Below are 56,266 nucleotides of genomic sequence, written 5' to 3' on the forward strand. Positions count from 1 at the left end.
CCGGCGGCGCGATCGCCCTCGACCTCAATCAGCGCTTGACGTCGTAGACCAGCTTTAGGATCCCGTTCGAGTAGCTCTCCGACTCCCGCAGCGTCAGCATGTGCTTGTCTCGGTCGGCCCGGCCGAACAGGCTCTTCCCGGCACCGAGCAGCACGGGGAAGACGAGCAGGTTGTACTGGTCGATCAGGCCCGCGTCCGACAGCCGCCGGGCCAGCTCCGCGCTCCCGTGGATGAAGATCGCGCCGCCCTCGCCCTCCTTGAGCGCAGCGACGTCCTCGGTCGAGCGCAGGATCGTCGTCGGCCCCCACCCGTCGACTAGGGCGTCGTCGGACAGCGTGGTCGACACCACATACTTGGGCAACTCCTTGTAACCGGCGTGGTCCTCCGAACCGGGCCAGACCGGCGCGAACGCCTCGTAGCTGCGGCGGCCGAACATCAGCGCCGTCGTGTCGGCGAGTTCCTCGCCCTTCAGCGACCAGGCTTCCGGGACGAACTCGAGGTCCTTGACCACCCACCCGCCGCTGCGGTGCTCCTCCCCCGGCCCGCCGCCGGGCGAGTCCACGACGCCGTCGAGCGACATGAAACCGGTGTAGACCAGGCTACGCATTGTGCTGTCTCCTCATGCTCGGGTGGGCTGCTGGGCCCAGGCTAGATCGCCGCCGCGGCGGCCGTCTTGGACGAAAACGACAGCGGTCCAGAACTCACGTGGGGGCTCTCAGCGCCACGCGCGGCACAGTGAACCACCAGCGCCGCCGCCGACGACGAGCACGACCGGCTCCGCGCCGAATGGAACGCCCAGACAGCCGCCGCCTCGGCGTCGACCGGAGCGGGCCGGGCAGCCGCCCGCGCTGGACTGGCCCCCAGTGCCGCGCGCCGCCAGCCGGCCGCGCCAGACGAGTGCGACTGCCCCGAGGTCGCAGCCCAGCACCGCCCACCGCCCGGCCGCGCCGCTAGTCGGCGGTGGACCGCAGCGCGGCACAGGCGAACCGGGCGAGTCGTTCGGGCAGGTCGTGCGGGCCATGGTGAGAGATGAACAGCCATCCCGGATCAGCCCAAGGTCGCTGCCCTGTGCGCCGTCAGCCCCCAACCGTCAAGGTTGATCGCGGACCGGGGCCACCATCGAGCAGCCCGGCACCGGCAATTCAGTTGAGTCGATCGGTCCAGGCAGTATCGAGGATCACCTGATACGCGTTCATTCGTACCGGCGAGAGGGTTATCTGCTCGTAGGCGAGCAGTTCACCGGTGTTGGGGTCAAAGATCAGGAGGGACTGCTGCGTGTGCTCGCGGTCGTCGAAGGTGATGGCTACACCCTTCCGGCCGGCCCGATCGGACACCTGGCCCCGCCACAGGAATCCGGGCACGTCGGCAAGGACCCGCAAGATCTCAGCCCGCGTCTGACGCGGAACGACATACTGCCCGTACACCATGCCGACCTGCTTGCTGACGGCGCCGCCGCCAAACCTGACCTTGAGTAGCTCGTCTAGCTGTGCTCGGCCCGACGGCAGTGGTGCGAGGTCCATCGGTGGCAGCGGAATGCTGTCAGGCGCGGGAGTGGCGGAGGCGGCAGCCGTGGGCTTAAGGGTGCGCTGCCAGTAGTCCCGGGACTCCTGGTCCGGATACTGCGGCTCAACTTGAACCGTGACCTGTTTACCGGTCGCCCCGTCGGCCGTCTGCCATTCCTTGATCTCGTCCGCGAAAGCGACGCGGTGGCGACCGTCAGGAGACGTCATCACTGGGTCGCCCCACGTCTTCCTGTGGTGGTACATGTACCGGCCCGTACGGTTGTCGTACTCCGCATCGACAAGGCTGCCCGCCAATGCGCGCAGCGGGCCCCCAGCATCACGGGCAGCAGAGCCGTACGCCACCGGCACGAGCACCACCCCCGGATCCGCCCCGGGCGGGCTGGCGATCCCAGAGGTGTCCGGGCTGGACGGGCCGAACGTTTGGGCGATTGCTGCGGCGCCCACCGCGACGGCCAGCGTCCCGGCCGTCAGAACTAGCCTGCGCGTCGGGCGTGCCTGGCGGCTATGGGCGACCGGCTCGGCGATAGCCTCGGCGCGGACGATCAGATCGTGTGCCGAAAGCCGGGGCGGTGCGATGGTGCTGTGCCGGGCCGGGTCAGCCGGGCCGAGGAGGGTACGCGTTCGCTCTTCTCCGAACATCACATGGCCTTTCGAGGACTCGCCAACACCGGCTGCTGCGCCGGCGGTACAGCTCGGTGTGACATCGCTTCGTTGAGGCGCCTACGGGCGCGGTGCAGACGCACCGCAGCGGTGGTACGGGTACAGCCCAGGACCTGAGCGGCCTCGGACACTGTCAGTTCCTCCCAACCGACCAGCCGGAGGATTTCCTGGTCGAGGTCGGCGAGAGTGGCTAGAGCGGCCTGGACGTCGGCGACGCCCACTGTCCCATCGGCACCGGACGAACCCGGCTTCTGCAGAAGGCCAACCTCGGTAATCGGTAGCACATCCGGCGCAGCTCTCCGAGCTCGCCATTCGTTCGCGAGCAGACGACGAGCCACCCCGTACAGCCAGGGCAGGCTGCGGTCCGGGACCTCGCGGCGACGCCGCCAGGCGATGACGAACACCTCCTGAGCGAGTTCAGCCGCCGCGTCCAGATCGGCAAGCCGACGCTGGCCGTACTTCACAACGTGTCCGTAATCGGCCGCGTAGACCCTGGTGAACCAATCCTCATCGCGTTCTCCCGGTGGACCCATCCAAGACTCCCGCCTGGTTGACGAACTCTCACCCTGGCTTGTGTCATCTCCGGCCCGATGATTACCGCCAACCACCCGCCAGATCCGCACGTCGCGATAAAGCTGCATCCGGCTGCAACGGCTCCGCCAGGTGGACCGTCGACGCTCCCACACGCTCACGTCTGCTTCCAATGCCTGCGGCTCAAGTCCCTGCGGACTCAAGCGACCAACAGCGATCAACACCGCCGGGCCGAAGAAGCCCCCGTCAGACGCGAATCATCGAGGCTCTCTCTACTTCTCCTTCTCACCGGTCGCCTGGAACGCATCGCAGGCGCAGCTGGCTCGCGTACTCGGGCCTCATTCGCGTCACGGTGAACAGGCTCGACGCCGTCGCCGGGGACTGACCGACCCCCACTCGGCCGGCTCGCGGATCGTTGCCGGCGACGGCGGCTGCTCGTCGGCCTGATCTCCACCCACCGTCAGCCCGCGACCACCTTGTCCAGGAAGCCGGCCAGGTTGGTCCGGGTCCGGTCGATCTTCTCGGCCAGCGTGATCGACTCGTGGAGTCGACCGCCGAGTCCGGTCTGCTTCCGGCCCCGCAGGTAGAGCGAGCAGGCGAGGTCGGTGCAGATGTAGACGCCCACCGAGTTGCCCTGCTGTCCGGCCGGCCCAGCCTTGCGGGCGGTCATCAGCGTCAGGGGAACCATGCCTCGAAGCAGGAGTAACAAGACGTCATTTGCGGGTCCCGGATGCCTCGAACGGGGTCGTCGTTAAACCCGCATTTGTACGTTATGCCGCACTCAGCCCGTCACCGATGCCGACACGCAGACACAGACCCCGACGAGAAGGCCTCATGGGAGTCTCCCGGTTCCTCTGGCGCCACGCCTGACACACGGGAGTCGATCAAAGCGTTGAGCGATCGAGGATCCCAGGCGACCGGATGTGGTGAGGTGCAAGTCCCCAGCGGGAGAGCAAGCCCTCAGGTACTGACAGTAGGGCGGGGCTGATCAGGGTCAGCCGGGGCGTGGCGTCGTCGCTGAACTCGCCGTGGGCGCGAGCCCGCGCTGGTGACCTACCATTAATCATCCATGGAAGATGGTTCTTCGGAAGATGAGCGATGGCGGACCTGAAGCAGCTGTACCGGGAGCTGGTCTCGTTGGAGATCGAGCTGTGGAGCGGCATCGAGGGGCGGTTGCGGGCCGAGTTCGACCTGCCGTTGACCTCGTTCGAGGTCCTGCACCTGCTGTTGCGTCGGCCTGGGCCGCGGATCCAGGACATTGCGGAGGAATTCTCGATCACGGTGGGCGGCACGAGCAAGGTGGTCGACCGTTTGGAGGCGGGGGGTCTGTGTGCGCGGCGGGCCAATCCGAACGACCGCCGTTCCTCGGTTGTCGAGTTGACGCCTGAGGGGCGAAGGCTGGTGGAAGGGGCGCTGGAGGTCTTCGAGGAAGAGCTGGAGCTGCGGATCGGGTCGGTGATTCCCGCGCGGGCCGTGCGCGAGGTGACGGCGGTCCTGCAAACGCTACGGGCGGCAGGACGGGCCCTGGACGTGGCGCGGAAGGCCGCCGAGCACACCCCGGCGCCGGGCATGCGGGCACCGAAGCAGCCCGGCCGGCCGGCGTCGTGAGCTGCCACGGCCGTGCGGTGACGGTCGAGACACTGTGCTCGCCGGCCCGTCAGCCCATGGCGTCAGTCGGCGATGCCGTCGAAGGCGATGACTTTGTCGATGCGGCCACGGACGAGTATGTTGCCGGGGCCGCCGTTACGAGCGGCGTACTCCTTCTCACGGTCGTCGCCCATGTAGCGGGCACCGAGCAGGCCACCCCAGCGCAGCATGTCGTCGGGGTCGTCGGAAATCTCGGCGCGTCCGTGGAGCAGGACGAACGCGTACGGCGGCCGATCCTCGTCGACGCAGAGGACGAACCGTTGGTCACGAGCGAGATTGCGGCCCTTGACGCCGCTCTTCTCGGTGGTGAGCACGATGTCATCGCCATCGAGGAGGAACCAGACCGGTGTCACGTGGGGACTACCGTCAGCGCGGACGGTCGACAGCTTGCCGGTGCGAGTGCCGTGCGTGACGAACTCCCGCCATTGCTGGTCGGTCATCTTCCGCATGCGGGTGCCTTTCGCGTTGGTACGGCCGGCTCGCGGTTGTCCGGGGCCGGCTCGGCCCCGGACAACCGGAGGGTCAGCCCCAGAAGGCGTCTTCGGTGGCCGGGTCGTCGGAGAACAGCCACATCTCGGTGATCTTGCCGTCGGTGATGCGCAGCAGGTCGACGCCGTCCATGCTCATCGACGCGTCGTCGTGACGGCCGCTGAAGTGGATGGTCGCGGCGACCAGGTCACCGTTGGCCATGAGCGCGTGGATCTTGTCGATGGCGAAGGTGCCCCGGCTGGCCTCCATCATGCTGCCGAGCATCTGGAAGACGGCGTCGCGGCCCTTGTGCTCACCGGAGAACTGGTTGGCGCCGGGCTGGTGCCAGACGATCGCCTCGTCGAGGAGTCCGCCGAGCGTCGCCATGTCTCCGGTCTGCACGGCCTGGAAGTATGTGCGGGCGATGTCGATGTTCGTGCTGGTCATGGTGCATGCTCCTTAGGGTTCGGGTTCGGGTTCGGGGATGGTGGTCAGCGGGCGAAGTCGAGGCGTCCGGCCAGGCCGGCGTCGGCGAAGGCGGCCTGGATCTCGTTTCGGCCTTCCGTGAAGTGGGCCCAGCTGTCGTAGTGGGCGGGGACGACCCGGCGGGCACCGAGCATCTTCGTGGCCTCGGCGCCTTGGGCGCTGTCGAGGGTGAGCAGGGCGCCGTCGAAGGCGAAGGCCATGCGGGCGCCGCCGAGGAAGAGGATCGCGGTGTCGACGGGAGCGAACCTTTCGGCGATCTGTTTGACGTGGTCCAGGGCGGCGTTGTCGCCGCTGACGTAGACCGGGGGCAGGTCGTCGGCGGTGAGCATGAAGCCGACGACGTCGCCGGTGATCGGTTCGCAGCCGGCCGGGCCGTGCCGGGCCGGTAGGCCCGTGACGGTCACGATGCCGTCGGGCCGCGTGAGCTCGGCGGTCTGCCAGGAGGCCAGGCCGCGAGCGTTGCCGCCCAGGCGGCCGGCCCCGCTGACCGTGGTGAGAACGACCGGTACCTGGGACAGGAAGGCACGGCCGGCGTGGTCGAGGTTGTCGTCGTGCTCGTCGTGGGACAGCAGGACGGCGTCGACGCAGCCCAGGTCGGCGGCGGTGACGGGGCGGGGGCGGTCTTGACGAGCTTGTGGTCGCCCGGGAGGGGCATGGGGTACTCGCCGGGCGGATCGAAGGTGGGGTCGGTGACGAATCTGAGCCCGCCGTACTCGATCAGGGTGGTCGGACCGCCGTAGACCCGGACGCGGATCTTTTCGCTGGCGCCGGACATCGGGAACCTCCAGGGGTTTGAACAGTGCGAACGGGCCCTGCGGAACCGGTCAGGCAGCGGGTACGGAGAAAACGCCGAAGTGATTGCCGGCGGTGTCCCGCAGCCGGGCGAAGGTGAAGCCCGCGGTGTCGGAGACCGGTGCCATGAGCACCTCGGCACCCAGCTTCGCGGCGTGCTCGACAGTCGCGGCGACATCCTGGACGACGACGTAGAAGATCGCGTAGTCGGAGAAGCCGCCCTCCGAGTCCCACACACCGCCGGTCGGCTGCTGGGAGCCCGGCGTCATCACCGAGTGATAGGTGACACCCGGAGTGTTGGTGTTGAGGACGTACTTCCAGTCGAAAAGCTCGCCGTAGAACTCCTTGACCTTCTCCGGCTGGCCGGTGCCGAACTCGAACCAGGCGACCGAGTTGAAGGCGGGAACGGTCATGACACTCACTCCTCACCCCCTTCCGGGGCGTAGTAACTCTATGTGGCGGACTGAACTCTCTGGGTGGCAGCAACTCTCGGCGTCAGCCCGGCAAGCCGAGCAGGTGGCCGCAAGCGCTGGTCAGTCGGTGCCCAGCAAACCACTTATCTTCCACGGAATCAACTTCTGGGGATTATTGTTCCCAGATGTGGGTTCGCGTGACCCGGCCGGCCGCTCCGCCCACAGCACGGAGTCCGGTCGCCATGAACGCGACCAGCGGGAACAACAGGAAGGACGTCGGCCATGGAACCGGTCGAGATCGAGGCGAAGACCCTGATCCAGAAGTCGAAGACTCCGTCGAACGACTACGTGATCAACCCCTACACCGGCTGCGTCCTGGGCTGCGCCTACTGCTTCGCCAGCTTCGCCGGGCGGCAGTTCGGCCGATCCGTCAAGGAATGGGGTGACTACCTGTACGTCAAGACGAACGCGGTGGAACTGGCCCGCAAAGAGCTCGCGAAGATGCCGGAGGACAAGCGCCGGGGCACGATGCTGCTCAGCTCCGTCACCGACCCCTACCAGGGCCACGAGACGAAATACCGCCTCACCCGCGGCATCCTGCGCGAACTGAAGGCCGTCGAGTACCCGGGCCTGGTCCGCATCCTCACCAAGTCACCCGTCGTCACCCGCGACGTCGACCTGCTCACCAGCCTGCCCCGCGCCGAGGTCGGGATGACAGTGACCACCACCGACGACAAGGTCAGCCGCTGGCTGGAGGTACGCGCCCCGCTCGCCTCCCGCCGCCTGCGCACCCTCGCCGAACTCAAGGACGCCGGCATCCCCACCTACGCCTTCGTCGGCCCGCTCCTGCCTCACTTCGCCACCCAGCCCGAAATGCTGGACGACCTCTTCGGCCGGCTCGTCGACGTTGGAGTAAGCGAGGTGTTCATGGAGCACATCAACCTCAAGCGGTACATCCGCGAACGCATGGAGCAGGTCCTCACCGGCGAACCCGACGAGGTCCGCGCGGCATACCTGCAGGCCCGCACCCGAGAACACCGCGAACAACTCGACGCGATCGTCGCCGGCCTGCTGGCCAAACACGGACTGCGGCTGCGCTTCGACGAGGTCGTCCACCACGACGACAACGATGCCCTACGCCAGCGACTCGCGTCCCCGGAGTAGCGGGGGAAGGCCGTCCGGCTTGGAGGCCACGCGGAACGAACGTGGGCGTGTTGCGACCCCGAAGGACGGGACGGTCGCGAGGGATGGGGCGCGGTCAGGGCGGCGAATGTTCCGCACCAGCGCTGCCGTCGGCTGGGTGCCCCAGAGCGGCGATGCCGCCGCGATGGTGATCAGGTCAAGCGGCACTGCCGCCACCAGGACCAGGACCAGCGGGTGCCAGTCAGGGACGCCTCACATGCGCACCCAGCAGAGCTGACCTCATTCGGGGCTCGGGGAACCGGTCGGGGGTGGGCGTACGTCCCACCCCCGACCGATTCGCTATATCCGTGTTGTCCGAGATGGCGGCTCCCCGGCAGCCGCCCGAGGAGCCGCGCCAGACCCGGGACAGCCACCCGGTGGAGCCTGCTGGCCCGGACACCGCCAATGCGAACCGACCCACACGGCCGGGCCGACCATCGCCACCGCGATCCCACCTCGCACCGCGCCCGGGACAACGGCTCGTACGGCTCACCCGACAACCGATGACGCCAGCCGACCCCGTGCGGATGGACCGGCAACATCGCCGCCCCGGCCACAGCCAGCCACTCGAACCCCGAACACCCATCGGCCTCGACATGCGTCGATAGAATCGGTGATCGGCTTCGTTGACCCGCCAGGACCAGACCGGACACACCCGAACCTCACCGGACGGGCTGGGATGCAGGGGATGCTCGTCGGACGAGCAGCCACCGAGCAGCCACACGTCCACAAGGGACAGAAAAGCATGAAGCCTGACCTGCGTTTCCGCAGGTCAGGCTTCGATGATCTTGTGCGCCCGAAGGGACTCGAACCCCTAACCTTCTGATCCGTAGTCGGGAGGTCAGAGCGCTTCTGACCTGCAGTTATGCGGCTTTGTCCGGGTTCGGTATGTAGCAGTGTCGACGGAACGTGACGCTAGGAGACGTTCCTGACCCGCAGCATGCCCCCCAGGGGGCACCACGAATGTAGATGCGCCGAAGTGCAGGGAGGCCGGACATTCGTGGCTACGCCACCTCACCCGGAGCAGTGGCGGTGTCCCGGACGGAGTTGAGGATCGCCACCAGTCGGTCGACGTCGGCGGACGGGAAGATCGACTCCGGTCCGAGCGGGGCGATCTCGCTGAACGGAGATTCGTAGAGCCGGCCGGGCTCCATGACGCCGTTCTGGGTTAAGTTGGCAATGATCAGGTTGATAAAGCTGATCTGGTTCGCGGTGACAGTGCGACCGGCCAGGAACTCGCTGAACGCCTCGCTGGCCGCCTCCCGGTCGAGTCCGACCAGCGAGCGAATGAAGAGCCCGAGGCCGTGCGCCGACTCGCGTGCCTGGTCGATGTCCTCTGTATCGCCGCCGCTGGCCGCCAGCATCCGCTCCAACTCGTCAAGGTCGGTCGGCGAAAGCTGCTTGTTGCGGCGCAGCTTCTGCAGCGCCAGGTGGTCCTCGTGGGCGCGCAGGTACACCCGAGCCTTGGCGCGGAACCGCTCGAAATTACCAATCTTGATGTCGTTCAGCGTGACGACGGAGATCTCACCCAGCTCGTCACTGAAGTCGGTGTAGACGATGGCCCGCTTGGACCTCTCGATCAGCTTGACCAACCCGCGCAGGCGACGGCGCATCAGCTCCAGCATCGGCAGGGTGACGTCCTGCCACCACTCGTCGCCGGCCACCTCGTCGAGGAGCTGCTGCTGCTCGCGGACCGCCGGGATGCTGGTCTGCTCCAGCAGCGTCGAGGCGATGTCCTGCACCTGCCGGCGCAGCCGGTCGTAGGCGGGTTCCACGTCGAGCTGGCCGAGCTGCAGCCGCAGCACCATCAAGTCGAACCGCTTAGCGGCCTCGTCCTCGTCCTTGACGGCGGTGGGCAAACTGGCGAGGTTGCCGCCGATCTCCTCCACGGCCTCGGGAGTGAGGCGGTGCCAGTGTCCGAAGTCGATGTAGTACTGGACCAGGCGGCGCTTCGGGCGGACGACGAAGTTGTCGAGGTGGATGTTCTCCACGCGGCGGTGGAGGTTGCGGGCGAGGTCCCAGCGCAGCGCCGCCTCGCTCTGCGTCCCGTCAGCCTCCGCCTCGACGATGGCGTCGGAGGGAAGGCGCTGGTCGAGGCGGTAGATGAGTTCGAGCTGGGCCTTGAACAGCCGCTCGGTCAGTGACTCGCCCAGCGTGCCCTCGGCCGCCTTCGGGTTGTGGTTGAAGTACTCGAAATTCTGGCAGAAGTCGAAGACGAAGAAGTCCTGCTTGTGCTGACCGGGGCCGTAGAGGTCGTCGCAGCGCCGGGTGCCACGGCCGATCATCTGCAGGAACTTCGACTTCGACCGCACAATCTTGAAGAAGACCAGGTTGACGACCTCGGGCACGTCGATGCCGGTGTCGAGCATGTCCACCGAGATCGCGATGTGCGGGTCCTTCTCCTTCTGCGAGAAGTCGTCGATGAGGCTCTGGGCGTACTCGGTCTTGTGGGTGATGACCCGGGCCAGGTGGCCGCGGTGCATCGGGTACGCGAGGTCGAACCGCTTCTGGATGAAGTCGGCGTGGGCGTTGTTCTTGGCGAAGATGATGGTCTTACCGATGCGGTCGCCGCCCGCGACGTGGTGGCCGTGGGTCATCAACGTCTCTAGGACCTTGTCCACGGTGTCGGTGTTGAACAGCCACTTGTTGACCGCGTCGGGGTCGACGCTGTCCGGCGGTCCGTCGTCACCCCAGTCGAGGGCGTCCCAGGCGTCCTTCTCCTCCTCGGTGAGGTCGTCGTAGCGGATGCCGTCGCGCTGAAACTTGAGCGGTACGGAGACCGCCCGCGGCGGGACGAGGTAGCCCTCGTTGACCGCGTCGTCGAGGTCGTAGTGGTCGGTGGGTACGCCGTCTTCGAGGTTGAACAGGCTGTAGGTGTTGCGGTCAATCTCGTTGCGCGGGGTGGCGGTGAGCCCGACCAGGAGGCTGTCGAACCAGGAAAAGATTGCACGGTACTTCTGGTAGACCGAGCGGTGCGCCTCGTCGATGATGACCAGTTCGAAGTAGCCGGGGCCGAAGCGCCGCTCGCCGCTGGCGGTCTCGTTGATCAGGCCCATCATGGTCGGGTACGTCGAGACGTACACCCGGCCCTCGGTGTTCTTCTCGGTGACCAGGTTGACCGTCGCCGCGTCGGGCAGGTGCGCCTTGAACGCGTTGACCGCCTGGTTGACCAGGGCGTTGCGGTCGGCGAGGAACAGCACCCGCTTGACCCAGTTCGCGTGCATCAGCAGGTCGACCAGGGCGATCACGGTGCGGGTCTTGCCGGCGCCGGTGGCCATCACTACGAGCGCCTGGCGCTGCCGTTGCGTCTCGAACGCCTCGCCGATCGCCCGGATCGCCCGGTGCTGGTAGTAACGCTCGACGATCTCCTGCTTGATCGGCACGTCCGCGAGCCGCTTGCGGGTGTCGCGACGCCGGATCAGGATCTGGAGTTCGTCTTTTGTGTAGAAGCCCTGCACCGGGCGCGGCGGGTAGGCGGTGTCGTCCCAGAGCCAGGTCTCGTAGCCGTTGGTGTAGAAGATGATCGGGCGCTGGCCGTACCGCTGGTCCAGGCAGTCGGCGTACAGCTTGGCCTGCTGCTGGCCGACTGTGGCGTCCCGGCGGGTGCGCTTCACCTCGACCACCGCGAGCGGCTTGCCGTCGTCACCCCACAGCACGTAGTCGACGTACCCGGTGCCCGTGGCGTTGGGCATTCCGGTGACCTCGAACTCGCGGTCCTCCGGGCGGTCGAGCCGCCAGCCGGCCTCCCGCAGCATCAGGTCGATGTAGAGGTCGCGGGTCTGCGCCTCGTTGTAGTCGTGGTCGTCGGGGCGGGCCTCGTTTGCGGCCTTGGCGGCGGCGATCTCGGCGCGCAGCTTCGCCAACTCGGCGTCGAGGGTGGCTGACTTCTCGCGCTCAGCGGCCAGCGCCGCGTCCTGGGCAGCGAGCTTGTCGGCCAACGCCTTCAGCTCGGCCTGGGTCTGCTGCCGGACCTGTGACGGGATCGGCCGGGGGATCAGGTCCGGGTTGAAGGCCAGGGCGCTCGCCGGGACCTTCGCCTGGTCGCGGGTGTAGTGCCGGGCGATCCAATACGTCACGTGGAACAACTCACGGACGACCGGCACCGCCTCCTTCGGCGTCACCGGCGTGCTCTTGTGAACGGCCGTGTTGCCCTGCTTGCGGATGATATTCATCTTGGCCTGGAGGCTGTTGCCCACCAGGTTGCGCAGCGACGGCTCGTGGATCATCGCCGATAGGTCGTCCTTGTACGGCTTGCTGAGCGCGCCGTCGGCCTCGAAGAGCCAGGTAAGGGCGAGTTCGAGCGTTCGCCGGGCATAGAAGCACGAGGCCCGCGGGTCGGCGACGGCCAGCCGCTCGGCCCGCAGGGCCTCGCCAAACAGAGCGGGCCACTCAGCCCGCAGGAACGCGAAGTTGCTCATCGAGCGCCAACTCCCCACAGTCGACAGCCCTCGATCGTCTCACGTCAGAGCAACCCCCGGAAGGCCCGATCCTGCAACGACGCAAACAGCGTGTCCAGCACGGCTAGCCCGGCTCGCTGGACTGCTCTCAACTCCTCGATGGCATCGATCCGACGAGTGAAGTCTCGCTGCAGTGAAAGGGGAGGCACTTCAACTTCCGTTGCCATTAGCCTCGCCTTGGAAATGTTGGGCATAGAGCCTGCAGAGCCACCCGCCAGAGATTGAATCTGACGTCGCTTGGACGGGTATACAAGCAACTGCTGGAGGAACACCTTGTCGATCGCGGCATCGGGATAAAGCTCAAGCCGGAAGACAAGGTCCGGAAGAAGAAGCTTGGGTGGCGTAACGCGAACAAGAGCACATGCTCCCACCAATTCCCTTGTATTCTTCCTCGAGAAAAGAAGGTCGCCTACCCGAACCGCGTGCTCCTGACGGGGTGCGACTCCCGGGGGGAGCGCCTTGTTTTCATCCGGCATGAACTCGCAGGAAGTCACCGCCCCAAGCTTGAGAACGCCCCACTCGCCTTCACCCGCTGGGCGGTCAAGGCACTGCGGGCTGTGGCCGCTGTGAATACGCTCGAGCAACGAGCTCATCGAGACCCTGGACCAGCCGTGCTTGTTTTGGATCGGGTCACCGAACATATCGAGGAATATGGATCGCGGGAGGTCGTCGAGGCGGGCGAGGGCGTCGCGGCGCTTGGCGCGCAACTCGTCCGCCTGATCCAGCACCTCCGCAATCCTCCGCTGCTGCTCGAGAGGAGGCACGGGGATGGGGATTCGTGATGCGCCCGCCTTCGTGAGCTTGCCGCGGGTTGTGCCCGTGATGTAAGGCCGTACGTCGTAGTTCTCCAGCGCTCGACAAAGGAATGCAAGGTCGATACCGTGCCGTGGTCGCAGGACATGGGCGTGGTTGTTCACCCAGGTCTTTCCAGAGATCCGGTACGCAATACCTCTGTTCGGTGCATCGAAATGGCCACCATCCTCGGCGAGAAGAACCAACGGCTCGTCGAAGATATAGTCCGCCATAGTGCCTTGTTGGCCGTTTGCGCCGTAGTATGGATAGGGCCCAGCCACTCGGTCGGAGGCGGTAACGGGACGGCGGAGATGGTCAAGGAACTCGACCACCTCCCCGAGGGGTTGAAGAGTGAAGCGGCCCTCGACTACCTCCCGGGAAATCATCCGAGCATCCCCTTCAGGTCGGACATGCCCAGCTGGATCTCGGATTCCAGCCTCTCCAGGTCAGTCAAGATGTCGAGGGGCGAGCGGTGCTCGATCTCCTCGTGAATGACCTCCTTGTAGCGGTTGAGGCTGAGGTCGTAGCCCTGCTCGGCGATGTCGGCTTTGGTCACGCAGAAGCTCTGCTCGGTCCGCGCCCGCTGCAGCTCGTCGCCATCTCGGCGGAACCACCGCGCCAATGCATCCGGCAGGTTGTTCTTCGCATGCTCGTCCTCGGCCAGCGCCACGTCCGGCATTGGCCCAAGCTTTTCAGCCGGCAGCAGCGGAGCCCGCTTGTCGTCGAGGCTCCAGCCGTCGGCCGTCACCTCATAGAACCAGACGTTGTCGGTGCCACCGCTGTTGGTCTTGGTGAAGAGCAGGATTGCCGTGGAAACTCCGGCGTAGGGCCGGAAGGCGCCGCTCGGAAGCTTGACCACGCCGTCGAGCTTCTGGTCTTCGACCAGCATCCGGCGCAGCTCCTTGTGGGCCTTGCTTGAGCCGAAGAGCACGCCGTCCGGCACGATGACCGCCGCACGGCCGCCTGGCTTAAGCAACCGCAGGAAGAGGGCGAGGAAGAGCAGCTCAGTCTTCTTCGTCTTGACGACCCGCTGGAGGTCCTTCGACGTGCTCTCGTAGTCGAGGCTGCCCGCGAAGGGCGGGTTGGCGAGGATCAGCGAGTACTTCTCCGACTCGTTACTGACGTTCTCGGCCAGGGAGTCTCGGTAGCGGATGTCCGGGTTCTCCACACCGTGCAGCAGCATGTTCATACTGCCGATCCGCAGCATCGTGCCGTCGAAGTCGAAGCCGTGGAACATGCTCTCGTGGAAGTGCTTCCGCTGCATCGCATCGAAGAGCGCGCCGGGGTGGGTGCGGCGGATGTACTCTCCCGCCTCCACCAGGAACCCTGCGGTCCCGCAGGCCGGGTCGCAGATCTCGTCCGACGGCGTTGGGGCGGTCATCTCGACCATGAGCTGGATGATGTGCCGGGGGGTACGGAACTGTCCGTTGTGGCCGGCGGTGGCGATCTTGCTGAGCATGTACTCGTAGAGATCGCCCTTGGTGTCCCGATCCTCCATCGGGATGTGGTCGAGCATGTCGACCACGCGAGCCAGCAGCGCCGGAGTTTTGATCTTAAAGTCAGCGTCCTTCATGTGGTGCGAGTACGTCGACCCGTCGCTGCCGAGCGTCCGCAGGAACGGGAAGACCCGCTGGCCCACGATCTCAAAGATCTCGGCCGGCGCGGCGCTCTTAAAGTGCGACCAGCGCAGGTCGTCGTACTTGCGCCACCGATCGTCGCAGCCTTCAGGGAAGATCCGGCGCTCCATCGGCTTGCCCAGCCGGTTCGCCTTGTTCTCCTCCAGCGTGTGCAGGTCATCGAGCCGCTTGATGAACAGCAGGTAGGTGATCTGCTCGATCACCTCCAACGGGTTCGAGATCCCGCCTGACCAGAAGGCATCCCAGACGCGGTCGATCTTGCTCTTCAGCTCACCGGTAATCACGTAGCTTCGGTCCCTACCCCGTCGTACTGCCAAGTCGACCTAGGTTAGTCCCGCTTGGGCGCCGGGAGGGATCGGGCGGTGGGGCGAAGACTCTGCGCGAGCACAGCAGCCCAGGGCCGACTATGCGATCGACCTGCGCCCCGGCTCGCGGGCTTCGTGCGTGGTCCGTATGTCGCTCTGGGATCAGGGCGCGGCCCCGGACGATGGAACCGCGATCAACCATCACCCAAGGTTGCCTCTGAGGACTCGCCGTCACGGTCAACCAGCGGCGGCGAGCATGTCGCCTCGTCCGACCGGTGAGAGTGAGGACGTGGACCTGGAGCAGCGACCACCCGAGCATCTGACTCGTCGACAGGCCCCACTACCACGTCGGACCGCTCCCATACGCTGCAGGAACGCTGCGACTGGTGACTCCTGATTACGATCCGCCAGCGTAGGCGGCGCGCGTGCCCCCCGGGGGGCACAAAGAAATGCCCCTCCGTCGATGCCGGAGGGGCATTTTCCCTGCTCAGATGGTGCGCCCGAAGGGACTCGAACCCCTAACCTTCTGATCCGTAGTCAGATGCTCTATCCGTTGAGCTACGGGCGCTTGGTGCTCGGCCAGTCTACACAACCGGCTTTCGCGCGGAGACTCCGGGATTCGAACCCGGGAGGGGCTTTAAAACCCCAACCGCATTAGCAGTGCGGCGCCATAGACCAGACTAGGCGAAGTCTCCCCGATGGCCGCTGCGGACCACCGGGGCCGAGGATACAGGGCCGCCCCCGCCCCGGGCAAAGCGACCACCACAGCGGATGCGTTTCCACCGTGTGCGATGTCACGTTCACGACTACGCTCCACCGACATGCAGGAGCAGACGCCGAGCGATCCGCCCCGCCGCGAGCCTTCCTCCGGAGCCCGCCGCCCCCCGAAGCCCGCCTTCACTCCGCCTGCCACCCCGGCGAAGGCTCCTCCACCGGAGGAGGAGCCGACATCGAGGAAGGCCGCGGGCAAGGCCCGGCCGGCGAAGCCGGCGCCCGCCGTGCTGTTCCGGCCACCGGCCGACGGACAGGCCCCCCGACCGGCCGACGTCACCCCGTCGACCGTCAACCCACCAGCGCGGACCGCCGGCCACATCGACCAGGTGACATCGGCTGACGCCGTGCCGGAGACGAGCGTCCCGCCCACCTCGCCCGAGGCGACCCGGGGCACCCCGAGGGCCCGGCGAGCACCCGCAGCACGGAAGTCGACCACCCCGGCGAGCGGTGAGGTGGCGGCGGGCGACGCGGTGACGGAGGTTACACCGGCCGGCCCGGAAGCCGCTGCCCCTGCCCCCTCGGGGAGGGCGACCCCGGCGCAGCGGAAGGCCCCAGCGGCGAGGAAGGCCATGCCGACCGCGAGGCCCACGGCATCGAAGGGTGCCGCCCGGAAGGCGACCAAGGCCACGAAACCGACCACCGGCGACGCCAGCACCACCGCGAAGGAGACCGTCACCGACAACGCCAGCACCACGAAAGAGACGACCGCACGCGCAGCCGGCACGGCGAAGAGGACACCCGCCAGGAAGGCAACCCTGGTCCCGGACCAGCCGACGGTGGTCACGGCGGTGACGGCGGCTGCGGACGAGCGGGCGTCGGGGCGTACCCCGGGGCTGGACCTCGCGGGCATCTGGACCCGGCTGGTGGATCACCCGGGTTACGCGCCCGAACTGCTCGCCCTGGCGGCCGTCGAGGGGATCGGGCCGCGCGCCCGCGACTGGGCGCGGGGGCTGCGCGAGGCGTACCCGGATGCGGATCCGGACGGATTGGCCCGACTTGCCACCCGGCGGTTCGTGCGGGTGGCCGGCGCCGGTGGAGCCGCCTCGGCGCTGGCCGGCCTGTTCGCGCCGGTGGCCGAACTGGCGGCGGTGCTGTGGAGCCAGGCCGCGCTGGTGCTGCACCTGGCAGCGGCGTACGGCCGGGATCCGTCGGACGCCGAGCGGGCGGTGGAGCTGCTGGTGCTCATCCAGGCTCACCCGGACGCCGACAGCGCCCGGACGGCGCTGGCGGCGGCGCGAACGGCGGACGAGCCGGGGGACCAGCCGTGGCCGCGCCCGGCGGAGGCGGCATGGCGGTTGGCGGCGCCGCTGGCCGCGCAGGCCGGGAGCTGGGTGGCGTTGCGGCTGGTGTCGCGGCTGCTGCCGGGAGCGGCGCTGCTCGCCGCGGCAGCCGGGGACGCGGCGGCGGCGCGGCGGCTGGCGGCGCGGGCGGTGGCCGTCTACCGGCCGGCCCGTCGGCGGTAGCGCGGGGCCGGATCCGGCCACACCTCCGGGCGGGCCGGTTCAGAGCCAGCTCAGCCACTGTTCCGGCACGAGTGTGTAGCCGACGAAGGCGACCACGTCCAGCAGGGTGTGCGCGACGACCAGCGGCATCACCCGCCGGGTGCGCAGGTAGAACAGGCTGAACACGACACCCATCACCGCGTTGCCGACGAAGGCGCCGAACCCCTGGTAGAGGTGGTAGGAGGCGCGGAGCAGGGCGCTGGTGGCGATGATCGCGGCGAGCCGCCACTGCATCTGACGCAGCCGGGTGACCAGGTACCCGACGACGATGACCTCCTCCAGCACGGCGTTCTGCGCGGCGGCGAGGATCAGCACCGGGACGGCCCACCACACGTCGGGCAGGCCGGCGGGGACCAGTTTCGCGTTGACGCCGAGCTGCGCGGCCGCCCAGAACAGCGCCAGGCCGGGAAGGCCGATCAGCGCGGCGAGGCCGGCGCCCCGGGCCAGGTCGGCGCCGGGGTGGCGTGGGTCCAATCCGAGGGTACGCACCGGGTCGCCGGGGTCCCGGGCCAGCAGGTGGACGGCGAGCAGTACCGGCAGCAGCGCGAACGCGACCCCGAGCAGCTGGTACGTCAGGTCGAGCCAGGGCCGGGCCGACTGGGAGGTGTTGAGCGCGGCGGTCTGCTTCGACAGCCCTCCGTCGGCGGTCAGCTTCGCGATGATCGACACCACGGCGTACACGGCCGACTGCCCGAGGGAGAGGCCGAGGACCAACAGCGTCTCGGTGCCGAGGACCTTGCGGGAGGTCGGGCGGGTGAGCTCGTCGACGGTCACCGCACCACTGTGCCCGACCAACCGGTTCGACCGCATGGTCGCACAGTCTGTGCGACCGGTGAGCACGCTGCGTGGACATTCTGTGCGGGCCCGATCCGCCGTCAGGAGGAGGAGCATCCCGTGCACGACTTCGCGCGACTGCTGAAGGAGAGCTGGACCCTGGTCGAGGAGGAACGGGAGCGGCTGAGCGCTCACTTCTACGCCCGGTTGTTCCTCCTCGACCCGGAGCTGCGCAAGCTCTTCCCGGTGGAGATGACCGGGCAGGGCGACCGGATCCTCAACGCCATCGTCACCGCGACCCAGGTGGTGGACGATCCGGAGAGCTTCGAGGAGTACCTGCGCTCGCTCGGCCGGGACCATCGCAAGTACCACGTGGGCGCGTCGCACTACGAGACCATGGGCGTCGCCCTGCTCGACGCGCTGCGCAGCACCGCCGGCGACGGCTGGAACCTGGAGTACGACCAGGCGTGGCGGGACGCGTACGCGGCGATCACGGAGAAGATGTTGGCCGGCGCGGCGGCGGACGGGAACCCGCCGTACTGGCATGCCGAGGTGCTCACCCACGAGCGGCACGGACCGGACACGGCGGTGCTCACCGTCCGCGCCCTCCAGGCCCCGCTGACCTGGAAGGCCGGTCAGTACGTCAGCGTGGAGGTGCCACGGCACCTGCCCCGGGTGTGGCGGACGTACTCGGTGGCGAACGCGCCGAACGAGGACAACGTGCTGGAGTTCCACGTGCGGACCCCGGCCGGGGCCGCGGGTTGGGTGTCGGGCGCGCTGGTCCGGCGGACGAGGCCGGGCGACCTTGTCCGGGTGGCCGCGCCGATGGGGTCGATGACGCTGAACCGCGACTCGACCCGGGACATCCTCTGCGTGGCCGGCGGCGTCGGGCTGGCCCCGATCAAGGCGCTGGTGGAGGACCTGACGACCTGGAACCGGACCCGCTGGGTGCACGTCTTCTACGGCGCCCGGAACCAGGACGAGTTGTACGGCCTGGCGGGGCTGGAGGAACTGGTGGCCGCCCATCCCTGGCTGTCGGTGACCCCCGCGTGCAGCGACGACCCGGACTTCGACGGTGAGCAGGGCGACGTCTCGGAGGTGGTGGCCCGGTACGGCCCGTGGACGTCGCACGACTGCTACGTCTCCGGCTCCGCCCCGATGGTCCGGGCCACCCTGCGGGCGCTCGCGGAGGACGAGGTCCCGCCACCGCACATCCGGTACGACACCTTCGGTACCGGGTAGCGACTTTCCTCCCCCCGAAACCGGGTCGCGTGCCCCCGCCCCCTGGGGCACGCGACCCGGGCCCCACACCGGTCCCTGACGGCGTCCCTGCCGTACCCCCCGCGCGGGACGCCGTCAGGGACCGGTCCCCCGGTACTCCTCGACCGGGACCAGCGGCACGCCGGGTGCCATCCGATCGGTGTAGAGGCGCCCCTCCAGGTGGTCCACCTCGTGGGCGACCAACCGGGCCATCCCGTACGCGAACGAGGTGATGACGCGGCTGCCGTCCCAGCGGGCGTGTTCGACGTCGATCCGCAGCGGTCGGGGCACCAGCCCCCGGTGGTCGGCGAAGGAGAGGCAGCCTTCGTACTGCTCGTCGGTGTCCGGGCTGGCGTCGACCACCCGGGGGTTGAGCAGGACGACCGGCGCGGCGGACCGGTCGGGGGGGCGGACCACGGCGGCGGCCGCGTCCATGCCGACCTGCGGGGCGGCCAGCCCCATGCCGGCACTGAACGGTTTCAGCTCGTCGACCCTGGTCAGCAGGGCGGTCAACCGGTCCACCGTCTCCCGGGCGGCGGCCACCTCGCGGGGCAGGTCGAACGGGCGGGCGGGGCGGCGCAGCAGGTCCGCGTCGCGGGGCAGCACGCCGAGTGCGTGCAGCCGGTCGCCGGCCCGCACGGCCACCGCCGCCCGTTCCGCGTCGGCGGGTTCGCCCCGGAACCGCCACTGGAGGCGGTAGCGGGAGTTCAGCGGCGGGTCGTCGATGGACCAGTCGAAGACGGCCCGGTCGGCCCGGTCGTGCCGGCGTACCGGGGTACGCAGGGGGCCCTCGTCGGCGGAGAGGGAGGCTTCCACGCCCCAGACCCGGGGGTCGAGCGCGGCCGGCAGGTCGAGCCGCACCGCGAGGTGGTGGGTGGGCAGCCGGACGGCCCGCTGGAACCAGAGCCCCCACTTCTCCCGCCCGACCTGGTAGGAGTACTCGACCTCGACCCGTTCGCCGGGGTGCAGCGGGAAGGGGCCGTCGCCGTTCTCGAAGAGCAGCCAGATCTCCTTGTACGCGTCCCGGTCGTGTTTGGCCCGCCAGTGCATCGGTTCCCGGTTGCCGCCGTCGTCCCGGTACGCCCGCAGCCGCAGCTCGGCGAAGGTGAGCGGGTGCTCGCGGTGATGCCGGTTGGAGCGGCCGGGGTCGTCGGGCCAGCGGTCGACGGCGACCCGGACGAGGTGGCGGGTGACCGGTTCGGTGCCGACGTTGTGCAGTTGCCGGCGGACCAGGCAGCGGTAGCCGTCGTCGGTGTGGATGAGGGTGGCGGTCTCCCGTTCGACGACCAGTCCGGTGCCCGGGGGGAGCCACTGCCCCGTCGGTGGCAGTTCGCGGTGGGTGGGGGCGGCCTTGGCCTGGCGGAGCTGGTCGTACTCACGGAAGCGTTGCCAGATGGCGCCGCCGGCGTCGAGGACGGCTTCGGCGCGGCGCGCGAAGTCCTCGGTGGGGCGGTGCCGGCACCCCTCGACGTGGCTGACGTATGACGGGTCGAAGCCCATCAGGGTGGCGAGCTGTTTCTTGGAGAGTCCCCGCCCCGTCCGGTGCCGGGCCAGTTCCGCGGCGAAGGACTCAGCAGCCCGCTCCAGGGGAGAGGTCGTCATCAGCTTCCTCACGGCCGGGACGACAAGTCTTCACGTTGTGCCGCTTCGGCCGCAGCCGAACTGGCACCTAGCCGACATTGGTCTTGACACCAGACGAGTTTTGCTCATGACCGATCGGGTAGTACGCGGGCCCGGGCCGGTCCGCGTCGACGCCGCCAGCGGAGTGACCCGGGCCTCTTCGTTCTTTGGTGAGGCTTCCCCTAACGCGAACGCTATGGTTAGGCTAGCCTTAGTAACGATGACGCTTCGGACGAGGGGAACGATCCGGTGACAGCGGTGATGCCGAGGCAAGACCTCGCCCCGCCGCTCGCCCCGGTGACCACCACCCTCCGCGCCATGTTCGGCACCGACGACCTGCCCGGCCTCGCGCCGGGCCTGCTGGTGGCGGACGAGACCGGGTGGAGCCCGGCGACCAGCCTGGTCGACGGCACCCTGATGCCCGAGTTTCTGCACGCGGCGGCCCGCCGCTGGGGCGGCACCCCGCACGCCTGCGCCGCGCTGGCCTGGAAGTCCTACAGCTACTGGGTTGCCCTGCCGGCGGTGCTCGGCTGGGCGTCGGCGCGCCGCGTACCGCTGCTCGAACCAGCCGACGTGCTGATCCACTTCGAGGACCAGCACCAGCTGCTCACCATGGGCCTGCGTGCCTCCACCCGCGTCGCCGTGCTCCCGCACGACCCACTGGCACTGTCCGGGCCCGCCGAGGTCCGGGTGGTCGACGGCGAGGCGGAACTGCTCCGGGTGCTGCGCGCCTCCCTGCTCGACGCGCACCTGGCCCCGGTGATCGCCGCGATCCAGGCGGAGGTCCGGGTCGGTGCCCGTACGCTGCTCGGCTCGGTCGCCTCCGGGATCGCGCACGGCGTCCTGCGCGCGGCGGACGCCCTGCCGGGTTCCTCGGTGCGGGCGGTCGACACCCTGCTGGACGTCCTCGACCTGGCCGACCTGGTCGAGCTGGTGCCCGGCCCCGGCGGGGAGCCGACGGTGCAGCGGCGGACCTGCTGCCTCGCCTTCACCCTGCCGAGCCCGAAGATCTGCCAGGGCTGCTGCGTCCGTTCCGCCTGACGTCACACGTCGGCCTGGCCGGGGCGGCCTCGCGGTGGTCAGCCGATCAGCGGCCGGACGTTCCACACCCACACCCCGCCGGTGAAGGTCGGGGTGATCCCCGTCAACGCGGTCATGGCGGTGCGCAGTTGGTCGGCGTGCGGGTGCGGGCCGAGGACGACCACGCCGGTCCGCCAGTGGCGCAGGTCGGTGACGGCGGTCGCCCGGTCCCGGGCGGTGATCGGCGGGATCTCCCCGGTCCGCGCGACGTGGCCGAAGAAGTTGCTGGTCCGCCGGTACGGGGCGGTGAACAGGGCGGCATTCGGCTCGGCCGACCACGGACGGGTGTCGGGGTAGAGGAAGTAACCGCGGGCCAGCGGCATCTCCAACCGGGTCCGGGACGCCCAGCGCAGCGGCTCGGTGTACGTGTTGTCGGGCAGCGGCAGGGTGACGACGCTGCGCCCGCCGGCGACGTACGGACGCCAGGCGCCGGAGGTGACGAAGGTTGGCACCGGGTCGGGGCGGTAGGTGGGCAGCGGCGTCGGCAGGAGCGGCAGCAGCGCCATGGCCAGCGCGGTGACCGTGGCGAAGCGGAGTTGCCGTCGGGCGGCCGGGTGTTCCCGGACGAGCCGGCGGGCCCGCTCGGCGCCGAGCGCGAGCAGCACCCCGACGATCGGGGTGATCGCCAGCGACCAGCGGGTGGGCACCACCGAGTGCAGCAGCGGCAGGTTCTCCAGCGCGGCCCACGGGCCCGGGACACCCGTGTTGCGCCCGTTGAGCTGGACCTCCCGTCCGAGCGACAGCACCGCGAAGAGCAGGGTGAGCACGGCCAGGCCGCGTACCAGCGCGTTGCGCCACAGCCAGCCGAACAGGGCGACGGCCAGTACGACCAACGGCCAGCCGAAGAAGGCGTTCTCCTCGGTGGGGTTCTTGGCCAGCGGGCCGACGGAACGGGCGTCACCGGCCAGCGATTCGCGGGACCAGGCGACGAACGCGGCCAGGTCGGTGCGGTAGCCCCGGATCAGTCGGGACAGCCCGTGGTACGAGCCGGGCCCGAAGAGCTGGACGTAGAGCGGGTACGCCAGCAGCACCGCGGCGAGTGCCGCGGCAATCCCGAGGCCGGCGAGGAAGGTCCGCCATCGCCGGCGCAGCGCGGGCCGGCCGATGGCGAGGGCGAGCACCACCACGCCGAGCGCGATCGCGGTCATCAACAGGACTTCGAGGTTGAGGAACGCCTGCCAGACGATCAGCAGGCCGAGCAGGATGCCGTTACGGAGCCAGCGGCCCGGATCGGCGAGGCGCAGGGTCCGCCAGGCCAGCAACGGTACGACGAACTGGGACACGATGTTCGGATGGGCGTTGGCGTGCGACACCATGGCCGGGGCGAAGGCGCAGAACGCGGCGCCCAGCCAGGCGGGCGCGCGGGACCGGGTCACCCGCCGGGAGAGAAAGAAATACCAGCTCGTGCCGGTGGCGGCCATTCCCAGGGTGAGGAAGATGAGAAACGACCATTGCGGCCCGAATACGACAGTGACGGGCGTCAACGGCAACGAAATGGACAATACGGATGTATTCGCCATCAAGTTGACGTTGTCGGGCACATTCATCCGGTCCGAGCCGAACGGATAGGCGAATTCGGTCACGACCCGTGCGCCGTGCGCCATCATCCACTCGAACTGCGGCTGGTCCGAGCGGTTGTCCCGGAGGCCGCTGCCGGGTCGCAACCACAGGCGCGCGGTCACCCAGAAGGCCGCCGCCGCGAAGCTGAGCACGGCGACGACGTCCCACCGCCGCCCTTCCCGCCAACGTACGCCCCCGCCGCCGACCTCGGCGTTTCCGCCACCGGATCGTTCGACCCCGGGGCCCGATTCGGGAGTAGTCATGATATTTCGGAGCGTAGTTGGCCTATGGCGGTGACGTGACATGTTTCGGGGTACTGCCGTACTATGTGCCGGGTTCGCCGACCGTCGATCACGTGCCAACCCGACCGCATTTCGGCCACCACGGTGCCCCGTTTCCTCCGCGCAACATGCGGATGGTTCACTCAGTCGGTCCAGGTGCGGATCGAGTCATACCGTGAGGAATCGACGCATGGCAGAAATCACTGGGGATCAGCGCGTCCAGTCGGAGGTGCTGGAGGGCCTGGCGACGGCGGTCAACCATCGCCGATGGTTCGTCGAGCTGGCCGTGCCCCACCTCGGTGACAACCCCATCGAGATCGGCAGCGGCCTCGGCGACTACGCGTTGGAGTGGTCCCAGCACGTTCCTCGGTTCACCGCCACCGAGGCCGATCCGGACCGGCTGGTCCAGCTCAAGGAGCGCCTGGCCGACAATCCCTCCATCGAGGTACGGCAGATGCTGCTGCCACACCCCGAGGGGGGCGACCACAGCGCCGCCGTCTCGTACAACGTGCTGGAGCACATCGAGGACCACGTCGGCGCGCTGCGCAGCATGCGCGACCTGGTCCGGCCGGGCGGCAAGGTGATCATCATCGTGCCGGCGTTCCAGTTCGCGATGAGCCCGGCCGACATCGCCACCGGCCACGTGCGCCGCTACACCAAGAAGACGCTGGCCGGGGCGATGACCGAGGCGGGCCTGACGGTGGAGACCATCCACTACGCCAACGCGCTCGGCCTCATCGGCTACTTCATGGCCACCAAGGTCTTCCGGCTGATGCCGAAGGAGGGCCCGATGGTGAAGGTCTACGACACCCTTGTGCTCCCCGCCACCAAGGCGGTCGAGCAGCGGGTACGCCCGCCGTTCGGCCAGTCCGTCTTCGCCGTCGCCCGGGTACCGGGCTGAGGTCGCACCCGCGTCGGCGGGGCCCCCGCCGACGCGGAGGCCCCGCCCCGGTCACTGCTGGACCTGGTACGTCGGGCGGATGACCGCCCGCGCCAGGGTGTGGAAGGCCAGGTTGAAGCCGACGTAGGCCGGGCTGGCATCCGGGCCGACGTTCAGCCGCTCGACGTCCACCGCGTGCACCGCGAAGACGTACCGGTGCGGGCGGTCACCGGCTGGCGGCGCGGCGCCACCGTAGCCGGTGTCGCCGTAGTCGTTACGGACGCTGAACGCGCCGGAGAGGTCGGCCTCCTTCACCCCGGTCGGCAGTTCGGTCAGCGACGGGGGCACGTCGACCAGCACCCAGTGCCAGAAGCCGCTGCCGGTGGGGGCGTCCGGGTCGAAGCAGGTCACCACGAAACTCTGCGTGCCGTCCGGGAAGTCCGACCAGGCCAGGTGCGGGGAGACGTTCCCGCCGCCGGCGCTGCCGTGTGCGTGCCGCGCGTCCATCGGCTCGCCGTTGCGCACGTCGTCGCTGGTCAGGGTGAACGACGGAACAGTCGGCAGCAGTTCGTACGGGTCCGGGGCAATCGGTCGTTCCAGGGTCATCGAGGATCCTTCCGGTGCGGATGTCTGCTGACCTTCATACCCCTCCGAAGCGGCCGACCGAACCGAAAGCGCCCGTGCCCGGGCCGCGACCGGTCGCTCGACCGCCCGCCAGCGTTCAGCCCGGCGGGCAGGCCGAGCCGACGGCAACGAGGGGTCATCCACAGGCGGAGGGTGTGGGATTCGAACCCACGAAGACATCGCTGCCTTACCGGTTTTCAAGACCAGCGCCATCGGCCACTAGGCGAACCCTCCCGGACCGTCACCCACGGGCGTACGGTCGGTGCCTAGTCTGCCACGCGAGCGTTCCGGCCGCGCGCAGGTACCACCCCCGACTGAACGGGCGGCCCGACGGCGCAGCTCGGCCACCACCCCGGTCACCCATCGGCTCGGTCCACAGTGGCCCCGGCCAGCCTGGGGATGCCACTGGTTGAGATTCCCTGCTGAGCGTGGCGGCGGCGGTGGATCGGGTAAGACTGGGCCATGCGTGCGATGACGATTCCGGAACCCGGCGGACCCGAGGCACTGGTCTGGGCGGAGGTTTCCGATCCGGAGCCCGGCCCGGGCGAGGTGGTGATGGCGGTACGCGCCAGCGCGGTGAACCGGGCCGACCTGCTCCAGCGGCAGGGCCACTACCCACCGCCGCCGGGCGCGCCCGCGTACCCGGGTCTGGAGTGTTCCGGCGTGGTCGCCGCGCTCGGCCCCGGGGTGACCGGCTGGGAGGTCGGGCAGGAGGCCTGCGCGCTGCTGGCCGGCGGCGGGTACGCCGAGCGGGTGGCCGTGCCGGCCGGGCAACTGCTGCCGCTGCCGGCCGGGGTCGACCTGGTGGACGCGGCGGCGCTACCGGAGGTGGCCTGCACGGTCTGGTCGAACGTGGTACGGCTGGCCCGGCTCGGCAAGGGCGAGACGCTGCTGGTGCACGGCGGCGGCAGCGGAATCGGCACGTTCGCGATCCAGCTCGGCAGCGCCCTCGGCGCGACCGTGGTGGTGACCGCCCGCGCGGCGAAGCACGAGCGGCTGCGCGAGATGGGCGCCACGCACGCCGTCGACTACCGGGAGCAGGACTTCGTCGAGGAGGTCCGGCGGGTTACCGACGGCCGGGGCGCGGATGTCATCCTCGACATCATGGGCGCCTCCTACCTGGGGCGGAACGTGGCGGCGCTGGCCGACGGCGGGCGGCTGGTGGTGATCGGGTTGCAGGGCGGCCGGAAGGCCGAGCTGGACCTGGCCGCGTTGCTGGCGAAGCGGGCGTCGGTGGCGGCCACCGCGTTGCGCTCCCGGCCTGCCGACGACAAGGCCGAGATCGTACGCGGGGTCCGCGAGCAGGTCTGGCCGCTGGTGGAGGCGGGCACGATCCGGCCGATCGTGGACCGGCGGCTGCCGATGGCGGACGCGCCCGAAGCGCACCGGCTGATGGAGTCGAGCGACCACCTCGGCAAGATCCTGCTCACCCTCGGCTGACAGCGCGCCCCGCGGCTCGCGGTCAGGGGGCGGGGCGGGGTAGGACGAGTCGGGCGCCCGGGCCCTCGCGGGCGAGCGAGTCCTCGGGGTTGTTGAGCTTGCAGCGTTGCAACGACAGGCAGCCGCAGCCGATGCAACTGTCCAGGTCGTCGCGGAGCTTGCCGAGCAGGCTGATCTTCTGGTCCAGCCGCTCCCGCCAGGCTCGGGAGAGCGCGGCCCAGTCCTCCGGCGTGGGGGTCCGGGCGGAGGGCAGCGAGTCCAGCGCCTCGCGGATCTCCTCCAGCGGGATGCCGACCTGCTGGGAGATCCGCACGAACGCCACCCGACGCAGTTCGGTACGGGCGTACCGGCGCTGGTTGCCGCCGGTACGCTCGGCCCGGATCAGGCCGAGCCGCTCGTAGTAGCGCAGGGCCGAAGGGGCCACCCCACTGCGGGCGGCGAGCTGCCCGATGGTGAGTGATTCCTGCATCAGTCGCCTTGAGTTGAAGTTAGCTTCAACTTGCAGGCTAACCGTATGACGCTCACGACCGCTACCTCCCCGCCCGTGGCAATCCTGCCCGGACCGGTCGGCACCCCGCTGGAACGGCTCCGCGCCGGCCGTGACTTCGGCCCGAACGTGTACTCCACCATCGACGTGCTGTGGGTGCTCTACGACCGGATCCTGCGGATCACCCCGCAGAGTCTGGACGACCCGGACCGGGACCGTTTCCTGCTGTCCAAGGGGCACGCCGTCGCCGGCTACTACGCCGTCCTCGCCGCCAAGGGCTTTCTCCACGACGACTGGCTGGACGACCAGGGCGGACCGGACAGCCGCCTCGGCGACCACCCCGACCGGCTGCTCGTCCCCGGCGTGGAGATCGGTTCCGGCTCACTCGGTCACGGCCTCGGGCTCGGCGTGGGCACCGCGCTCGGACTACGGGCGCAGGGCCGCACCACACCCCGGGTGTACGTGCTGCTCGGCGACGCCGAACTCGACGAGGGCGCCAACCACGAGGCGATTGCGTACGCCGGCGCGACCGGGCTGGCCAACCTGACCGCGATCGTGCTGGACAACCGCTCCGCCAGCCACGGCTGGCCCGGCGGAGTGGCCAGCCGGTTCACCGTCAACGGGTGGACCGCCGCCACCGTCGACGGGCGCGACCGCGACGCCCTGCACACCGCCCTCACCGGGCACGACGGGCACCGGCCGCACGTCGTCGTCGCGGTCGTCACCGACGGGGAGCAGCCATGATGAGGGAAGCGTTCGTCGACACCGCCATCGGGTTCCTGGACGACCCACGGACCACGATCGTGCTGGCCGACATCTCCGCCGCCGCGTTCGCGCCGGCCGCGGCACGGTATCCGAACCGGATCGTCAACGTCGGAATCCGGGAACAGTTGATGATCGGGGTGGCCGGTGGGCTCGCCCTCACCGGGCAGCGGCCGATCGTGCACAGCTACGCCCCGTTCCTGGTCGAGCGGGCGTACGAGCAGATCAAGCTGGACCTCGACCACCAGGGCGTCGGCGCGGTGCTGGTCAGCATCGGGACGTCGTACGACCGGGCGGCAGCGGGCCGTACCCACCTGGCCCCCGCCGACGTCAGCCTGATCGACACCCTGCACGGGTGGACCGTGCACGTGCCGGGGCACCCGGACGAGGTGCCCGGGTTGCTGCGGCGGACGGTGTGTGGGCAGGACTCGGCGTACCTGCGGCTGTCCACGCAGGTCAACACGCGGGCCTACGCCGGTGACGGTGAGCTGGTGGTCGTCCGCGACGCCGGGCCCGACGCGGCGCTGCTGGTGGCGGTCGGCCCGGTGCTGGACGCCGCGCTGGCGGCCGTGGCCGACCGACCGGTGACGGTGGCCTACACCCATCGCCCGCGTCCGTTCGACACCGCCGGCCTGCGGGCGCTGGCCGGCACCGAGGTGATCCTGGTGGAGCCCTACCTGGCCGGGACGTCGACCCGGGTCGTGTCGGAGGCGTTGGCCGACCGGCCACACCGGCTGCTCAGCCTCGGCGTGGGCCGGGCGGAGCTGCGCCGCTACGGCTCAGCCGAGCACCACGAGCGCTGGCACGGGCTGGACCCGACCGGGCTGCGCCGGTCGGTGGACGCGTTCCTGGGGTCAGCGGGCTGAGGCGGCGGGACGGCGGCGGGCACGCTCCCGGCCGAGGATCCAGAGCGCCTCGACGCCGTCCTTCCAGGTGATCTTCTTGCCCTCCTCGCGACCGCGCGCCCGGTAGCTGATCGGCACCTCGTAGGGGCGGATCCGCCGGCGCAGCAGCTTGCCGGTCACCTCCGCCTCCATGCCGAAGCCTCGGGAGCGGATGTCCAGCGAACGGTAGAGCTCCACCGGCATCAGCTTGAAGCAGGTCTCCAGGTCGCCGATGTAGGAGTTGAAGAGCACGTTGGCGGCCATCGTCACGCCCTTGTTGCCCATCACGTACCAGAAGCTGTAGGCGCTGTGGCTGCCGAAGGTCCGGTTTCCGTAGACCACCGTGGCCCGACCGTCGAGCACCGGGTCGAGCAGGCGTGGGATGTCCTGCGGGTCGTACTCCAGGTCGGCGTCGAGGATGACCATGTACTCGCCCTCGGCGTTGTCGACCGCCGTCCTGATGGCCGCGCCCTTGCCCGCGTTGCGCTGGTGGGTGATCACCCGCAACCGCGCGTCGTCGGCCCGGCCGAGGATCTCGCCGGTGCCGTCCCGGCTGCCGTCGTCGACCACCAGCAGCTCGATCTCGCACGGGTAGTCGACCGCCAACGCCTGCTTGAGGGCGTCCGCGATGCGTTCCTCCTCGTTGTAGACCGGCATGAGGATCGAGAGCTTCACGGGGATCGTCTCCACGGTGGGCACAGTGAGTCGGAGATAGCCTAGCCTGGCAGGCCGACGGTGTAGACCCCGCCGCCACGCCCGTCCGGCAGGCGCTCATTCAGGCGGATGGTGTTTACTTCCGCCCATGTCGGCAGCCGGCTCCCTGGTCGTGGTGGCGTCCGTCACCGCGTTCGTCGTGCTCACGTCCGTACTGCGTCCCCGCCACGGCGACGTGGTCGGGTCGTTGCGACTGGCCGCCGTCCGCGCCGCGCTGGCGACCGGCGTCTATGCCGTACTCACCGTGGAGTTGCTCGGCGCGGCGGGCGCGCTGACCGCGCCGGCCGTCGCGCTGGCGTGGCTGCTCTTCCTGGGCGTGGTCGTGGCCGCACGACGACGCCGACGGGCCGGCGCCACGGTCGCCGTCGCCCGGCGGGAGGCGCTGGTCGGCGCGGCCGTGGCCGGTGCCACCGAAGGTGCTGCCACCGGGGGGCGCGGGCCGTCCGACCCACCCGGTGGCCAGGGCGGCGCGCGGCGGCCATCCGCGGGTGGCGGCGTCGCGGCGACGACGGGCGCCCGCGCCCGGCTGGCCCACTTCCGCCGTACGGCGAGCCGGGGCGAGTGGCTGCTGGCCGGCACCGTCGTCGGGATGGTGCTGGTCGAGCTGCTCGTCGCGCTGCTCGCCGAGCCGAACAACTACGACTCGCAGACCTACCACCTGCCCAAGGTGGAGCACTGGGTGGCGCAGGGCAGCCTCGATTTCTGGCCCACCGCGATCCACCGCCAGGTGACCATCCCGCCCGGCGCCGAGTACCTGCTGCTGCACCTGCGCCTGCTCACCGGCGGGGACGCGCTGTACAACCTGGTGCAGTGGGCGGCCGGGATCGGCTGCCTGGTGGCCGCCACCCGGGTGGCGGCCCAGCTCGGTGGCGGCCGGCGCGCCCAGCTTCTCACCGCCTTCCTGATCGCCACCACCCCGATGGTGGCGCTCCAGGCCACCAGCACCCAGACCGACCTGGTGGCCGCCGCGTGGGCGGCCTGCGCGGGAACGTTGGCACTGGACGGCCTGCGTCGGCGCGCAAGCGTGGCCGACCTGCTGGCCCTCGGCGCGGCCACCGGCCTGACCGCCCTGACCAAGACCAGCGGGCTGATCGCGGTCGGCCCGCTGCTGGTGCTCTGGGGCGTCGCACAGCTCCGGCTGGCGCTTCCCGGCGCGCGGGGCGCGCGGCCGGGCGTCGGGGCGGCCCGGACCGTGGCCGGCTCCCTGCTGTTGCTGACGGTCGCGGCGACGGTGGTGGGCCCGTTCCTGGCCCGGGTGACCGCCGAGTTCGGTCACCCGCTCGGTCCGCCCCGGCTGCGCGAGTCCATCCCGATGGAGCGGCACGATCCCGCCGCGATCCTGGTCAACGCGCTGCGGATCGGGCACACCGCGTTCGACACCCCGCTGGCGCCGCTGCGCGACGGCACCGCCGGGGCGATCATGGAGGGTGCCCGGGCGGTCGGGATCGACCCGCAGGACCGGGACATCACCTTCGGTCGCGAGATCTTCCCGGTGCCCGCCTGGTACCCGGACGAGGACCGGGTGTCCTTTCCGCTGGCCGGGTCGCTGGCGCTGCTCGGAGCGGTGCTCGCGCTGGCCCGCCCGGCCCGGATCAGTCCGGAGCGCGCCGGGGCGCTGCGCGCGTACGCGACCGCGGTCGTGGTCGCCGTCGTGCTGCACACCTCGATGATCAAGTGGCAGACCTGGGGAAACCGGCTGCTCGTGTACGCGCTGGTGGCGGCGGTGCCGCTGGCCGGGCTCTGGCTGGACGCGCTGTTCCGGCGGCGGCCCGCCCCGGGACGCCGCCCGGTGGCGGTGTCGCTGGCGGTGACCGTGTTGGCCACCTCCGCCCTGGCCGGCGTGCTGACCCTGTCGTACGGCTTCCCGCGCCGGTTGGTCGGTGCCGGCTCGGTCTTCACCACCTCCGAGTGGGACACCCGGTTCCTGCGCCGCCCGCAGTGGGCCGACGAGTTCCGCTGGGCCGCCACGGCCGTCCAGGCCAGCGGGGCCCGCCGGATCGGGCTGGTGCAGCAGAACGACAACTGGGAGTACCCCTGGTGGCTGCTGCTGCGCGACGCCGACGGTCGGCCGCCGGAGCTGGTGGCGTTGCAGTCGGTACTGCCGGACCGGCCGCCCGCCGACCCGGCCTCGGTCGACGCGATCGTCTGCACCGGCAGCCGTACCGCCTGCGGAGAGCTGGTCCCGGCGGGCTGGCGGATCGAGTTCCGCGACTACGTCGGCTACGCCCTGCCACCCGTCCGCTGACCGGGGTCGCGCCGACCAGGGTCGCGCCAGTCGCGGCGCCGGGGCGTGTCCGGCGATCCGGAACCCGGGATGCCGCAAGCCGAGTCGATCTCAGGGTCGGGTGCTGGTCAGCGAGCCGGCAGCGGACGCAGGCCCGGCGCGAAGGCCGACACCTCGCCGACGGTGGCCACGACCCGTGCCGTGGCCGGGCGCAGCCGGGTACGGAAGGCGTGGTGGAGCAGGGTGTCGAGGTGCCACACCTGCTTCGGGTGTGGGGTGTGGACGACGAACCGCTCGCGTACGCCGTCGATCGCGGTGGCGGCCAGGGTGACCGACTGGGTGCGCGGGTCCGGGCTCCAGGTGACGTGGCTCAGCTCGCGCAGCTCGGTGTTGAGGTGCAGGCGGAGTCGGTGCAACACCCGGGTCTGCTGGGTGACCACCAGACGCCGATGGGTGAGCAGGAGCAGGTACTCGCCGGAGACCGGCCGGTCGGGACGGCTGCACCGGGCGACCAGGATGGTCGCGTCGCCGGAGCCCACGCACTGCCGGAAGACGGGCATGTGCCGACTCACCGTCTGGACCGCCAGTCCGGTCTCGGCGGCGGCCGGGAGGAACGTTCGCGAGAAGACGTCCATGCCCTGCCCAACGAACCGTGACCTGGAGTGACGTGGGTCACTGTCGACTTTCTGGAAGTTCCATGCCGCCCGTCGCACCGACGGTGCGACGTCGACCGGCCCGCGGCGTCGCCGTGCAGCCGGGTCACCTGGTCAGCGAATCGCCCGGGCCACCTGTGACCACAACACCCGCACCCAGGGCCGGCCCGGCGTCACCCTCGCGGTCCGGTGGCGGACCGGCAGCTCCACATCGAGGTAGTTGCTGTCGATGTTGATCTTGACGCCGCCCCAGGTCTCGTGGTGGTCGCCCTGGTACTGCTTCATCCGCCGCTTCGGCACCCAGTGGCTCGACGGGATCTTCGGGTCGGTCGTCGTCCGCACGCCGTCCCAGTTGGCGAAGTCGAGCAGATCCGGGCGGACGTGCCCGGGCCGGGAGTACGCGGCCACGTGGTCGGCCAGGCCCGCGGAGGCGACGTCGGTGTAAAGGCCGGACAGGTAGCCGTGCTCGTGCAGCCGGGTCGTCCAGGCGCTGCTGAACTCCAGCACCGCGGTCGAGCAGACGGCGTTGCCCGCGGGGTAGCGCTCCATGTCCAGGATGATCGTGCTGTGCGCGGCGAGGCCGAGTTCCCCGGCCCTCGTCGCCGCGTCGTCGGCCGCCGCCCTCCCCTGGGCCCCCGCCTGGGCCGGGTCGATCCGCCGGCTGTACGACGAGCAGGGCGCCTGGAGGCCGACGTACAGCGGGAAGAACCGCCAACCCCTGGCCTGCTGGCTCGCCACCCAGTCCCGGGTCAGGTTGGCCTGCCTGCAACCCCGGTTGACCCCGCCGATGTAGATGCCGAGCGCCCGGTACGGCGACTTCAACCACGCCGTCATCGCGGCGTCCGAGGGCGCGGCGCAGGTGTCGAACCCGAGCCCGGTGAAGGTGCCCGGGTGCGGACCGGAGTAGCCGGCGGCCCGGGCCGGCCCGGCCGCGCCGGTGACCGCCGTCGTGGCGAGCAGCACCCCGGCCACGGCGGCGGTGAGCATCCGGCGGGCGGCCCGAAGCGGGCCCGGTCGGGCGCAGGTCGTCGTCACGGGTTCCCCGTTCTGTGTAAATCATCACCCGGCGGAGCGCACGTGGACCGCGCTCGACGCCGACCCGGAAGATCCTGCCGGGCCGATGCCCCGACTGTCCACCCCGTCGATGTCCACAGGGGAGGTGCGGAGAACCGTCAGACCGGCAGCGGCGCGAAGAGCTCACCGAGCCAACCGGGCACCGCCTCGACGTACTCGGCCCGCCCGGGGTCGGCGGTGTCCAGCGCGCGCCGCCAGGACAGCGCCCGGCTGACCACGGTCACCCGCACCGCCAGCCCGGCCGCCTCGCGCAGGGTCGCCCGGTCGTACCGGTCGGTCCAGGACTCCAGGTACGCGTCGCGCAGCCGCAACAGCGCCGGGTCGCCCGGATCCAGCCCGCGGGCGTGCGCCACCGAGCGGAGTGTCACCAGCAGCGTGCCGAACGGGTGCGCCACGGAGGCGTCCCCCCAGTCGAAGAACCGGTACCCGTCGTCGCCGACGAAGACGTTGCCGTCGTGCAGGTCGTCGTGCTGGATGCTGGCCGGCACCCCGACCTCGGCGAGCCGACGGCACAGCCCCGCGAACTCTCCCCGGTACGCCCGCAGCCGCTCGTACGACCCGGCGTCCGGGCCGGCCGCCGTGCCGAGCAACAGCGCCTCGGTGTCGTCGAGCAGCGCCGTGAACAGCCCCGGCAGCTCTTCCGGCCGGTGATCGGGCACCCCGTCGGCCAGCAGCTCACCGACGTGCGGGGCGACGGTGGCCTGAAGCGCCGCGTACCCGGGCAGCAGCCGCTCCCAGTGCGTCAGGTCCTGGCCCCCGGCCAGGACCTCCCGCAGGCTCGGGCCGCCGTCGGGCAACAGGGCCCAGCCCCGCCGCGGGTCGACGGCGACCGGTTCCAGCACCCGCCCCGGGACGAGCCGGGCCAACCCGGCCAGGAGCGTCGCCTCGTGCCGGGTCCCCGGGTTGTTGGCCTTGAACCAGGCGTCACCGGCGTCGGTGGGCACCCGCCAGACCAGCGACCAGGGGCGGACGCGCGGTTCGACCGGGCCGGTGACCCGGCGGCCACGCCGGCCGAGGGCGTCGGTGACCCAGGCTAGGGCGCCCTCGCGCCACCGGGGGTCCGTCCAGTCGGGAACGGGATGAGTCGTCACGTCCGCAGGCTAGGCGCAGCCCTCCGGGACAGCCAGCGAATTCAGAGCAGCTCGACGACGGTGGCGTTCGCCATGCCCCCGCCCTCGCACATGGTCTGCAGGCCGTACCGGATGTCGTTGTCCCGCATGTGCTGGAGCATGCTGGTCATGATCCGGGCGCCGCTGGCCCCGAGCGGGTGGCCGAGGGCGATCGCGCCGCCACGCGGGTTGAGCCGCTCCGGGTCGGCCTCGGTCTCGGCCAGCCAGGCCAGCGGGACCGGAGCGAACGCCTCGTTCACCTCGTACACCCCGATCTCCTCGATGCCCAGCCCCGCGCGGCGCAGCGCCTTGGCGGTGGCCGGGATCGGCGCGGTGAGCATGGCGACCGGGTCGTCGGCGGCGACCACGGCGGTGTGGACGCGGGCCAGTGGCCGCAGCCCGTGCCGGCTGGCCCACTCGCTGGTGGTGACGGCGAGGGCGGCGGCCCCGTCGGAGATCTGCGAGGCGGAGCCGGCGGTGACCACGCCGTCGGCGCGGAACGGGGTCTTCAGCTCGGCGAGCGCCGCCAGCGTGGTGTCCCGTCGGATGCCCTCGTCGGCGGCGAACACGCCGCCGTTGGCGAGCGGTACCGGGGCCAGCTCCGGGTCGAACGCCCCGGCGTCCTGGGCGGCGGCGGCCTTCTCATGGCTGGCCAGGGCGAACTCGTCGAGCTGGGTACGGGAGAAGTGCCAGCGGGCGGCGATCAGCTCGGCGCCGACCCCCTGGTGGAACGGGACGGGCTCGTCGTGGGCGAAGCCCTCGACGCCCCGGTAGCGGGCCCGGACCTGGTCGCTGAACGGGTTGCCCCCGACAACGTTGGCGCCCATCGGCACCCGGGTCATCGACTCGACACCGCCGGCCACCACCAGGTCGGCCTGGCCGGACGCCACGGCCGCGGCGGCGAAGTGCAGTGCCTGTTGGCTGGAGCCGCACTGCCGGTCCAGGGTGGTGCCGGGGACCGACTCGGGCCAGCCGGCGGCGAGCACCGAGGTGCGGCCGATGTTCCAGCACTGCTCGCCAACCTGCGAGACGCAGCCCCAGACCACGTCGTCGACCTGGTCAGGGTCGATGCCGGTGCGCTCGGCGAGGGCCCGCAGCACGTGCGCCGAGAGGTCGGCCGGGTGCACGTCGGCCAGGCTGCCGTTGCGCCGCCCGACCGGGGTCCGTACCGCGCCGACGATGACTGCGTCACTCATGACTACTCCCGGGTAACCTCGCCCTGCCGTCGATCGTACGTCCTGCCCGGGCGGGCCGTCCGCCGCCGTGCTGGCATCCTGGGAGTGTGCGGTCCCCATCGTCGTCGACCCACCAGTGGCGGGTGCCGCCGGCCCTGCCGGCGGTGAAGCTCGTCGGCGCGGTCGCGCTCGCCGCTCTCGGCGTGTTCCTCTCCGGCGCCGACCGGGTCGCCCTGGCGCTGTCGCTCGTCATGGCCGCCGGGCTGGCCGGATGGGCGACCCGGGATCTGCTCGTCCCGGTCCGGCTCGCCGCCGACGCGGACGGGGTCACCGTGATCCAGGGCCTTGCCGGCCGGCGGCGGTTGCCGTGGGCCGCGATCGAGACGGTCAGCGTGGCGCGGCGCAGCCGGTTCGGGCTGGCCGCCGAGACGCTGGAGATCGACGCCGGGGAGTCGTTGCACCTGTTCGGCCGCCACGACCTGGACGCCCCGCCCGACGAGGTGGCCGAGACGCTGCGCGCGGCCCGGCCGGACTGAGCCCGCGACCGTCCGGCGGGGCGGCTCCGGGGCGACGCGGCCCGGTTCAGCCGAGCAGCGCCGCCGTCCGCACCATTGCCAGGCCGAGCAGGACCGCCAGGACGATCCCGGCCCCCACGGCCTGGAAGACCGCCCGGCGCATCCGTGGCGCGTACGCCAGCACCCACCCCATCGCCGCGCCGGTGAGCAGGCCACCGACGTGCCCCGGGATGGAGATGCCCGGCACGGTGAACGTGAAGATCAGGTTGATCACCAGGATCGGCAGGATCGCCGAGGTGTCCCGGCCGAGCCGGCGCATCAGCACGAACACGGCGGCGAAGAGACCGAAGACCGCGGTCGAGGCACCGGCCGACGCGGTGTTGGGGGCGCTGAACACGTACGCCGCGATGTTGCCGCCCAAACCGGCGACCAGGTAGAGGGCGAGGAAGCGCAGCGGCCCGAGCAGGGCCTCCAGGTCGCGCCCCAGCACCCAGAGCGCCCACATGTTCAGCAGCAGGTGCACCAGGCCGTAGTGCAGGAACATCGCGGTGACCAGGCGGTACCACTCGCCCGCGGCGACGCCGTGCAGCGGCCCGAAGTCGACGTACGAGGCGTAGCCGATCACCGCGCCCCACTGGGTCAGCGGCGTGCTGCCGCCGAGCAGGCCGCCCAGGCCGGAGCCGCCGGCCATCGCGTCGCCACCCCGGTCGCTGGCGATGGAGAGCACCATCATCAGCAGGTTGAGCGCGATCAGGGTCCGGGTGACGAGGCCGCGACGGCCGGACGCACCGCCACCGAAGGCGGTACGTGCCGGCCGTACGCTCCGGCGTCCCTCGTCCACGCACTCCGGGCACTGGTGGCCGACGGAGGCGTCCCGCATGCAGTCCGGACAGATCGGTCGGTCGCAGCGGCTGCACCGGACGTACGTCTCCCGGTCGGGGTGGCGGTAGCAGACCGGCGTGGTCGGCATCGACCCGCCGGTGGCGTCGCCGGCCGGCCCGGGGCGTTCAGTCATGCGTGCAAAGGTACCTCGGGCCGGCCCTCAGCCCTTGTACTCGATCTCGACCCGCTCGATCACCACGTCCTGCAACGGCCGGTCGTTGGGGCCGGTCGGGGTGTTCGCGATGCTGTCCACCACCTTCACCGACTGCTCGTCGGCCACCTGCCCGAAGATGGTGTGCCGGTTGTTCAGGTGCGGTGTCGGCGCGACGGTGATGAAGAACTGCGAGCCGTTGGTGCCCGGCCCGGCGTTCGCCATGGCCAGCAGGTACGGCCGGTCGAAACGCAGCTCCGGGTGGAACTCGTCACCGAACTTGTAACCCGGGCCGCCCCGGCCGGTGCCGGTGGGGTCACCCATCTGGATCATGAAGCCGCTGATCACGCGGTGCGAGATGGTCCCGTCGTAGTACGGGCCACTGCCCGGCTGACCGGTGCGCGGGTCGACGTACTCCTTGTTGCCCTCGGCCAGGTCCACGAAGTTGCGGACGGTCTTCGGCGCGTGGTTCGGGAAGAGCTCCAGCCGGATCGGGCCAGCGTTGGTGTGCAGGGTGGCGTAGACAGCCTCGGCCACGGGTACTCCTCACTCGTTGGTCAGTTCCATGCGGATCCTCCCATGTGCCCGATCTGGCAGTGCGGAGGCATCCGAAGGTGGAGGATGACGAGGGAACGACTCCCAGGAGGTGGGACCGTGTTTGGAATCGGGCGGCGCAAGACCCAGGGGCAGCTCGCCAGGGTCGAGCTCAACCAAGGAATCGGTCACCTGAGGCAGGCCGCGGCGCACGCCGCGAAGGGTGCCGGCGCCACGGTCGGCCCGCGGGTCCAGGCAGCCCGGGGCGCCGTCGCGCCGACCGCTGTCATGGTGCGGGACAAGGCGTCGAGCGGTGTCGGGTCGGCGATCGCCGCGCTGGCCCCGCTGGCCCTGTCCGTGCGCACCGCGCAGGCCGGGGCGGCGGGTCGGATCGTGGCCGGGAAGAAGGTCGCCGCCGCCAGGCAGGACGCGATGAGCCGGAAGGCGAAGGCCAGGAACCTCAAGAAGCGCCGGAAGTCGCGGGGCGGCATGATGACCGGCCTGCTGGCCGCCGGGGCAATCGCCGGCGTGGCCGGCGTCATGGCCGCGCGCCGCCGCCGCGAGCAGCAGGAGTGGGCCGAGTACGACCCCACCCGCTCCGTCGACCCGATCAGCGACGAGGTCGACACCCTGGTGGTGCAGACGCCCACGGCCTCCGGCCCGGCGACCGACTCCTCGACCGCGTCGAGCGCCGCCGGCACGGCCGGTGGCCCGACCGGCGCGGGCAGTTCGGCGGTGGCCGGCGGGGACAGCGCCTCGACCACCACCCCCGGCACCCAGCCGAAGGTGCACGCCGACGACACGGTGCCCTCGGTCGCCGAGGGCGCCACCGACGTCTCCGGCCGACCGGCGGACGACGTGTCCAAGGCGCTCGGCAAGGGCACGGCGAAATCCGGCAGCCGTCACTGACACGGATGTCGCCGGTGGCGCGGGGTGATCCCCGTGCCACCGGCGTTTCCGGCCTGGTCGGCCCCGCCGGCCGCCGCCGGCGTCAGAGCCAGCCGTTGCGGCGGAACCAGCGGTACAGCGAGATCGAGACGGCGAGCATGATGGCCAGCACGCCCGGATAGCCGTACGTCCACTCCAGCTCGGGCATGTTCTCGAAGTTCATCCCGTAGATGCCGGCGAACGCGGTCCACACCGCGGCGATGGCCGCCCAGGCGGCGATCTTGCGCATGTCGTTGTTCTGGTCGACGGTGACCTGCGCCAGCCGCGCCTGCAGGATCGAGTTCAGCAGGTCGTCGTAGGAGTTGACCTGCTCCACGGTGCGGCTGAGGTGGTCCTGCACGTCGCGGAAGTAACGCCGAACCTCCCCCGGCACCTCCCGGTTGATCTCGGCGACGAGGGTGAGCAGCGGTCGCTGCAACGGCACCACCGCCCGCTTGAACTCCACCAGCTCCCGCTTCATCTGGTAGATCCGCTGGATCCGCCCGCTGCCCTGGGGGGCGAAGACGTCGGCCTCCAACACGTCGAGGTCGTCCTCCAGCCGGTCGGCGACCTCCAGGTAGTGGTCGACCACGCGGTCGGTGATCGCGTACGCCACGGCCCACTTGCCGTGCCGCAGCAGCTCCCGCTTGGCTTCCAGGTCGGCGCGGACCGGCGCGAGCCGGCAGGCGTCCCCGTGTCGGACGCTGATCAGGAAGTCCGGTCCGATGAAGAGCATGACCTGGCCGGTCTCCACCACCTCGGAGTTCTCGGTCAGCTCGGTGTGCTCGCAGTAGCGCGCGGTCCGCAGCACCAGGAAGCTGACCTCTCCGAAGCGCTCCAGCTTGGGTCGCTGCTCCGCCTTGACCGCGTCCTCCACCGCCAGCTCGTGCAGGCCGTACGTCTCGGCGATGGCGGTCATCTCCGCGAGGTCAGGCTCGTGCAGCCCCAACCACACGAACGCGTCAGGTTCCCTGCGGGCGGCTTCCCGCGCGTCGGCGTAGTGCCACGGGCCGGGCTGCCGTTCCCCGCCGACGTAGAGGGCGCAGTCCACCACGCCACTGCGGCCCGGCCCGGCCGGTTCGGGCGTGCGCGGGGACCCGTCGGCGTTGAGGATGCGGGACATGGCGCGGACGGGCGCCGCCCAGGCGCGGGGGCTGAGCACCCGCCCGGTGTGCTGCGTCGACCGTTCCCGCTGGCTGCGATCCGTCACGGCGTCCTCCTCCCCACGGTGCTGCGGCTTGCAGGGTACGCCGCCGTGCCGGCCCCGCCCCGCCGGCCGGTGGCGGTGACGGGCGTCACCCCGGCCGCTCTCCGCCGGACGTGGACGCAGGAGTCGGCGTGGCATGGCTCCGGGTGGGCCGGACCGCGGTCAGGGGGGTGAGGGGCGGCCCGGCCCACCCGTCGCCGGTGGGGGCGGGGGTGATGCCGTGGGCGTCGCCGCCGTACGGGAGCGTCCCGGTCGAGCCGGGATACGAGCGACGCTCGCAGCATTGTGAGGCAGACGGCCGGCCCGGGGGATACCCGAACCGGCCGTCGCCGTACGACTGTCGGAAATCCGACAGATATTCAGCCGCGGGTGGCGGCCACCGCCTCCGCGAGACGACGCACACCCTCGTCGATCCGGTCCAGGGTCACCGCCGAGAAGGCCAGCCGCAGCGCGTGCCGCCCGCCGTCGACCATGAAGTCGCTGCCCTTCACCACGGCGACGCCGCGCTCGGCCGCCGCCGGGGCGAGCTTCTCCACGTCCACGTCCTGCGGGAACTCCACCCAGAGGAAGTAGCCGCCGTCCGGCTCGACGAAGCTGGCCTCGGGGATGTGCCGGCGCAGCGACTCGGCGAGCACCCGGGCCCGCTCACCGAGGGCGGCCGAGACCGTCTCGATCGACCGCTGGATGTCGCCGGAGACGCAGAACTGGTGCACGATCGCCTCGGAGACCATGCCGGGCGAGATGTAGAGGTTGGTCGCCTTCCTGGCGATGTCGGCGATCAGGTCCGCCGGCCCGACCAGGTAGCCGACCCGGACCCCGGGGCAGACCGTCTTGGTGAAGCTGGAGGCGTGCACCACCACGTCACGGGTGTCCAGCGAGAGCATCGACGGCAGCGCCTCACCACGGAACCGGATGTCGGCGTACGGGTCGTCCTCGAAGAGGGTGAACCCGTACTCGGCCGCCAGGTCGAGCAGTTCGCGTCGCTTCTCCAGGGAGAGGGTCACACCGGCCGGGTTCTGGTAGTTCGGGATGACGTGCGCCAGCTTCGGCCGCACCCCGGACTCCAGCAGCTTACGCAGTTCGGCGGTGTCCAGGCCGTCCGGCTCGACGGAGACGCCGTGGATCTCGCCGCCCATCTTCTGGAGGTTGAGCAGGGTCCGGTCGTACGTCGGGCGCTCCACCACCACGGCGTCGCCACGCCGGACGAGGTGGTCGAAGAGGAACGCGTCCGCCTGGAGCGAGCCGTTGGTGACCAGCACCTGCTCCGGGGCCACCCCGTGCTTCTCCGCGATCCACTTCCGCAGCGGAGGGTAACCGACGGAGGTGCCGTACGCCGTGACCCCGGCGGGGTCGGCGTCGAAGGCGCGGAGGGCGGCGGCCTTGAGACCCTCGACATCCACGATGTCCAGCGAGGGCGCGCCACGGGCGAACGAGATCAACTGCTCGGCGGTCATGGGCACGAGCCTAGGGCCTGCCCCGGCCGCCGCGGCCGGCGTACACGCCAAGTTCAACATGCGGGCAGGTGATCACCGGGCGGAGCTGCGCTGGTGCGGGCTCCGTCCGCCCCGGCCGGGGGCCGCTCCGCCAGCCCCCGGGCGGGGCCGGTCAGCCGACCGCCTGCCGCGCCTGCGACCAGACCCGCATCAGGTCGCGTACCGAGATGACCCCGGCCACCTCCTGGCCGTCGAGCACCACCAGGTGCCGGAACCCGCCCCGGGCCATCGCCGCGGCAGCCTCCTCCACCGTCCAGTCCGGACCGGCGTAGACGACGTCCCAGCTCACGTGCGCTCTGGTCCGTTCCACGTCGCAGTCGAGCCCGGCCCCGATGGCGTTGAGCACGTCGCGTTCCGTCATGATGCCGACCCCTTCGGAGTCGGGGTCGATCACCACCGCCGAGCCGACCCGGCGGGCCGACATCATCCGGGCCGCCTGGCGGAGCGTGTGCTCCGGGCCGACCACGAGAACCTGCTTGGACATCGCTTCCCGAACCTGCATCACACATCACCCCTGTGGGACGGTGGCACCCGGCACCCACATGGTGGGCCCGCAGGCAGGCCGGGACAAGAGCGGGCGGCGGCGCGAGGCGGATCCGCTCGCTACTGTCCTCCCTGTGCCCCCCGAGCCTCCCCGCTGCGCCGGCGCGCTGACCGTGGACGACGACGCCCACCTGTCCCTCCACCCCCAGCCGGCCGAGCGGCCCCGGCTTCCCACCTTCCGGGACAGCGGCGGCGGTCACCGGGACGCCGGCGCCGCGCTCCGGTCGACCGGTCCGTGAACCCGGGCGTCGACCTCCCGCCGCACCGGTTCGCCGGGCTGGTCGCCCCGGCGGTCGACCGGGTCTTCGTCGCGGGCATGCTCGCCGGCCGCGACGGCGGTGGCGCCGAACTGAGCCAGCGGTACGGCGGGCCCGCCGCCACCGGCTTCCTGGTCGAGTTCCGCACCCGGCTCGCCGCGCCCGGCGGGGCCGTCGACGGTCCGGGCTTCGCCGCCGTCACCCGGTACCGCGACCCGGCCGTCTGCCAACGGGCCCTGGACAAGCAGGTCGCCCACGCAATGATCACCCGGCGGCCGGACGGCGGCTTCACCGCCACCGAACGCGGCGCCGGGTTCCTCGCCGAGATCTACCAGGTGCACGCCGAGGTGACCGAGGAGCTGTGGGCCGGGCACGACGACCGGGTGCTGCGCCTGGCCGAGGCGTTCGGCCGGGTGCTCGGGCACGCGCTGCTGCTGGCCGGAGAGCCGGACGCGGAGCCGGGACGAGCCTTCGCCACCATGGCGCCGCCGCACGAACCGGACGGCACCCCACCCGGTGTGCTGCTGCTCAACCGCACCGGCGCGCTGCGTTACCACCGGGCCGACGCGCACGCCGCGGCCTGGACCGCCGCCGGACACACCGCCGCCAGCGTCACCGAACTGCCGCCGGGGCCGGAACACCGGGCGATCGAGCTGGAGACGGATCGTCGCGCCGCCGGCCCGTACATTGGCCTCGACGCCGAGGAGCGGCTCGCCGTGCTGGCCGACCTGGCCGCCCTACCCGGCTGATCGTCCGGTTGGCGAAGGGCCCGTCGTCACGCGCGGCTATCCTCCACGGTGACCTGGGAGTCGTACGAGGGAGGACCCCGCATGATCGGGATGGTGCTGGCGGCCGGCGCGGGACGCCGGCTGCGGCCGTACACCGACACGCTGCCCAAGGCGTTGGTGCCGGTGGACGGTGACACCACCATCCTCGACATCGCGCTACGCAACCTGGCCGAGGTGGGGCTGACCGAGATCGTGATCGTCGTCGGGTACGCCGCCGACGCGGTCGCCACCCGCCAGGTGGAGCTGGAGAGGCGCTACGGCGTCACCCTCACCCTGGTGCACAACGACCGGGCCGAGGAGTGGAACAACGCCTACTCGCTCTGGCTGGCCCGCGAGCACTTCGCCCGGGGCGTGCTGCTGGTCAACGGCGACACGGTGCACCCGGTGAGCGTGGAGAAGACCCTGCTGGCCGAGCGCGGCCCGGGCATCCTGCTCGCCGTCGACACCATCAAGACGCTGGCCGAGGAGGAGATGAAGACGACCTTCGACGCCGCCGGCCAGCTCACCCGGATCACCAAGCTGATGGACCCGGGCGAGGCGTACGGCGAGTACATCGGCGCGACGCTGATCGAGCCGCAGGTGGCCGACGGGCTCGCCGACGCGCTGGAGGCGACCTGGCGGCGCGACCCGAACCTCTACTACGAGGACGGCTACCAGGAGTTCGCCGACCGTGGCGGCGAGGTGCGGGCGGCGCCGATCGGGGACGTGGCCTGGGTCGAGGTCGACAACCACGAGGATCTGGCCCGCGCGCGGGAGATCGCGTGCCGCTACTAGCCCGCACGGTGCTCACCCCGCTGCACATCGACGTGCGGCGGGGAGCGGTGGCCGACCTGGGCGCGATCCTCGCCGACGGACGGATCTCGGCCGGCGGTGACGTGGCGGTGGTGGTGGGGCCGGGTCAGGGCGAGCAGATCGCCGAGCTGATCCGGCCGTCGTTGCGCTCCGCCGACGTGTTCACCGTCGTCGGCGGCACCCTGGAGGCCGCCGACGACCTGGGGGCCAAGTTGCGCGCCCGGTCGTACGACGCGGTGGTCGGCATCGGCGGCGGCAAGACGATCGACGTCGCCAAGTACGCGGCGACCCGGCGCGGGTTGCCCATGGTGTCGGTCGCGACAAGTCTGGCCAACGACGGCATCGCCTCGCCGGTAGCCAGCCTGGTCAGCGAGGGCCACAAGGGGTCCTACGGGGTGCACATCCCGATCGCGGTCATCGTCGACCTGGACTTCGTCGAGAGTGGCCCGGACCGGACCAACCGGGCGGGCATCGGCGACGCCGTCAGCAACATCAGCGCCCTGGCCGACTGGGAGCTGGCCCGCCAGGTCCGGGGCGAGCCGGTCGACGGGCTGGCCGCCTCGCTGGCCCGGATGGGGGCCGAGGCGGTGCTCGCCCACCCCGGCGACATGACCGACGACGCGTTCGTCACGGTGCTCGCCGAGGCGTTGATCTCCAGCGGCCTGGCGATGGCGGTCTGCGGCACCAGCCGGCCGGCCAGCGGCGGCTGCCACGAGATCATGCACGCCATCGACGCGCTCTACCCCGGTACCGCCTCGCACGGCGAACTCGCCGGCCTGGGGGCGCTGTTCTGCACCTGGCTACGCGGCGACCGCCGCCGGTTCACGGAGATGTCGGCCTGCCTGGCCCGGCACCAACTGCCCCGGCTCCCCGCCGACGTGGGGCTCACCGACGACCAGTTCGTCGAGGCGGTGCGGTTCGCGCCGGGCACCCGGCCGGACCGGTACACCATCCTGGAGCACCTGGCGATGTCGCCTTCCGAGACGCGGGAGCGGCTGGCAGACTACGCCGGTGCGATCCGCGACCACTGTGGTTGAGCCCCGTCCCACCGTCGCCGACTTCCACCGGGTGAACCGGGGTGGCGGCCTGTTCAGCGAGTCAATCAGCCAGTGGATCGGCGCGGTCTTCGCGCTGGTCGCCCAGCGGCTCGGGCTACGCCCGACCGCGCTGACCATCACCAACCTGGTGCTCGGCCTGGCCACCTCGGTGATCGTGGTGGCGCTCGCCACCCGGGTCGCCGGGGGCGACGTCCCGGCCTGGGTGGTCGGGCTGGTCGCGCTGGTCGGCTGGCAGATCGCGTACGCCCTGGACTGCGCCGACGGTCAGCTCGCCCGGGTCACCGGCACCGGCAGCCCGGCGGGGGCCCGGGTGGACGTGCTCTGCGACGTGGCGGCCCAGATCGCCCTGGTGGCGGCACTCGGCGCGACCGCCGTGGCGCAGCGCCCGGGGACGCCGTCCTGGCTGGTGGCGGTCTTCGCCGGCACCTGGATGGTGAACCTGGTGACCTCGGTGATGCAGTCCGGGCCGAACGCGGCCAGCATGGTCACCTCGACCTCCCTGCCGGTACGCCTGGTCAAGTTGGTCCGGGACTACGGCGCGGTGATCTTCGTGGCGGCGCTGGTGCTGATGCTGGCTCCCGCGCTCACCTTCTGGGTGGTCGTGGCGTTCACCGTCGTCAACGGCGGTTTCCTGCTGGCCAGCATCGCCTTCTCCGCCCGCGCCTCGCTCCGCTGACCCCAGGGCGGGATCTGGGGTGACCCGACGCAGGAGTCATCCAGACGGGCGCGCTTCGCGCCCACCCGGCATCCGGGCAGGTCGGGAGGACAGGGCCGTGGGGACGGGTCAGGGGCGGCGGGTGGCGGCGAGGTCGGCGTAGATGTCGAGGTGGCGCTTGATGACCACGTCGGGGTGGAAGGTGCGCTCGTAGCGGGCGCGGGCGGCGGCGGCGAGCGCCGGAGCCCCGGCCCGCGCCACCGGCAGCGCGGCGGCCAGCGCGGCGGGGTCCGGCGGCACCACCCAGCCGGCCTCCCCGGTGACCAGGCCGGCCGGCAGCGCCGACGGGCCGGCCGGCGGCGGAAGGTGGCCGGCGACGGCGGAGGCGGTCGCGGCCGGGCCCGTGCCGGCGGGCTCGTGCGGGGAGTCCGCCCCGATCAGGTACGGGATACCGCCGAGCGCGGTGCCCAGCACCGGCCGGCCGCTCGCCAACGCCTCGATGATCACGGTCGGCAACACGTCGTGCCACATGGCGGCGGCGATCACCACCGCGCTCGCCTCGACCGCGGCCCGTACCCCGGCGCGGTCGAGCTGGCCGAGGTAGACCACGTCGGCCCGTTCGGCGGCGGCTGCCTCGACCAGTGGGCGCAGCTCACCGTCGCCGGCCACGCGGAGCGTGCCCAGGCTGCCCACCGGATGCCGGCGCCACGCGTCCAGCAGCAGGTCGAGGCCCTTCTCCGGGGTGAGCCGGGCCAGGTAGAGGAAGCCGTCGCCGAGCGGCGCCGGCGCACCCGGGTCCGGCACCGAGTTGGGCTTGACCACGATCCGGTCCGCCGGGATGCCGTAGTCGCGCAGGTGGTCGGCGATCGCCGAGGTCAGCGCGATGAAACGGTCCACCGACCGCCAGGTGCCCCGGTGCACCGCGAGCGTGGTCGCCATCAGCGCGCTCTGCGCCGCCGAGCCCCGGTAGCAGCGGTGCACGATCGCCGGCACGCCCAACGCCCGACCCTTGCAGTCCTGGCAGATCACCCCGTCCCGGAAGTAGATGCCGGAGGAGCAGACCTGCCGGTAGTTGTGCACCGTCTGCACCACCGGCACGCCGTGCCGGTGCGCCGTGCGCACCACCCAGGGCGAGAGCAGCGGGTACGGGTTGTGCAGGTGGAGCACGTCCGGCCGGTGCGCGGTGAGCAGGCGGCCCAGGTCCTCCTGCGCGCGGGGCGCCCAGATCGGGGAGATCGGCAACAACGCCTTGGCCGCCCGCGACATCGACGGGATCTCGTCGGAACTGCGGATGAACGGCAACACCTCGACGCCGGCCGACCTGAGCTGGGTGATCTCCGAGTCGACCATGGTGTTCTCGCCGGAGGGCTGGGCTTCCCGGTACCGGTTGTGCGCCACCACGATCCTCACGGAGCTTGCCTTTCGTTCGCGACTGGGCCGACCTCTGCTCGCGGCTGCGGGGCTGGTGAGCTCGCCCCTCGCGCCCGCGGTGGGAACTCGCGAGCTCGTTCCCCGCGCTCACGGGAAAGAAGGCTACCGTTGGGACGTGCCCGAACTACCGGAGGTGGAGGCGCTCGCGGGCTACCTGCGTGAGCGCGCGGTGGGGCGGCGCGTCGGCCGGGTCGAGGTCGCCGCGATCAGCGCCCTGAAGACGTACGACCCGATGCCGGAGACGGTGTCGGGCCGGGACGTGGTGGACGCCCGGCGGCACGGCAAGTTCCTCGACGTGGTCTTCGACGGTGGCCTGCACCTGGTGGTGCACCTGGCCCGCGCGGGCTGGCTGCACTACCGGGAGGCGTTCGGCTCCACCGTCCCGTTGCGCCCCGGAAAGGGCCCGGTCGCCCTGCGGGTACGCCTCGACGACGGGTCCGGTTTCGACCTGACCGAGGCCGGCACCCAGAAGAAGCTGGCCGCGTACCTGGTGACCGACCCGGGGCAGGTGCCCGGGGTGGCCAGGCTCGGCCCGGACGCGCTCGACGCCGACCTGGCCACCTTCGCAGAACGGATGCGCAGCCGCCGGGGCCAGGTCAAGGGCGTGCTGACCGACCAGACGGTGCTCGCCGGCGTCGGCAACGCGTACTCCGACGAGATCCTGCACGCGGCGAAGCTGTCCCCGTTCGCGCTCACCGACCGGCTCACCGACGACCAGCTGGCCGCCCTGCACGCGGCGACCCGGGCGGTCCTCGGCGACGCGGTCCGACGGTCGGTCGGGCAGCGGGCGGCGGAGCTGAAGGGCGAGAAGCGCTCCGGGCTCAAGGTGCACGCCCGGACCGGGCTGCCCTGTCCGGTCTGCGGCGACACCGTCCGGGAGGTCTCGTTCGCCGACTCCAGCCTCCAGTACTGCCCGACCTGCCAGACCGGGGGCAAACCGCTCGCTGACCGTCGGTTGTCCCGCCTCGTACGGTGAGTGACAGCACGTCTCGATTACGGAGAGGAATCGCCCTCGGCGCGTGGAACGTGCCCCTCCGCGCCTCTACCCGACCCCTCATCCATCGGTATAGTGGCTCGGTCCCCGGCTTCCAAAGTGACCTGGAGCCGGCCGGATCCCCGCCGGCAACACCTGACGCAATGTCCCTCGGGTCAGCGTCCGGCCGCTGCCCGCGTGGGAGACTGGAACGGTGGGCGACGTGCGCCCCTCACTGCGAGTGAGCGGCGCGTGTCATGCGGGAGGACATGGGTTGAGGTGACGACAAGCCTCCAGCGCCCGGGAACCTACATAGGCCGGAGCAAAGTAGTGCGGCACGTCGACAGCTTCGAGATCCAGCCGCCGACACCGCCGTCGCACAACGGCGTACCCCGGTCGGCGTGGGCTCGCGCCCGTCGTCGGGTGTCCCGCTGGCACCGGCCCTACACCGTCATCCTCCTGCTGCTCGACCTCGCCGCCGTGATGCTGGCCGACTGGATCGCCCAGGAGGTGTTCGGGCAGGCCCGGGCCGGTTTCTACAAGGCCCAGGAGGACCCGACGTGGTTCTACACGGTGGCGTTCCTGCTGCTGCCGCTCGGCTGGGTGGTCATCCTCTGGGGCAACCGGGCCTACGACCGGCGTTACCTGGGGCTCGGCCCGGACGAGTTCAAGCGGGTGATCCGGGGCGGCGTCGCGGTGGCCGCGACCGTCTCCTTCCTCGCGTTCGCCACCAAGACCGACCTGTCCCGCTGGTCGGTCGGTTTCGCCCTGCTCGGGGCGTTGATCCTGATCCTGGCCGGGCGGTTGCTCGCCCGGTTCACGCTGCACGCGGTACGCCGCCGGGCCGGCCACGCCGGGCACCGGATGGTGCTGGTCGGCACCCTGCCGGAGTGCCTGGAGGTCTACACCGCGGTCACCCGCAACCCCGGAGCCGGCCTGGTGCCGGTCGCCATCCACATCACCGACGGGTACGCCGCCGCCCGGGGCATCGAGACTCCCGTGCCGGTGTACGCGGGCCGGGATGTCCTCGCCCTGGTCCGCGAGGTCGGCGGCGACACCATCGCGGTGTGCGGCTCGGCCAGCGCCGAGCCGGGCGAGTTGCGCCGGCTGGCCTGGCAGTTGGAGGGCTCCGGCGTCGACCTGGTGGTCGCCCCGCAGCTGACCGACATCGCCGGCCCCCGGGTGCACATCCGCCCGATCGAGGGCCTGCCGCTGCTGCACGTCGAGGAGCCGACCCTGTCGGGTCCGGCGCTGCTGGCCAAGAACCTGATGGACCGGGTCGCCGCCGGGCTGGGCCTGCTGCTGCTGGTACCGGTCTTCGTCGCGATCGCGGCCGCGATCCGGCTCTCCGATCCCGGGCCGGTCTTCTTCCGCCAGCCCCGGGTGGGCCACGAGGGCCGCACCTTCCGGGTCTGGAAGTTCCGCACCATGTACGTCGACGCGGAGGAGCGGCTGGCCGGCCTGGTCGACCAGAACGAGACCGACGGCATGCTGTTCAAGATGCGGCAGGACCCTCGGGTCTTCCCGGTGGGCCGCTTCCTGCGCGCCTCGTCGCTGGACGAGCTGCCCCAGCTGATCAACGTGCTCTGGGGGGAGATGTCGCTGGTGGGGCCGCGTCCGCTCCCCGCCGACGACGGCGACTTCCTGGGCGACGTGCGGCGTCGGCTGCTGGTCCGTCCGGGCATGACCGGGCTGTGGCAGGTCTCCGGCCGCTCCGACCTGTCCTGGGACGAGGCGGTCCGGTTGGATCTCTACTACGTCGACAACTGGTCGCTGGCGTACGACCTGAGCATCCTGTGGCGGACGGTGGGCGTGGTACTGGCCCGCAAGGGCGCGTACTGACCCCTTGGCGTCACGGCCGGAACAGGCCAGGATCGCTGCGTGAGTGGCAACCTCTCCGCCGTCGTCGGCGTCGTCTCGCTGGTCACCGCCCTGGCCGCGGCGCTCTGGGCGGTGCTGCGGCTGCGCGGCCGGCGCGGCATCGCCACCGCCACCCAACGCGCCACCTACGAGGTGCTGCACACCGCCGGCCTGGCCGCCGAGCCGCTGCGCGCCGGGCTGACCGCGGCCGGCGCGGCGAAGGCCGTACGCCACCTGCGGGCCCTGGTGGGCGCGGCCGGGCTGGCGTTGACCGACCAGGCGGAACTGCTCGCCCTCGACGGGCGCGGCGGGCACCACGGCGACCAGCTGCTGGCGGCGGCCCGGCGCACCGTGGAGACGGGCCGGTCGACGGTGCTCGGCGAGCCGGAACTGGGCTGCGACCGGGTGGACTGTCCGGTTCGTGGCGCGGTGCTGGCCCCGCTGCGCGCGGACGGCCGGGTGGTCGGCGCACTGGTCGCCGTCGCCGACGCCCCACCCGCGCCGGGGCTGGTGCAGGCCACCCTGGAGACCGCCCACTGGGCCGGCGACCAACTCGCCCTCGCCGAGCTCGATTCGTCCCGGGAGCGGCTGGCCCGGGCCGAGGTACGCGCTCTGCGCGCCCAGATCAGCCCGCACTTCATCTACAACGCGCTGACCGCGATCGGCTCGTTCGTCCGCACCGACCCGGAGCGGGCCCGGGAGCTGATCCTGGAGTTCGCCGAGTTCACCCGGTACTCCTTCCGGGCGCACGGCGAGTTCACCACGCTCGCCGAGGAACTGCGCTCGATCGACCGCTACCTGACCATCGAACGGGCCCGGTTCGGCGACCGGTTGCAGGTGCGGTTGCAGATCGCGCCGGAGGTGCTGCCGGTGACCCTGCCCTTCCTCTGCCTCCAGCCACTGGTGGAGAACGCCGTGCGCCACGGGTTGTCCCGCAAGCCCGGCACCGGCATGGTGAGCATCGAGGCCCGGGACGCGGGCGCGGAGTGTCACATCACGGTGGAGGACGACGGAGTGGGCATGGATCCGGTCACCCTGCGGACGGGCATCGCCGAGCTGGCCCGCGCCGGCAGCGACCCGACCGACGATCCAGGCCAGCATGTCGGCCTCTCCAACGTCGACGAGCGGCTTCGCTCGGTTTTCGGGGACCGGTTCGGCCTGGTCGTCGAAACCGGCCCCGGCTCGGGTACGAAGGTGAGCCTGCGGGTGCCGAAGTTCCACCCCGGCGTACGGGCGGGATCGTGAACTCCTCGACCGGGTTCCTCCGGGTGCTGGCGGTGGACGACGAGCCGCCGGCGCTGGACGAGCTGGCGTACCACCTGCGGGCCGACCCGCGGGTGGCCCGGCTGCACACGGCGGGCGACGCCACCGAGGCGCTTCGGGTGCTCCGCGACACCGACGTGGACGTGGTCTTCCTGGACATCCGGATGCCCGGCCTGGACGGCATGGAGCTGGCCCGGGTGCTGCGCCGTTTCGCCCGCCCGCCGTCGATCGTGTTCGTCACCGCGTACGACGACGGCGCGGCGGACGCCTTCGACCTGGGTGCCACCGACTACGTCCGCAAACCGGTCCGGGCGGAGCGGCTGGCCGAGTCGCTGCGCCGGGTGATCGGCTCCCGGGTGGTTCCCTCGCATCCGGCGGCCCTCGCCCGGGCCGAGGAGGATCCGACCATCCCGGTCGAGCTGGCCGGGACGACCCGGATGCTGCCCCGCTCGGCGGTGCGCTGGGTGGAGGCGCAGGGCGACTACGCGCGACTGCACACGGCCGACGGCTCGCACCTGGTCCGGGTGTCGCTGGCGACTCTCGCCGAGCGCTGGGGGGACGCCGGGTTCGTGCGGATCCACCGGTCGTACCTGGTGCAGTTGAAGCTGATCGCCGAGCTGCGGTTGGTCAACTCGGGGTACGTGGTCGTGATCGACTCGGCGGAGCTGCCGGTGAGCCGGCGGCACACCCGGGAGCTGAAGGACAAGCTGGTTCGGGCCGCGAAGCAGGACTGGAGCCGGTGACCTGGATCACCTTACGGGGCGGGAACACGCCGCCATCCTCGTACGCTGTACGGCAGGCCGTACGACAAGTGGAGGCCCGTTGCCAGACCCTCGATTCGACGCCGCCGCCGAGTTCGACCGCCAGGTCGACACCCTCGTCCGCCTCGGCTACCCGGCCCTGGCCGGAGTCACCGAGAACACCTTCCGCGACCTGGTCGCGCCGCTGCGCGCCGCCGCCGTCACCGGCACGGCCGAACTGCCGCCGCCCACCGAGGCCCGGATCCCTTTCCTGCTGGTGGTCACCCGTGACCTCGTGCCGGTCGAGGAGCGGGTCGCCCTGACCACCCTGCCCGGCAAGCGCAAACCGGGCATCATCGACCGGCACTACGCCGAGGGTGACCTGGCTCGCTTCGACCCTGTCAAGGAGCTGGAGGTGCCGGCCGGGTCGGCGTACCTGCTCTTCGACGTGGACCGGGGCGAGGAGACGCTCAACCTGGCCCCCGCCACGGCGATGGAGGTGATCACCCGTCAAGGCCGGCTGCCGCTCACCATCGACGAGGGCTTGGCCCTCGTCACGCTGCATCCGGTGGCACTGGCGAAGAACAAGTGCTTCTCGCTGCTCGGCTCCCGCTGCGGGGACAAGCGGGTCCCGGCGCTCTGGATCAGTCAGGGCGCCCCGAAGCTCGGCTGGTGCTGGTACGGCAACCCGCACACCTGGCTCGGCTCCGCCACCGCCCGGCCGGAGCGGGCGGGCCTGGAATGACCCGGCGGGCCGGTGCGGGTGACGTCCCCGCACCGGCCCGCCGGGCAGGCCGGTCTCCACCGGCCTCCGGCCTGCCCGGTACGGTCAGCGGCGGACGGCCGGGCCCGCGCCCGATCCGACGACCGTCGAGTACGGCCTCACGCTCGCCACAGTGGTGCTGGCCGTGCCCGAGTAACGGTGGAATCGCCCGACCACGTCCGCCACCAGGTGGGTGGAGCCGGCATGGTTGTGGACGTGGAACGAGTCCTGCGGCCCGATGATCCCCATGATCGCGTTGGAGACGGTCTGCCCGGCCGCCGGGTTGAGGTTGCTGGCCGTCGGCTTCGGCGCGCCGAAGCCGGCCGGCCACACCGTGATCACGGTGTTGGCCGTGGGCGCCACCGCGGTCACGTTCATCGCCAGCACCTGCGTCGTGTCGGTGACCACCGAGGACGGTGCGGTGACCTCCCGGGTGCTGTTGGGTGGGAGCACCCCGTTGACGCCCTGGTTGATGCGGCTGTCGGCGATCCGCACCGGACTGCGGGGCGTGAACCGCAGACCGTCCGCCACCGTGCCGTCGTCGATGACGCCGACCAGGTCCACCACCACGTGCGCGGTGGCCGAGGTGTAGATCTCGTACGACGGCGCGCCCCACGAGTCGCCACAGAAGTCCTGGTAGCAGGGCGCGCTCTGGACGACGGCAAGGTTGGGCACCACCTTGCCGGCGGCGTAGTTGACGGTCGAGGAGACCGGCACCTCGGGACCGCCCGGCCAGGCGGTCAGGAAGCCCGAGCGCTGCGGCGAGACGGCGGTGATGTTGAGAACGAACGCCCGCACGCGCGACCGGACCGGTTCGTTGAAGTTGACCCATCCGGTGATCGACCATCCGCCGGGCAACACCCCGCCACCCCGGCGCGTGTCCAGGATCCGGGTCGGCACGAACGGGTGATACTGGCCGCCCATGCCGTGGCTGGTCGCGACGACGTTGGTGCCGGCGTACCAGCCGACCACGTCGACCACCACGTCCGTGTAGCCGGTCCGGTTGTAGATGGAGACCTTGCCCCCCGAACCGATCTTCACGGTGACGTTGTTCGAGCCCAGCCACTTCCCCGGAAAGTTGATCGAGGACGCGGTCGGCCGGGCGTCACCCGCCGGGTACGCGGTCAGGAAGCTGGCCGAGGTGGGGTTGGCGACGGTCACGTTCAGCACCACCGAGCCGACCCCGCTCGACGGCACTCCACCCCGGCCGGTGACCTGGAGGTCCACCTTCCGGTCCGGGCCGATCTTCGCCTTGGCGGTGCCGATGCCGCTGCGGGTGTCCATCAGCCGCGACGGACCCACCGGGTAGTAGGTGCCGACGACCCCGTCGAAGGCGGTGAACTTCAGCGGCACGATCCGCTTGCCGTACGCGCTGTCGTCGGTGACGACGAGGTTGGCGGCGGCGGTACCGGCCCGGGTGGCGGTGGCCGACACGGTCAGCTCGCAGCCGTCGCCGGGGGCGAGGGTACGGCCGGAGCAGTCGTCGGCGACGATGCCGAACGATGCCGGCTGCGCCCCGGTGAGGGTGGCCGAGGTGAAGGTCACCGGCAGGGTTCCCTGGGAGCGGTACGTCACCGTCCTGGTCTGCGTCGGGCTCTCCACCTCTAGCCGGCCGAAGTCGACCGGCACGGGGGTGGAGACGACGGCGGCGTAGTCGACGTCGGAGTTCCAGCGGATCTCGCCGGTCATCGTCCCGGTGCGGTCGCAGTCGAAGACGTACGAGGCGGCAAAGCTGGTCATTGCCTTGGTGCCCGGGTCGTACCCCGCCTCCGCGACGGTCATCGTGCCCGTGGAGGAGGCGCAGCCGGTGTGGTCGGCGGCGATGTCGAGCCTGGCCCGAGTCGAATCCGCGAAACGCGCCGTCTGGTAGGTCTGGCCCGCCGTCCAGGCCTGCCCGGTCGGTGCCCCTGTCCGGACGTTGAGCCAGGAGCCACCGGGCAGGTTCCGTAGGTACATCGACAGCGAGCCGTCGGTTTCCGGTACGACCTCGACGGAGGAGTTGCTGGCGTCGAAGACGCCGGAACTCTTGACCGGGTGACCGGATGCGTCCCCGACGTCGACGGTCACGACCGTGTACGGCGCGGTGGGCGCGGCGAGCGCCACCCCCGGCAGTCCGGCCAGCGCACAGGCCCCGGCGACACTCACGCCGAGCAGAGCGCGGATTTTGCGCATGAACACCCCGTGGGGAGAAAGGAAAGGATTGGTCGGCCCAGCTTAGGGGCGATGATCTATGCCGCCAAGGAGGTTCGGCGTCACCCGGCAATGGGCAATACCGGCCAGCGCCCCAGGCCCGCTCCGGTCACCGGCCGGGCCGCTACACCGACCGGCCGGAAACGGAAGGTGCCCCGACCAATCGGCCGGGGCACCTTCTGTGGTGCTGTCGCCTTTGTCAGCGGTGCGAGGAGCCGGTGACCTCGGCCTTGCGCGGCTGCGTCTTCGGAGCGATGCCCCGCTCCGCCGCAGCCGACGGGTAGTAGAAGGTCCCGACCACGTCCGCCACCAGGTGGGTGGAGCCGGTCAGGTTGTGCACCTTGAACGCGGCGGTCGGCTCGATGATGCCGAGCACCGCGTTGGACACGACCTGGTTGGCGTACGGGTTGAGGTTGCTGGTGGCGGGCTTGTCGATGTCCGGGATGTCGGCCGGCCACACGGTGATGACGGTGTTCTTGGTCGGCTTCACCGCGGTCACGTTCATGACCGCCACGCCGGTGTCGGCGGTGACCAGCTCGGCCGGCACCTCGACCCGGGCGGTGGCGTTCGCGCCCAGCGCGCCGTTGATGCCCTTGTTCGCCCGGCTGTCCACGATCCGGGTCGGGCTCTGCGGCTGGAACCGCATGCCGTACTGCGAGTAGCCGTCGTCGACCGCGCCGACGAAGTCGACCAGGACGTGCGCCGCCGCCGAGGTGTAGATCTTGAACTTCGGCGCGCCCGGCTCGCACCACTGCCCCGCCTCGGAGCCGGTGCACGGGGTGGTCTGCACGAAGGCCACGTTCGGCACGTTGACGCCCGCGCCGTAGTTGACCGTCGAGGAGGTCGGCCGGCTGGTGGCGCCGGACCACGCGGTCAGGAAGCCGGCCTTGGCCGGAGCGACCGCGGTGAGGTTGAAGACCAGGGTCTTGATGTGCGGGTTGGTGTCGGCGCCGAAGTCGAGGGAGTACTCCAACGTGGTGCCCGCCGACGGCTTGCCCTCGGGTTCGATTCGGGTGTCGAAGACCCGCTCCGGCTCGAACCACTCGTACTGGCCACCCGGGGTGGCGAACGAGTTGTCGGCGGCGTAGTAGCCGACCACGTCGACGACCACGTCGGTGGAGCCGTTGCGGTTGTAGACGGAGACCTTGCCGTCGGCACCGAGCTTGACGGTGACGTTGTTGGAGCCCAGCCAACCCTTGGCGAAGTTGATCGACGAGGCGTCCGGCCGGGTCTCACCGGCCGGGTAGGCGGTGACGAAGCTGTCCATCGTCGGGCCGGTGATGGTCACGTTCAGCACGACCGCCCCGACGCCGCTGGCGGGAACGCCGCCGCGGCCGGCGACCTGGAGGTCGACCTTGCTCAGCGGACCGAGCTTCGCCTTCGGCGCGCCGAGACCGGAACGGGTGTCCAGCAGGCGGGCCGGTGAGACCGGGTAGTAGGTGCCGGTGGAGTCGGCTGCCGCCGCCTGCTGCTG

51 protein-coding genes, 3 tRNA genes and 1 pseudogene (2 of these 55 running past the window's edge) are annotated in these 56,266 nt (G+C 71.0%); 23 read left to right on the plus strand and 32 right to left on the minus strand.

Translation table 11 applies throughout. The features are described 5' to 3' along the window. Positions 1 to 47, plus strand: the 3' portion of a protein-coding gene (locus E1165_RS00270) for a helix-turn-helix domain-containing protein (protein ID WP_132386437.1). Its footprint begins 664 nt before the window's first position; the window shows 47 of its 711 coding nt (coding positions 665-711); the start codon falls outside the window, past its left edge; its stop codon occupies positions 45 to 47. Here E1165_RS00270 and E1165_RS00275 read toward each other — a convergent pair. The 4 genes from E1165_RS00275 to E1165_RS00290 form a co-directional block, all read right to left on the minus strand. After that, positions 29 to 607, minus strand: coding sequence for a dihydrofolate reductase family protein (locus E1165_RS00275; protein ID WP_132386439.1), 579 nt, complete (start codon positions 605 to 607; stop codon positions 29 to 31). The two genes, E1165_RS00270 and E1165_RS00275, sit on opposite strands and share 19 nt — an antisense overlap. A gap of 535 nt (positions 608 to 1,142) precedes the next feature. Continuing rightward, positions 1,143 to 2,162 carry a CU044_5270 family protein gene (locus E1165_RS00280; RefSeq protein WP_132386441.1) on the minus strand — a complete coding sequence of 340 codons (1,020 nt, stop codon included), beginning with the start codon at positions 2,160 to 2,162 and terminating at the stop codon, positions 1,143 to 1,145. After that, on the minus strand, positions 2,162 to 2,716 hold the full coding sequence (locus E1165_RS00285; RefSeq protein WP_132386443.1) for an RNA polymerase sigma factor: 555 nt from the start codon (positions 2,714 to 2,716) through the stop codon (positions 2,162 to 2,164). The genes E1165_RS00280 and E1165_RS00285 overlap by 1 nt, the downstream gene beginning before the upstream one ends. 458 nt (positions 2,717 to 3,174) lie before the next feature. Beyond that, complete coding sequence (locus E1165_RS00290) at positions 3,175 to 3,384, minus strand: FBP domain-containing protein (RefSeq protein ID WP_243704512.1); 210 nt, start codon at positions 3,382 to 3,384, stop codon at positions 3,175 to 3,177. Positions 3,385 to 3,812: 428 nt separating this feature from the next. Between E1165_RS00290 and E1165_RS00295 the strand changes: the two genes are divergently transcribed. Then, positions 3,813 to 4,322, plus strand: a complete 510-nt coding sequence (locus E1165_RS00295; protein ID WP_132386445.1) for a MarR family winged helix-turn-helix transcriptional regulator — start codon at positions 3,813 to 3,815, stop codon at positions 4,320 to 4,322. 62 nt (positions 4,323 to 4,384) lie between these two features. Here the strand turns inward: E1165_RS00295 and E1165_RS00300 are convergent, their stop codons facing one another. From E1165_RS00300 to E1165_RS00315, 4 genes and pseudogenes are all read right to left on the minus strand, one after another. Beyond that, a complete protein-coding gene (locus E1165_RS00300; RefSeq protein WP_243704513.1) occupies positions 4,385 to 4,801 on the minus strand; it encodes a PPOX class F420-dependent oxidoreductase in 417 nt (138 codons plus the stop codon). Positions 4,802 to 4,883: 82 nt separating this feature from the next. Continuing rightward, positions 4,884 to 5,276 carry a nuclear transport factor 2 family protein gene (locus E1165_RS00305; protein WP_132386449.1) on the minus strand — a complete coding sequence of 131 codons (393 nt, stop codon included), beginning with the start codon at positions 5,274 to 5,276 and terminating at the stop codon, positions 4,884 to 4,886. Between the two features lie 44 nt (positions 5,277 to 5,320). Continuing rightward, a pseudogene (locus E1165_RS00310) lies at positions 5,321 to 6,090 on the minus strand (MBL fold metallo-hydrolase). A 49-nt stretch (positions 6,091 to 6,139) separates the two neighbouring features. Further along, entirely contained in the window at positions 6,140 to 6,520 is a 381-nt protein-coding gene (locus E1165_RS00315; protein WP_132386451.1) for a VOC family protein, read from the minus strand. A 282-nt stretch (positions 6,521 to 6,802) separates the two neighbouring features. On the opposite strand from E1165_RS00315, the gene E1165_RS00320 reads away from it, so the two are divergent. Beyond that, positions 6,803 to 7,684 (plus strand): radical SAM protein, encoded by an 882-nt coding sequence (locus tag E1165_RS00320; RefSeq protein WP_132386453.1) that lies wholly within the window; start codon positions 6,803 to 6,805, stop codon positions 7,682 to 7,684. A gap of 1,022 nt (positions 7,685 to 8,706) precedes the next feature. Here E1165_RS00320 and E1165_RS00325 read toward each other — a convergent pair. The 5 genes from E1165_RS00325 to E1165_RS00345 form a co-directional block, all read right to left on the minus strand. Next, positions 8,707 to 12,120 carry a DEAD/DEAH box helicase family protein gene (locus E1165_RS00325; protein WP_132386455.1) on the minus strand — a complete coding sequence of 1,138 codons (3,414 nt, stop codon included), beginning with the start codon at positions 12,118 to 12,120 and terminating at the stop codon, positions 8,707 to 8,709. Positions 12,121 to 12,164: 44 nt separating this feature from the next. Next, positions 12,165 to 13,337 (minus strand): restriction endonuclease subunit S, encoded by a 1,173-nt coding sequence (locus E1165_RS00330; protein ID WP_132386457.1) that lies wholly within the window; start codon positions 13,335 to 13,337, stop codon positions 12,165 to 12,167. Continuing rightward, complete coding sequence (locus E1165_RS00335; protein ID WP_132386459.1) at positions 13,334 to 14,872, minus strand: class I SAM-dependent DNA methyltransferase; 1,539 nt, start codon at positions 14,870 to 14,872, stop codon at positions 13,334 to 13,336. The genes E1165_RS00330 and E1165_RS00335 overlap by 4 nt, the downstream gene beginning before the upstream one ends. A 513-nt stretch (positions 14,873 to 15,385) precedes the next feature. Continuing rightward, positions 15,386 to 15,461: transfer RNA gene (locus E1165_RS00340), tRNA-Arg, on the minus strand. Positions 15,462 to 15,497: 36 nt separating this feature from the next. Beyond that, a tRNA-Ser gene (locus E1165_RS00345) sits at positions 15,498 to 15,588 on the minus strand. A 648-nt stretch (positions 15,589 to 16,236) separates the two neighbouring features. On the opposite strand from E1165_RS00345, the gene E1165_RS00350 reads away from it, so the two are divergent. Further along, positions 16,237 to 17,130 carry a hypothetical protein gene (locus E1165_RS00350; RefSeq protein WP_132386461.1) on the plus strand — a complete coding sequence of 298 codons (894 nt, stop codon included), beginning with the start codon at positions 16,237 to 16,239 and terminating at the stop codon, positions 17,128 to 17,130. A 39-nt stretch (positions 17,131 to 17,169) separates the two neighbouring features. Here the strand turns inward: E1165_RS00350 and E1165_RS00355 are convergent, their stop codons facing one another. Beyond that, the gene (locus tag E1165_RS00355) at positions 17,170 to 17,943 is read right to left on the minus strand and encodes a CPBP family intramembrane glutamic endopeptidase (protein ID WP_132386463.1); all 774 of its coding nucleotides are present in this window, start codon (positions 17,941 to 17,943) and stop codon (positions 17,170 to 17,172) included. A gap of 120 nt (positions 17,944 to 18,063) precedes the next feature. Between E1165_RS00355 and E1165_RS00360 the strand changes: the two genes are divergently transcribed. Further along, positions 18,064 to 19,185: a globin domain-containing protein gene (locus tag E1165_RS00360; protein ID WP_132386465.1), complete on the plus strand. Its 1,122-nt coding sequence runs from the start codon at positions 18,064 to 18,066 to the stop codon at positions 19,183 to 19,185. A gap of 114 nt (positions 19,186 to 19,299) precedes the next feature. Here the strand turns inward: E1165_RS00360 and E1165_RS00365 are convergent, their stop codons facing one another. Then, on the minus strand, positions 19,300 to 20,805 hold the full coding sequence (locus tag E1165_RS00365) for a peptide deformylase (RefSeq protein ID WP_132386467.1): 1,506 nt from the start codon (positions 20,803 to 20,805) through the stop codon (positions 19,300 to 19,302). Positions 20,806 to 21,084: 279 nt separating this feature from the next. On the opposite strand from E1165_RS00365, the gene E1165_RS00370 reads away from it, so the two are divergent. Further along, the gene (locus E1165_RS00370; protein WP_132386469.1) at positions 21,085 to 21,864 is read left to right on the plus strand and encodes a ferric iron reductase; all 780 of its coding nucleotides are present in this window, start codon (positions 21,085 to 21,087) and stop codon (positions 21,862 to 21,864) included. 38 nt (positions 21,865 to 21,902) lie between these two features. Here E1165_RS00370 and E1165_RS00375 read toward each other — a convergent pair whose 3' ends face one another. Then, positions 21,903 to 23,726: a hypothetical protein gene (locus E1165_RS00375; protein WP_243704514.1), complete on the minus strand. Its 1,824-nt coding sequence runs from the start codon at positions 23,724 to 23,726 to the stop codon at positions 21,903 to 21,905. Positions 23,727 to 23,934: 208 nt separating this feature from the next. On the opposite strand from E1165_RS00375, the gene E1165_RS00380 reads away from it, so the two are divergent. Further along, positions 23,935 to 24,645: a class I SAM-dependent methyltransferase gene (locus E1165_RS00380; RefSeq protein ID WP_132386471.1), complete on the plus strand. Its 711-nt coding sequence runs from the start codon at positions 23,935 to 23,937 to the stop codon at positions 24,643 to 24,645. 51 nt (positions 24,646 to 24,696) lie between these two features. Here E1165_RS00380 and E1165_RS00385 read toward each other — a convergent pair whose 3' ends face one another. Together E1165_RS00385 and E1165_RS00390 are read right to left on the minus strand one after the other, a co-directional pair. Beyond that, positions 24,697 to 25,230 carry a YbhB/YbcL family Raf kinase inhibitor-like protein gene (locus E1165_RS00385; protein WP_132386473.1) on the minus strand — a complete coding sequence of 178 codons (534 nt, stop codon included), beginning with the start codon at positions 25,228 to 25,230 and terminating at the stop codon, positions 24,697 to 24,699. Positions 25,231 to 25,395: 165 nt separating this feature from the next. Further along, positions 25,396 to 25,482, minus strand: a tRNA-Ser gene (locus tag E1165_RS00390). Positions 25,483 to 25,710: 228 nt separating this feature from the next. On the opposite strand from E1165_RS00390, the gene E1165_RS00395 reads away from it, so the two are divergent. Beyond that, entirely contained in the window at positions 25,711 to 26,688 is a 978-nt protein-coding gene (locus E1165_RS00395) for an NAD(P)H-quinone oxidoreductase (protein ID WP_132386475.1), read from the plus strand. A gap of 22 nt (positions 26,689 to 26,710) precedes the next feature. Here the strand turns inward: E1165_RS00395 and soxR are convergent, their stop codons facing one another. Then, positions 26,711 to 27,157: a redox-sensitive transcriptional activator SoxR gene (soxR, locus tag E1165_RS00400; RefSeq protein WP_132386477.1), complete on the minus strand. Its 447-nt coding sequence runs from the start codon at positions 27,155 to 27,157 to the stop codon at positions 26,711 to 26,713. Positions 27,158 to 27,202: 45 nt separating this feature from the next. On the opposite strand from soxR, the gene E1165_RS00405 reads away from it, so the two are divergent. Together E1165_RS00405 and E1165_RS00410 are read left to right on the plus strand one after the other, a co-directional pair. Further along, positions 27,203 to 27,919, plus strand: coding sequence for a transketolase (locus tag E1165_RS00405; RefSeq protein ID WP_132386479.1), 717 nt, complete (start codon positions 27,203 to 27,205; stop codon positions 27,917 to 27,919). Further along, on the plus strand, positions 27,919 to 28,803 hold the full coding sequence (locus tag E1165_RS00410) for a transketolase family protein (RefSeq protein ID WP_132386645.1): 885 nt from the start codon (positions 27,919 to 27,921) through the stop codon (positions 28,801 to 28,803). Before E1165_RS00405 ends, E1165_RS00410 begins: the two co-directional genes overlap by 1 nt. Here the strand turns inward: E1165_RS00410 and E1165_RS00415 are convergent. Further along, a complete protein-coding gene (locus E1165_RS00415) occupies positions 28,792 to 29,496 on the minus strand; it encodes a glycosyltransferase family 2 protein (RefSeq protein WP_132386643.1) in 705 nt (234 codons plus the stop codon). The two genes, E1165_RS00410 and E1165_RS00415, sit on opposite strands and share 12 nt — an antisense overlap. Positions 29,497 to 29,623: 127 nt before the next feature. On the opposite strand from E1165_RS00415, the gene E1165_RS00420 reads away from it, so the two are divergent. Continuing rightward, positions 29,624 to 31,780: a DUF2142 domain-containing protein gene (locus E1165_RS00420; RefSeq protein WP_132386481.1), complete on the plus strand. Its 2,157-nt coding sequence runs from the start codon at positions 29,624 to 29,626 to the stop codon at positions 31,778 to 31,780. Positions 31,781 to 31,887: 107 nt separating this feature from the next. On the opposite strand, the gene E1165_RS00425 is transcribed toward E1165_RS00420, so the two are convergent. From E1165_RS00425 to E1165_RS00440, 4 genes are all read right to left on the minus strand, one after another. Continuing rightward, entirely contained in the window at positions 31,888 to 32,394 is a 507-nt protein-coding gene (locus E1165_RS00425) for a hypothetical protein (protein ID WP_132386483.1), read from the minus strand. Positions 32,395 to 32,526: 132 nt separating this feature from the next. Then, entirely contained in the window at positions 32,527 to 33,447 is a 921-nt protein-coding gene (locus E1165_RS00430) for a DUF1906 domain-containing protein (RefSeq protein ID WP_132386485.1), read from the minus strand. Between the two features lie 137 nt (positions 33,448 to 33,584). Next, positions 33,585 to 34,577 carry a phosphotransferase gene (locus E1165_RS00435; protein WP_132386487.1) on the minus strand — a complete coding sequence of 331 codons (993 nt, stop codon included), beginning with the start codon at positions 34,575 to 34,577 and terminating at the stop codon, positions 33,585 to 33,587. Positions 34,578 to 34,618: 41 nt separating this feature from the next. After that, entirely contained in the window at positions 34,619 to 35,791 is a 1,173-nt protein-coding gene (locus tag E1165_RS00440; RefSeq protein WP_132386489.1) for an acetyl-CoA C-acyltransferase, read from the minus strand. Between the two features lie 86 nt (positions 35,792 to 35,877). Between E1165_RS00440 and E1165_RS00445 the strand changes: the two genes are divergently transcribed. Beyond that, a complete protein-coding gene (locus tag E1165_RS00445; RefSeq protein WP_132386491.1) occupies positions 35,878 to 36,306 on the plus strand; it encodes a PH domain-containing protein in 429 nt (142 codons plus the stop codon). A 46-nt stretch (positions 36,307 to 36,352) separates the two neighbouring features. On the opposite strand, the gene E1165_RS00450 is transcribed toward E1165_RS00445, so the two are convergent. Together E1165_RS00450 and E1165_RS00455 are read right to left on the minus strand one after the other, a co-directional pair. Further along, the gene (locus E1165_RS00450; protein ID WP_371687281.1) at positions 36,353 to 37,300 is read right to left on the minus strand and encodes a rhomboid family intramembrane serine protease; all 948 of its coding nucleotides are present in this window, start codon (positions 37,298 to 37,300) and stop codon (positions 36,353 to 36,355) included. A gap of 27 nt (positions 37,301 to 37,327) precedes the next feature. Next, on the minus strand, positions 37,328 to 37,855 hold the full coding sequence (locus E1165_RS00455) for a peptidylprolyl isomerase (protein ID WP_132386493.1): 528 nt from the start codon (positions 37,853 to 37,855) through the stop codon (positions 37,328 to 37,330). Positions 37,856 to 37,939: 84 nt separating this feature from the next. Between E1165_RS00455 and E1165_RS00460 the strand changes: the two genes are divergently transcribed. After that, on the plus strand, positions 37,940 to 38,761 hold the full coding sequence (locus E1165_RS00460; protein WP_132386495.1) for a hypothetical protein: 822 nt from the start codon (positions 37,940 to 37,942) through the stop codon (positions 38,759 to 38,761). Between the two features lie 82 nt (positions 38,762 to 38,843). Here the strand turns inward: E1165_RS00460 and corA are convergent, their stop codons facing one another. The 3 genes from corA to E1165_RS00475 form a co-directional block, all read right to left on the minus strand. Further along, positions 38,844 to 39,989, minus strand: a complete 1,146-nt coding sequence (gene corA, locus E1165_RS00465; protein WP_132386497.1) for a magnesium/cobalt transporter CorA — start codon at positions 39,987 to 39,989, stop codon at positions 38,844 to 38,846. Between the two features lie 356 nt (positions 39,990 to 40,345). Continuing rightward, complete coding sequence (locus E1165_RS00470) at positions 40,346 to 41,440, minus strand: PLP-dependent aminotransferase family protein (protein ID WP_132386499.1); 1,095 nt, start codon at positions 41,438 to 41,440, stop codon at positions 40,346 to 40,348. A 151-nt stretch (positions 41,441 to 41,591) separates the two neighbouring features. Beyond that, positions 41,592 to 41,981, minus strand: a complete 390-nt coding sequence (locus E1165_RS00475) for a cyclic nucleotide-binding/CBS domain-containing protein (RefSeq protein WP_132386501.1) — start codon at positions 41,979 to 41,981, stop codon at positions 41,592 to 41,594. Positions 41,982 to 42,096: 115 nt separating this feature from the next. Between E1165_RS00475 and E1165_RS28715 the strand changes: the two genes are divergently transcribed. The 5 genes from E1165_RS28715 (at position 42,097) to E1165_RS00495 (ending at position 45,593) form a co-directional block, all read left to right on the plus strand. Beyond that, positions 42,097 to 42,261 carry a hypothetical protein gene (locus E1165_RS28715; RefSeq protein WP_165945081.1) on the plus strand — a complete coding sequence of 55 codons (165 nt, stop codon included), beginning with the start codon at positions 42,097 to 42,099 and terminating at the stop codon, positions 42,259 to 42,261. Further along, complete coding sequence (locus E1165_RS00480) at positions 42,258 to 43,028, plus strand: hypothetical protein (protein WP_132386503.1); 771 nt, start codon at positions 42,258 to 42,260, stop codon at positions 43,026 to 43,028. Before E1165_RS28715 ends, E1165_RS00480 begins: the two co-directional genes overlap by 4 nt. 81 nt (positions 43,029 to 43,109) lie before the next feature. Continuing rightward, positions 43,110 to 43,841: a sugar phosphate nucleotidyltransferase gene (locus E1165_RS00485; RefSeq protein ID WP_132386505.1), complete on the plus strand. Its 732-nt coding sequence runs from the start codon at positions 43,110 to 43,112 to the stop codon at positions 43,839 to 43,841. Then, positions 43,829 to 44,896 (plus strand): iron-containing alcohol dehydrogenase family protein, encoded by a 1,068-nt coding sequence (locus E1165_RS00490; RefSeq protein WP_132386507.1) that lies wholly within the window; start codon positions 43,829 to 43,831, stop codon positions 44,894 to 44,896. The genes E1165_RS00485 and E1165_RS00490 overlap by 13 nt, the downstream gene beginning before the upstream one ends. After that, entirely contained in the window at positions 44,871 to 45,593 is a 723-nt protein-coding gene (locus E1165_RS00495) for a CDP-alcohol phosphatidyltransferase family protein (RefSeq protein ID WP_132386509.1), read from the plus strand. The genes E1165_RS00490 and E1165_RS00495 overlap by 26 nt, the downstream gene beginning before the upstream one ends. Before the next feature lie 108 nt (positions 45,594 to 45,701). Here E1165_RS00495 and E1165_RS00500 read toward each other — a convergent pair whose 3' ends face one another. Continuing rightward, positions 45,702 to 46,982, minus strand: a complete 1,281-nt coding sequence (locus E1165_RS00500; RefSeq protein WP_132386511.1) for a glycosyltransferase — start codon at positions 46,980 to 46,982, stop codon at positions 45,702 to 45,704. 136 nt (positions 46,983 to 47,118) lie between these two features. On the opposite strand from E1165_RS00500, the gene E1165_RS00505 reads away from it, so the two are divergent. From E1165_RS00505 to E1165_RS00525, 5 genes are all read left to right on the plus strand, one after another. Next, positions 47,119 to 47,979 (plus strand): Fpg/Nei family DNA glycosylase, encoded by an 861-nt coding sequence (locus E1165_RS00505; protein ID WP_132386513.1) that lies wholly within the window; start codon positions 47,119 to 47,121, stop codon positions 47,977 to 47,979. Positions 47,980 to 48,306: 327 nt separating this feature from the next. Continuing rightward, positions 48,307 to 49,818, plus strand: coding sequence for a sugar transferase (locus tag E1165_RS00510; protein WP_132386515.1), 1,512 nt, complete (start codon positions 48,307 to 48,309; stop codon positions 49,816 to 49,818). Between the two features lie 39 nt (positions 49,819 to 49,857). Then, a complete protein-coding gene (locus tag E1165_RS00515) occupies positions 49,858 to 51,081 on the plus strand; it encodes a sensor histidine kinase (RefSeq protein ID WP_132386517.1) in 1,224 nt (407 codons plus the stop codon). Then, positions 51,078 to 51,842, plus strand: a complete 765-nt coding sequence (locus E1165_RS00520; protein WP_371687282.1) for a LytR/AlgR family response regulator transcription factor — start codon at positions 51,078 to 51,080, stop codon at positions 51,840 to 51,842. The genes E1165_RS00515 and E1165_RS00520 overlap by 4 nt, the downstream gene beginning before the upstream one ends. 79 nt (positions 51,843 to 51,921) lie before the next feature. Further along, positions 51,922 to 52,584: a DUF5701 family protein gene (locus E1165_RS00525; RefSeq protein WP_132386519.1), complete on the plus strand. Its 663-nt coding sequence runs from the start codon at positions 51,922 to 51,924 to the stop codon at positions 52,582 to 52,584. 84 nt (positions 52,585 to 52,668) lie between these two features. Here the strand turns inward: E1165_RS00525 and E1165_RS00530 are convergent, their stop codons facing one another. Further along, entirely contained in the window at positions 52,669 to 54,774 is a 2,106-nt protein-coding gene (locus E1165_RS00530; protein WP_132386521.1) for a choice-of-anchor D domain-containing protein, read from the minus strand. A gap of 217 nt (positions 54,775 to 54,991) precedes the next feature. Further along, a protein-coding gene (locus E1165_RS00535; RefSeq protein ID WP_132386523.1) for a hypothetical protein crosses the window boundary here: on the minus strand, positions 54,992 to 56,266 show its 3' portion. 72 nt of this gene lie beyond the right edge of the window; 1,275 of the gene's 1,347 nt are visible here — the last part of the coding sequence; the start codon falls outside the window, past its right edge; its stop codon occupies positions 54,992 to 54,994.

It is taken from the genome of Micromonospora sp. KC723 (assembly GCF_004348595.1).
Classification (GTDB): Bacteria; Actinomycetota; Actinomycetes; order Mycobacteriales; family Micromonosporaceae; genus Micromonospora.

Bases quoted from the DNA above. Each gene is read 5' to 3' on its own strand.
- E1165_RS00275 (WP_132386439.1), bottom strand. From the start codon at position 607: ATGCGTAGCCTGGTCTACACCGGTTTCATGTCGCTCGACGGCGTCGTG.
- E1165_RS00280 (WP_132386441.1), bottom strand. From the start codon at position 2,162: ATGTTCGGAGAAGAGCGAACGCGTACCCTCCTCGGCCCGGCTGACCCG.
- E1165_RS00285 (WP_132386443.1), bottom strand. From the start codon at position 2,716: ATGGGTCCACCGGGAGAACGCGATGAGGATTGGTTCACCAGGGTCTAC.
- E1165_RS00290 (WP_243704512.1), bottom strand. From the start codon at position 3,384: ATGACCGCCCGCAAGGCTGGGCCGGCCGGACAGCAGGGCAACTCGGTG.
- E1165_RS00295 (WP_132386445.1), top strand. From the start codon at position 3,813: ATGGCGGACCTGAAGCAGCTGTACCGGGAGCTGGTCTCGTTGGAGATC.
- E1165_RS00300 (WP_243704513.1), bottom strand. From the start codon at position 4,801: ATGACCGACCAGCAATGGCGGGAGTTCGTCACGCACGGCACTCGCACC.
- E1165_RS00305 (WP_132386449.1), bottom strand. From the start codon at position 5,276: ATGACCAGCACGAACATCGACATCGCCCGCACATACTTCCAGGCCGTG.
- E1165_RS00315 (WP_132386451.1), bottom strand. From the start codon at position 6,520: ATGACCGTTCCCGCCTTCAACTCGGTCGCCTGGTTCGAGTTCGGCACC.
- E1165_RS00320 (WP_132386453.1), top strand. From the start codon at position 6,803: ATGGAACCGGTCGAGATCGAGGCGAAGACCCTGATCCAGAAGTCGAAG.
- E1165_RS00325 (WP_132386455.1), bottom strand. From the start codon at position 12,120: ATGAGCAACTTCGCGTTCCTGCGGGCTGAGTGGCCCGCTCTGTTTGGC.
- E1165_RS00330 (WP_132386457.1), bottom strand. From the start codon at position 13,337: ATGATTTCCCGGGAGGTAGTCGAGGGCCGCTTCACTCTTCAACCCCTC.
- E1165_RS00350 (WP_132386461.1), top strand. From the start codon at position 16,237: ATGCCGACCGCGAGGCCCACGGCATCGAAGGGTGCCGCCCGGAAGGCG.
- E1165_RS00365 (WP_132386467.1), bottom strand. From the start codon at position 20,805: ATGACGACCTCTCCCCTGGAGCGGGCTGCTGAGTCCTTCGCCGCGGAA.
- E1165_RS00370 (WP_132386469.1), top strand. From the start codon at position 21,085: ATGCCGAGGCAAGACCTCGCCCCGCCGCTCGCCCCGGTGACCACCACC.
- E1165_RS00375 (WP_243704514.1), bottom strand. From the start codon at position 23,726: ATGACTACTCCCGAATCGGGCCCCGGGGTCGAACGATCCGGTGGCGGA.
- E1165_RS00380 (WP_132386471.1), top strand. From the start codon at position 23,935: ATGGCAGAAATCACTGGGGATCAGCGCGTCCAGTCGGAGGTGCTGGAG.
- E1165_RS00385 (WP_132386473.1), bottom strand. From the start codon at position 25,230: ATGACCCTGGAACGACCGATTGCCCCGGACCCGTACGAACTGCTGCCG.
- E1165_RS00395 (WP_132386475.1), top strand. From the start codon at position 25,711: ATGCGTGCGATGACGATTCCGGAACCCGGCGGACCCGAGGCACTGGTC.
- soxR (WP_132386477.1), bottom strand. From the start codon at position 27,157: ATGCAGGAATCACTCACCATCGGGCAGCTCGCCGCCCGCAGTGGGGTG.
- E1165_RS00405 (WP_132386479.1), top strand. From the start codon at position 27,203: ATGACGCTCACGACCGCTACCTCCCCGCCCGTGGCAATCCTGCCCGGA.
- E1165_RS00410 (WP_132386645.1), top strand. From the start codon at position 27,919: ATGAGGGAAGCGTTCGTCGACACCGCCATCGGGTTCCTGGACGACCCA.
- E1165_RS00420 (WP_132386481.1), top strand. From the start codon at position 29,624: ATGTCGGCAGCCGGCTCCCTGGTCGTGGTGGCGTCCGTCACCGCGTTC.
- E1165_RS00425 (WP_132386483.1), bottom strand. From the start codon at position 32,394: ATGGACGTCTTCTCGCGAACGTTCCTCCCGGCCGCCGCCGAGACCGGA.
- E1165_RS00440 (WP_132386489.1), bottom strand. From the start codon at position 35,791: ATGAGTGACGCAGTCATCGTCGGCGCGGTACGGACCCCGGTCGGGCGG.
- E1165_RS00450 (WP_371687281.1), bottom strand. From the start codon at position 37,300: ATGACTGAACGCCCCGGGCCGGCCGGCGACGCCACCGGCGGGTCGATG.
- E1165_RS00460 (WP_132386495.1), top strand. From the start codon at position 37,940: ATGACGAGGGAACGACTCCCAGGAGGTGGGACCGTGTTTGGAATCGGG.
- E1165_RS00470 (WP_132386499.1), bottom strand. From the start codon at position 41,440: ATGACCGCCGAGCAGTTGATCTCGTTCGCCCGTGGCGCGCCCTCGCTG.
- E1165_RS00475 (WP_132386501.1), bottom strand. From the start codon at position 41,981: ATGCAGGTTCGGGAAGCGATGTCCAAGCAGGTTCTCGTGGTCGGCCCG.
- E1165_RS00485 (WP_132386505.1), top strand. From the start codon at position 43,110: ATGATCGGGATGGTGCTGGCGGCCGGCGCGGGACGCCGGCTGCGGCCG.
- E1165_RS00530 (WP_132386521.1), bottom strand. From the start codon at position 54,774: ATGCGCAAAATCCGCGCTCTGCTCGGCGTGAGTGTCGCCGGGGCCTGT.